The organism is Paenarthrobacter sp. 10L420, assembly GCF_056395385.1.
The window spans coordinates 453,931-509,907 of sequence record NZ_JBFTJK010000001.1 but is presented as its reverse complement, the minus strand read 5'-3'; the positions used below and the strand labels follow the sequence as shown (position 1 = coordinate 509,907).

At 62.0% G+C, this 55,977-nt stretch carries 53 protein-coding genes, 3 tRNA genes and 1 pseudogene (1 of these 57 only partly in view); 20 read left to right on the top strand and 37 right to left on the bottom strand.

The genetic code is table 11. The features are described from left to right. The 3 genes in view from AC1DD5_RS02470 to AC1DD5_RS02460 are tightly spaced (at most 24 nt apart) and all read right to left on the bottom strand, a layout consistent with a single transcriptional unit that may run on beyond the window. On the bottom strand, positions 1–218 hold the start of the coding sequence (locus AC1DD5_RS02470) for a carbohydrate ABC transporter permease (RefSeq protein WP_477520533.1). It extends 694 nt beyond the left edge of the window; 218 of the gene's 912 nt are visible here — the first part of the coding sequence; its start codon is at positions 216–218; its stop codon lies off the left edge, out of view. Then, on the bottom strand, positions 218–1,162 hold the full coding sequence (locus tag AC1DD5_RS02465; protein WP_477520532.1) for a carbohydrate ABC transporter permease: 945 nt from the start codon (positions 1,160–1,162) through the stop codon (positions 218–220). Before AC1DD5_RS02465 ends, AC1DD5_RS02470 begins: the two co-directional genes overlap by 1 nt. 24 nt (positions 1,163–1,186) lie before the next feature. Continuing rightward, positions 1,187–2,461: an ABC transporter substrate-binding protein gene (locus AC1DD5_RS02460; RefSeq protein ID WP_477520531.1), complete on the bottom strand. Its 1,275-nt coding sequence runs from the start codon at positions 2,459–2,461 to the stop codon at positions 1,187–1,189. Between the two features lie 229 nt (positions 2,462–2,690). Between AC1DD5_RS02460 and AC1DD5_RS02455 the strand changes: the two genes are divergently transcribed. Beyond that, positions 2,691–3,914, top strand: coding sequence for an ROK family protein (locus AC1DD5_RS02455; protein ID WP_477520530.1), 1,224 nt, complete (start codon positions 2,691–2,693; stop codon positions 3,912–3,914). A gap of 34 nt (positions 3,915–3,948) precedes the next feature. On the opposite strand, the gene AC1DD5_RS02450 is transcribed toward AC1DD5_RS02455, so the two are convergent. The 9 genes from AC1DD5_RS02450 to AC1DD5_RS02410 form a co-directional block, all read right to left on the bottom strand. Then, positions 3,949–5,520 (bottom strand): Na+/H+ antiporter, encoded by a 1,572-nt coding sequence (locus AC1DD5_RS02450; RefSeq protein WP_477520529.1) that lies wholly within the window; start codon positions 5,518–5,520, stop codon positions 3,949–3,951. Between the two features lie 96 nt (positions 5,521–5,616). After that, positions 5,617–6,273: an SDR family oxidoreductase gene (locus AC1DD5_RS02445; RefSeq protein WP_477520528.1), complete on the bottom strand. Its 657-nt coding sequence runs from the start codon at positions 6,271–6,273 to the stop codon at positions 5,617–5,619. 86 nt (positions 6,274–6,359) lie between these two features. Further along, a tRNA-Met gene (locus AC1DD5_RS02440) sits at positions 6,360–6,433 on the bottom strand. Between the two features lie 61 nt (positions 6,434–6,494). Further along, positions 6,495–6,566: transfer RNA gene (locus tag AC1DD5_RS02435), tRNA-Thr, on the bottom strand. 118 nt (positions 6,567–6,684) lie between these two features. After that, positions 6,685–7,176 carry a LysM peptidoglycan-binding domain-containing protein gene (locus AC1DD5_RS02430; RefSeq protein WP_477520527.1) on the bottom strand — a complete coding sequence of 164 codons (492 nt, stop codon included), beginning with the start codon at positions 7,174–7,176 and terminating at the stop codon, positions 6,685–6,687. 240 nt (positions 7,177–7,416) lie between these two features. Next, entirely contained in the window at positions 7,417–9,588 is a 2,172-nt protein-coding gene (locus tag AC1DD5_RS02425; protein WP_442004011.1) for a DEAD/DEAH box helicase, read from the bottom strand. 429 nt (positions 9,589–10,017) lie between these two features. Then, positions 10,018–10,674 carry an MOSC domain-containing protein gene (locus AC1DD5_RS02420; protein ID WP_477520526.1) on the bottom strand — a complete coding sequence of 219 codons (657 nt, stop codon included), beginning with the start codon at positions 10,672–10,674 and terminating at the stop codon, positions 10,018–10,020. A 30-nt stretch (positions 10,675–10,704) separates the two neighbouring features. Next, the gene (locus tag AC1DD5_RS02415; RefSeq protein WP_442004009.1) at positions 10,705–11,379 is read right to left on the bottom strand and encodes a response regulator; all 675 of its coding nucleotides are present in this window, start codon (positions 11,377–11,379) and stop codon (positions 10,705–10,707) included. Next, positions 11,376–12,899, bottom strand: a complete 1,524-nt coding sequence (locus AC1DD5_RS02410) for a sensor histidine kinase (protein ID WP_477520525.1) — start codon at positions 12,897–12,899, stop codon at positions 11,376–11,378. The genes AC1DD5_RS02415 and AC1DD5_RS02410 overlap by 4 nt, the downstream gene beginning before the upstream one ends. Before the next feature lie 151 nt (positions 12,900–13,050). Between AC1DD5_RS02410 and AC1DD5_RS02405 the strand changes: the two genes are divergently transcribed. From AC1DD5_RS02405 to AC1DD5_RS02395, 3 genes are read left to right on the top strand one after another with little or no spacing between them, the layout of a single operon-like run. Next, positions 13,051–13,830: a Tat pathway signal protein gene (locus tag AC1DD5_RS02405; protein WP_477520524.1), complete on the top strand. Its 780-nt coding sequence runs from the start codon at positions 13,051–13,053 to the stop codon at positions 13,828–13,830. 2 nt (positions 13,831–13,832) lie between these two features. Then, positions 13,833–15,038, top strand: coding sequence for a glutathionylspermidine synthase family protein (locus AC1DD5_RS02400; RefSeq protein ID WP_442004006.1), 1,206 nt, complete (start codon positions 13,833–13,835; stop codon positions 15,036–15,038). 12 nt (positions 15,039–15,050) lie between these two features. Then, positions 15,051–16,589, top strand: a complete 1,539-nt coding sequence (locus AC1DD5_RS02395; RefSeq protein WP_477520523.1) for an APC family permease — start codon at positions 15,051–15,053, stop codon at positions 16,587–16,589. A 35-nt stretch (positions 16,590–16,624) separates the two neighbouring features. Here AC1DD5_RS02395 and AC1DD5_RS02390 read toward each other — a convergent pair whose 3' ends face one another. Beyond that, positions 16,625–17,965: a glycosyltransferase 87 family protein gene (locus AC1DD5_RS02390; RefSeq protein ID WP_442004004.1), complete on the bottom strand. Its 1,341-nt coding sequence runs from the start codon at positions 17,963–17,965 to the stop codon at positions 16,625–16,627. Between the two features lie 188 nt (positions 17,966–18,153). Here AC1DD5_RS02390 and AC1DD5_RS02385 point away from each other — a divergent pair, with 188 nt between their 5' ends. Then, complete coding sequence (locus AC1DD5_RS02385; RefSeq protein ID WP_442004003.1) at positions 18,154–19,338, top strand: acyl-CoA dehydrogenase family protein; 1,185 nt, start codon at positions 18,154–18,156, stop codon at positions 19,336–19,338. 86 nt (positions 19,339–19,424) lie between these two features. Here AC1DD5_RS02385 and AC1DD5_RS02380 read toward each other — a convergent pair whose 3' ends face one another. From AC1DD5_RS02380 to AC1DD5_RS02355, 6 genes are all read right to left on the bottom strand, one after another. After that, complete coding sequence (locus AC1DD5_RS02380; protein WP_442004002.1) at positions 19,425–20,843, bottom strand: MFS transporter; 1,419 nt, start codon at positions 20,841–20,843, stop codon at positions 19,425–19,427. After that, a complete protein-coding gene (locus AC1DD5_RS02375; RefSeq protein ID WP_442004001.1) occupies positions 20,840–21,364 on the bottom strand; it encodes a winged helix-turn-helix transcriptional regulator in 525 nt (174 codons plus the stop codon). The genes AC1DD5_RS02380 and AC1DD5_RS02375 overlap by 4 nt, the downstream gene beginning before the upstream one ends. Before the next feature lie 150 nt (positions 21,365–21,514). After that, on the bottom strand, positions 21,515–22,804 hold the full coding sequence (locus AC1DD5_RS02370) for a glycosyltransferase 87 family protein (RefSeq protein WP_477519629.1): 1,290 nt from the start codon (positions 22,802–22,804) through the stop codon (positions 21,515–21,517). Positions 22,805–22,808: 4 nt separating this feature from the next. Further along, on the bottom strand, positions 22,809–23,978 hold the full coding sequence (locus tag AC1DD5_RS02365) for a cystathionine gamma-synthase (RefSeq protein WP_477519628.1): 1,170 nt from the start codon (positions 23,976–23,978) through the stop codon (positions 22,809–22,811). A 48-nt stretch (positions 23,979–24,026) separates the two neighbouring features. After that, entirely contained in the window at positions 24,027–25,412 is a 1,386-nt protein-coding gene (locus AC1DD5_RS02360; RefSeq protein ID WP_477520522.1) for a cystathionine beta-synthase, read from the bottom strand. A 57-nt stretch (positions 25,413–25,469) separates the two neighbouring features. Beyond that, on the bottom strand, positions 25,470–25,862 hold the full coding sequence (locus tag AC1DD5_RS02355; protein ID WP_477519626.1) for a VOC family protein: 393 nt from the start codon (positions 25,860–25,862) through the stop codon (positions 25,470–25,472). Between the two features lie 132 nt (positions 25,863–25,994). Between AC1DD5_RS02355 and AC1DD5_RS02350 the strand changes: the two genes are divergently transcribed. After that, positions 25,995–26,966, top strand: a complete 972-nt coding sequence (locus AC1DD5_RS02350; protein WP_477519625.1) for a DNA-3-methyladenine glycosylase family protein — start codon at positions 25,995–25,997, stop codon at positions 26,964–26,966. Between the two features lie 67 nt (positions 26,967–27,033). On the opposite strand, the gene AC1DD5_RS02345 is transcribed toward AC1DD5_RS02350, so the two are convergent. The 3 genes from AC1DD5_RS02345 to AC1DD5_RS02335 all read right to left on the bottom strand — a co-directional run bounded on the left by AC1DD5_RS02345 (position 27,034) and on the right by AC1DD5_RS02335 (position 29,736). Beyond that, complete coding sequence (locus tag AC1DD5_RS02345) at positions 27,034–27,594, bottom strand: hypothetical protein (protein ID WP_477519624.1); 561 nt, start codon at positions 27,592–27,594, stop codon at positions 27,034–27,036. 211 nt (positions 27,595–27,805) lie between these two features. After that, a complete protein-coding gene (locus AC1DD5_RS02340) occupies positions 27,806–27,928 on the bottom strand; it encodes a hypothetical protein (RefSeq protein ID WP_477519623.1) in 123 nt (40 codons plus the stop codon). A 131-nt stretch (positions 27,929–28,059) separates the two neighbouring features. After that, positions 28,060–29,736 carry an AMP-binding protein gene (locus tag AC1DD5_RS02335; protein WP_477520521.1) on the bottom strand — a complete coding sequence of 559 codons (1,677 nt, stop codon included), beginning with the start codon at positions 29,734–29,736 and terminating at the stop codon, positions 28,060–28,062. Between the two features lie 83 nt (positions 29,737–29,819). Here AC1DD5_RS02335 and AC1DD5_RS02330 point away from each other — a divergent pair, with 83 nt between their 5' ends. Continuing rightward, positions 29,820–30,098 carry a putative quinol monooxygenase gene (locus AC1DD5_RS02330; protein ID WP_216925016.1) on the top strand — a complete coding sequence of 93 codons (279 nt, stop codon included), beginning with the start codon at positions 29,820–29,822 and terminating at the stop codon, positions 30,096–30,098. Positions 30,099–30,235: 137 nt separating this feature from the next. On the opposite strand, the gene AC1DD5_RS02325 is transcribed toward AC1DD5_RS02330, so the two are convergent. Then, positions 30,236–30,613, bottom strand: coding sequence for a thioredoxin family protein (locus AC1DD5_RS02325; protein ID WP_223946614.1), 378 nt, complete (start codon positions 30,611–30,613; stop codon positions 30,236–30,238). Positions 30,614–30,694: 81 nt separating this feature from the next. Further along, positions 30,695–32,536, bottom strand: coding sequence for an SGNH/GDSL hydrolase family protein (locus AC1DD5_RS02320; protein ID WP_477520520.1), 1,842 nt, complete (start codon positions 32,534–32,536; stop codon positions 30,695–30,697). Positions 32,537–32,841: 305 nt separating this feature from the next. On the opposite strand from AC1DD5_RS02320, the gene AC1DD5_RS02315 reads away from it, so the two are divergent. The 4 genes from AC1DD5_RS02315 (at position 32,842) to AC1DD5_RS02300 (ending at position 35,854) form a co-directional block, all read left to right on the top strand. After that, the gene (locus tag AC1DD5_RS02315; RefSeq protein ID WP_477520519.1) at positions 32,842–33,267 is read left to right on the top strand and encodes an ester cyclase; all 426 of its coding nucleotides are present in this window, start codon (positions 32,842–32,844) and stop codon (positions 33,265–33,267) included. Positions 33,268–33,370: 103 nt separating this feature from the next. Beyond that, positions 33,371–34,048, top strand: a complete 678-nt coding sequence (locus AC1DD5_RS02310; protein ID WP_477520518.1) for a TetR/AcrR family transcriptional regulator — start codon at positions 33,371–33,373, stop codon at positions 34,046–34,048. After that, entirely contained in the window at positions 34,045–35,061 is a 1,017-nt protein-coding gene (locus AC1DD5_RS02305; protein ID WP_477520517.1) for an ABC transporter ATP-binding protein, read from the top strand. Before AC1DD5_RS02310 ends, AC1DD5_RS02305 begins: the two co-directional genes overlap by 4 nt. Then, positions 35,054–35,854, top strand: a complete 801-nt coding sequence (locus tag AC1DD5_RS02300; protein WP_477520516.1) for an ABC transporter permease subunit — start codon at positions 35,054–35,056, stop codon at positions 35,852–35,854. Before AC1DD5_RS02305 ends, AC1DD5_RS02300 begins: the two co-directional genes overlap by 8 nt. 6 nt (positions 35,855–35,860) lie before the next feature. Here the strand turns inward: AC1DD5_RS02300 and AC1DD5_RS02295 are convergent, their stop codons facing one another. Beyond that, positions 35,861–36,406, bottom strand: coding sequence for an acyl-CoA thioesterase (locus AC1DD5_RS02295; RefSeq protein WP_477519616.1), 546 nt, complete (start codon positions 36,404–36,406; stop codon positions 35,861–35,863). Between the two features lie 179 nt (positions 36,407–36,585). On the opposite strand from AC1DD5_RS02295, the gene AC1DD5_RS02290 reads away from it, so the two are divergent. After that, complete coding sequence (locus tag AC1DD5_RS02290; RefSeq protein ID WP_477519615.1) at positions 36,586–36,807, top strand: hypothetical protein; 222 nt, start codon at positions 36,586–36,588, stop codon at positions 36,805–36,807. 219 nt (positions 36,808–37,026) lie between these two features. Here the strand turns inward: AC1DD5_RS02290 and AC1DD5_RS02285 are convergent. After that, positions 37,027–37,108: transfer RNA gene (locus AC1DD5_RS02285), tRNA-Tyr, on the bottom strand. A gap of 127 nt (positions 37,109–37,235) precedes the next feature. Then, positions 37,236–37,502, bottom strand: a complete 267-nt coding sequence (locus AC1DD5_RS02280; protein WP_216925007.1) for a hypothetical protein — start codon at positions 37,500–37,502, stop codon at positions 37,236–37,238. A gap of 179 nt (positions 37,503–37,681) precedes the next feature. Between AC1DD5_RS02280 and AC1DD5_RS02275 the strand changes: the two genes are divergently transcribed. From AC1DD5_RS02275 to efeB, 4 genes are all read left to right on the top strand, one after another. Continuing rightward, the gene (locus AC1DD5_RS02275) at positions 37,682–38,173 is read left to right on the top strand and encodes a YajQ family cyclic di-GMP-binding protein (protein ID WP_018776783.1); all 492 of its coding nucleotides are present in this window, start codon (positions 37,682–37,684) and stop codon (positions 38,171–38,173) included. 208 nt (positions 38,174–38,381) lie between these two features. Beyond that, positions 38,382–39,242 (top strand): iron uptake transporter permease EfeU, encoded by an 861-nt coding sequence (gene efeU, locus AC1DD5_RS02270; RefSeq protein ID WP_477519614.1) that lies wholly within the window; start codon positions 38,382–38,384, stop codon positions 39,240–39,242. 71 nt (positions 39,243–39,313) lie between these two features. After that, on the top strand, positions 39,314–40,507 hold the full coding sequence (gene efeO, locus AC1DD5_RS02265) for an iron uptake system protein EfeO (RefSeq protein ID WP_477520515.1): 1,194 nt from the start codon (positions 39,314–39,316) through the stop codon (positions 40,505–40,507). Positions 40,508–40,572: 65 nt separating this feature from the next. Continuing rightward, positions 40,573–41,943, top strand: a complete 1,371-nt coding sequence (efeB, locus tag AC1DD5_RS02260) for an iron uptake transporter deferrochelatase/peroxidase subunit (RefSeq protein ID WP_477520514.1) — start codon at positions 40,573–40,575, stop codon at positions 41,941–41,943. A gap of 127 nt (positions 41,944–42,070) precedes the next feature. On the opposite strand, the gene htpX is transcribed toward efeB, so the two are convergent. Together htpX and AC1DD5_RS02250 are read right to left on the bottom strand one after the other, a co-directional pair. After that, a complete protein-coding gene (htpX, locus tag AC1DD5_RS02255) occupies positions 42,071–42,940 on the bottom strand; it encodes a zinc metalloprotease HtpX (protein ID WP_477520513.1) in 870 nt (289 codons plus the stop codon). Between the two features lie 225 nt (positions 42,941–43,165). Further along, the gene (locus tag AC1DD5_RS02250) at positions 43,166–44,437 is read right to left on the bottom strand and encodes an MFS transporter (RefSeq protein ID WP_477520512.1); all 1,272 of its coding nucleotides are present in this window, start codon (positions 44,435–44,437) and stop codon (positions 43,166–43,168) included. 116 nt (positions 44,438–44,553) lie between these two features. On the opposite strand from AC1DD5_RS02250, the gene AC1DD5_RS02245 reads away from it, so the two are divergent. From AC1DD5_RS02245 to AC1DD5_RS02230, 4 genes are all read left to right on the top strand, one after another. Further along, entirely contained in the window at positions 44,554–45,354 is an 801-nt protein-coding gene (locus AC1DD5_RS02245; RefSeq protein ID WP_477520511.1) for a hypothetical protein, read from the top strand. A gap of 30 nt (positions 45,355–45,384) precedes the next feature. After that, entirely contained in the window at positions 45,385–45,864 is a 480-nt protein-coding gene (locus AC1DD5_RS02240; protein ID WP_224088431.1) for a Fur family transcriptional regulator, read from the top strand. 14 nt (positions 45,865–45,878) lie between these two features. Beyond that, on the top strand, positions 45,879–47,360 hold the full coding sequence (locus tag AC1DD5_RS02235; protein ID WP_477519608.1) for a catalase: 1,482 nt from the start codon (positions 45,879–45,881) through the stop codon (positions 47,358–47,360). 132 nt (positions 47,361–47,492) lie between these two features. Then, entirely contained in the window at positions 47,493–48,128 is a 636-nt protein-coding gene (locus AC1DD5_RS02230) for a DUF2461 domain-containing protein (RefSeq protein WP_477520510.1), read from the top strand. Between the two features lie 159 nt (positions 48,129–48,287). Here AC1DD5_RS02230 and AC1DD5_RS02225 read toward each other — a convergent pair whose 3' ends face one another. The 8 genes and pseudogenes from AC1DD5_RS02225 to AC1DD5_RS02190 form a co-directional block, all read right to left on the bottom strand. Beyond that, positions 48,288–49,844 (bottom strand): amino acid permease, encoded by a 1,557-nt coding sequence (locus AC1DD5_RS02225; protein ID WP_477520509.1) that lies wholly within the window; start codon positions 49,842–49,844, stop codon positions 48,288–48,290. Positions 49,845–50,000: 156 nt separating this feature from the next. Beyond that, a complete protein-coding gene (locus AC1DD5_RS02220) occupies positions 50,001–50,435 on the bottom strand; it encodes a DUF779 domain-containing protein (RefSeq protein WP_477519605.1) in 435 nt (144 codons plus the stop codon). Next, positions 50,435–51,457: an alcohol dehydrogenase AdhP gene (gene adhP / locus AC1DD5_RS02215; protein ID WP_477519604.1), complete on the bottom strand. Its 1,023-nt coding sequence runs from the start codon at positions 51,455–51,457 to the stop codon at positions 50,435–50,437. Before adhP ends, AC1DD5_RS02220 begins: the two co-directional genes overlap by 1 nt. A 33-nt stretch (positions 51,458–51,490) precedes the next feature. Beyond that, positions 51,491–52,969 (bottom strand): annotated as a pseudogene (gene exaC / locus AC1DD5_RS02210) (acetaldehyde dehydrogenase ExaC); the annotation flags it as partial. A gap of 201 nt (positions 52,970–53,170) precedes the next feature. Continuing rightward, positions 53,171–54,463 carry a tyrosine-type recombinase/integrase gene (locus AC1DD5_RS02205; protein ID WP_477520508.1) on the bottom strand — a complete coding sequence of 431 codons (1,293 nt, stop codon included), beginning with the start codon at positions 54,461–54,463 and terminating at the stop codon, positions 53,171–53,173. Then, positions 54,460–54,795, bottom strand: coding sequence for a DUF6221 family protein (locus AC1DD5_RS02200; RefSeq protein WP_477520507.1), 336 nt, complete (start codon positions 54,793–54,795; stop codon positions 54,460–54,462). The genes AC1DD5_RS02205 and AC1DD5_RS02200 overlap by 4 nt, the downstream gene beginning before the upstream one ends. 53 nt (positions 54,796–54,848) lie before the next feature. Next, positions 54,849–55,253: an ImmA/IrrE family metallo-endopeptidase gene (locus AC1DD5_RS02195; protein WP_477520506.1), complete on the bottom strand. Its 405-nt coding sequence runs from the start codon at positions 55,251–55,253 to the stop codon at positions 54,849–54,851. A gap of 165 nt (positions 55,254–55,418) precedes the next feature. Continuing rightward, the gene (locus tag AC1DD5_RS02190; protein ID WP_477520505.1) at positions 55,419–55,916 is read right to left on the bottom strand and encodes a hypothetical protein; all 498 of its coding nucleotides are present in this window, start codon (positions 55,914–55,916) and stop codon (positions 55,419–55,421) included. Positions 55,917–55,977 lie beyond the last annotated feature (61 nt).

The following is a 55,977-nucleotide window of genomic DNA, read 5'->3' as shown; positions in this document are numbered from 1 at the left end:
AAGGCATTGCCGTCCACCGCCTGCCCCTGGGTCTTGAAGGCCATGGACACCGTGACGTAGAGGGGAAGCAGCACGGTTACCGCGCACAGGACGAGGACCGTGGTTGCCGGCCAATTGACCCGCTCGAGGGCCGGAGCCGACCGCCGTCGGCTGCTTGGAGCGGTGCCGGGTTCAACGTGGGAGGAGTCCCCGATTGCGAGGGTGGTTTCTGGGGTCATCAGAGTGCATTCCGTCCGCGAGTCAGCGAGAGCTGCAGGAGTGAGATAAGGATGGCGACCACGAAGAAGATGGTTGCATTGGCCATCTGGTAGGCGTAGTCGCCGCCATTGAAACCGGCGATGACAGTCATCGCGATGCTTCGGGTGGAGGTCCCCGGGCCGCCGTTCGTCAGCCCGACGATGATGTCGTAGGCATTAAGGAAGCCCTTGAACCCAAGAATGATGTTGATGACCACGTAACCGGCCACCAACGGAAGGGTGATCTTCAGCAGCTGTTGGAATTTGCTCGCGCCGTCGATTTCCGCGGCCTCATAGACGTCCCCGGGCACAGCAACAAGGCCCGCAATGTAGATGAGCAGGGCCCCCGGTACGGCCTGCCAGGCTGTGACAAGGACAATCGCAATCCACGCGAGGTCGGGGTTGGCCAGCAGGCTGCTCTCCAGCCACGGGATCCCTGCCGCAACACCCGCCGCAGGCAGGGAGTTCGAAAACAGGAAGTTGAACACGTAGGCGATGATGATGCCGGAAACCACCATCGGGATAACGAAGATGGTCCGCAAAGCGGACTTCATCCGGATGCGCGACGTGAGCCCGACTGCCAGGAGAAAGGCGATCACGTTGACCGCGATCACCGTGACGATGGAGAAACCGAAAGTGAACAGATAGCTCTGCAGGATGGCGGGATCACTGAAGATCGCGATGTAGTTGGTCAGGCCGATGAACTCCCAATCACCGATTCCGATGGAGTCCGTGAAGCTGAAGAAGATACCGATGATGCCCGGAATCGTGATGGCGAGCGTGAACAGGATGAGGCTGGGCACGAGGAAAAAGTAGAAGATCGGTTCCACACGCCGCCTGCTGCGCTGCGGTGGGGTGCTCTGCGGTTGGCTGCTCTGGCTTTTGCGACTCTGGCCGGACGTGGTTGAGGTGCTGATGCTGGACATATTTCTGACTTCCTATGTTCTGCACTACTGGCGGAACGCCAGGCGCGCCCAATCTGCGTCGAGCGTGCTGAGGGTGGATGCAGGGGACGCGCCAAACACGATTGCCTGCGTGTAGTTCATGATCGGGATGGTCCGCGGAACGAGCACCGAGGGACCCTGGTAAACCTGCGATTTCTCGTAGTACTCCACCATTCCCTCAATCCGGGGGTCCGGGACGTTGGCAGAATCCTTGGTAGGCGTGAAGCCCAACTGTGATTTGTTGTAGGCATCGATCACCTCTGGCCTGTACAGGTACTCGAGGAAGTTACGTGCAGCATCCTTGTGCTTGGACGCCTCGGGAATCCAGGCCGCGAGGTCCACATTGACGCGAACGCGCAGATCCTTGGGATCTTCGGTCATCGGGAGGGGAAAGGTTCCGAGCTTGAGGTCCGGGGCGGTCTTGGCGATCTCGCTGAATGCCCACGGGCCCTGCAGATACATGGCCGCTTTGCCCTGCGAGAAAGCAAGATTACCGTCGCCATAGGCCCGGCTTGCAGCATCCTTGTTGACGTAGCTCTTTGCGAGTGTCAGCATCTTCTCGACTGGCTGGTTGAAGTCTTTCTGGAATGACACGGAGGATTCCGGCCCAACCTCCGTGCCTTCGGCAGCAAGCTTCTTGAAGAAGTCAATCGTGTCCACCTGCCCACCTACCGAGTAGTCAAACCACCCTTGAGCGATCGTCCAGTCGTCCTTCCACGTGGCATAGAACGGCGTTACCCCAGCGGCTTTCAGCGCTTCACACGCCGCGACCATCTCGCTCCACGTCTTCGGCACGGCGATGTTGTGCGCAGCGAAGATCTCCTTGTTGTAGATCACCGAGGACGCCATGACCGAGTACGGCAGGGCACTGGTCCGGCCAGGATAGGAACCGTACTGGTCCATGAGCGGCTGGAGGTCTTCGCGGACGCGGGAGGCGGCTTCCGTGCCGGACAAGTCGCTCAACGCTCCGCGCTGGACAAAGCGGGACGTCTCCATGTTGTAGTTTGCAAGCGCGATGTCCGGTGGATTGCCACGGACGAAGCTGGCGGACACGACGTCGACACCCGAGGTGTCCAGTACTACCTCGGTTTTGTTCTGGGAAGCGTTGTAGTCGGCAACCAGCTTGGTCATGAAGCCGATGGCCTCCCGCTTGCTGAAGGTGAAGCGGATAGTCTCTTTGCCCGGTTCCCCGGTGCAGCCCGAGAGAAGGCCGGCGAGCAGAGCCAGACCCAGGCCCATCGCTGCCATGCGTTTCTTGCGCGAAGCTTTCACAGACTCCATAGTCCTTTCGTCTTGCGGACCCCCAGTGGCGGCTATGCCTTGGGGGAGGTGGTCGCGTTCAACCTCCGACTTTAGATAGGAGGTAAATTTATGACCTATCGCTAGTATTTAGTGAGGAGCGCCACATGGTCAAGCTTTTGAGGAAATGCGTCGCCATCTAAATTTATGTACTAAATTTAGAGAGACCGCTCTATCACTCTGGTAGGCGGCTGGAAACTGGGAGCATCGCATGCTGATCGGGACTGCGCCGTCAACACAGCTGGTTCGAAGGGTCAATGCCGGCGCGATGCTCAAGGCCATGCGGGGTGCCGGCGTCGTAACAGGCACGGAACTCATGGCGTCCACCGGGCTTTCCCGCGCCACCGTCATTTCCATCTGCGACGAACTCGTCCGGCTCGGCTGGCTCCAGGAGCTGGAAAACCAGCGAGGGGCCGGAGACTACATTAAGGGCAGGCCGGCGCGCCGCTTTATCTTCGACGACAGCGCGGCCAGCGTGCTTGGGATCGACATCGGCGCCAACAAGATCACGGCCATAGTGGCTGACATGGCGGGAACACCTCTATCGCAAGTCACGATGCCCTTCCGTACATACATTGTGCCTGCCAATGAGCGCGCGGATGTGCTGGACCGGATCGCCGCCGATGTCCTGAAAAAGGCCGGCGTATCTGCAGACTCGGTTCTTGCTGTGTCTGTGGGAGTGGCTGCGCCGGTAAGCCGCGACGGCGAGGTTCTCACCGTCCAGGAATTCTGGAAATCCTTCGATGTCCGCCAGATTGTTTCAGAGCGGCATGGCTGGCAGGTACTCCTGGAAAATGACGCCAACCTCGCAGCCCTCGCGGAACGGTGGCAGGGCACCGCACAGGGAGTCGACAACCTCGTTGTCATGCTCGCCGGCGACCGCCTGGGTTCCGGAATCCTCGAATCCGGCCGTTTGCTCCACGGGCAGCTTGGTGGCTTTGGGGAACTCGGATATCTGGATACGGTGGACGGCGTGGGCGACACCTACGGCATCGCCCACTACGCTGTGTTGTGGGGGCGGGAAGCCCTTTCGGGCAGCGAGACCACCAAGCTGCGGGAACTTTGCGAGGATGATCCTGCAGCACTCACAGCAGAGATGGTTTTCAAGGCAGCTGCGGAAGGCGACCACGCCGCCCGTCACGCCCTGGACCGCGTGGCGCACCGCATGGCCCGCGTGATCGGGTCAATCAGTACTTTGGTCAACCCAGAGCTGGTAGTTATTGCCGGAGCCGTGGCAGCCTCTGCCCACGCCCTGATCCCAGCCATTGAGAAGCAGTTGCCGGACTTCACGTTCACTCCCCCGCGCCTGGCAACCTCCACTCTGGGCGACGGCATTGTGTCCCTCGGCGCGATCCGCCACGCCCTGGACTACGTCGAGGAACACGCGCTGGACCTCTCCCCCTCGTCATTGCCGAAGCGCGCGGACGCTTCCTGATCCGCGCCTGGTGCTGGGCTGCATCCGGAAGCCGCTATTCCGGCATGGACATGGTGCGCAGGTCCAGCTGCCTCAGAACACGATCTGCCACTTCCGGATCAGTCCCAGGCTCATTGCGCGCCTCCACCACTTCCTGGCGGGCGGCATCCAGCGCAATCGTCTGCACGGCAATGGCAAGCTCACGCCCTCGCTTGCGTTTCTCCGCCGCTGACTCGTTGCGCAACGTCCCATCCAGCAGTTCTGCATGGAGCCGGCGCATCTTTTCCTTGACCAACGCCACTTTGTCCGCGGGAAGTTCCTTCATGAGCTCGTGGTCCTTCAGCGCCGACACCGCCGCCGACTGCGCACGCTTGGCAAGAACCCGCGCAGCATCCTTTTCGTGGGAACCGTCCTCCGTGGCTTTGAGGACCCGCATCAGCCACGGAAGTGTCAGGCCCGGCAGGACCAAGGTGGCCAGGAGCACCGCGCAGGCGATGACCAGGATTTCGTGTCGTGCGGGAAAGTCGCTGCCGTCAGGCAAGGTCACCGGGAGCGCCAAAGCGAGAGCCAGTGTCGCCAGCCCACGCATTCCACACCATGTCAGGATGAGTACTTCCTTGGGCGAGGTTGGCTGCAGGAGATTCCGCCGCTGGTGGGCGGTCAGCGCAAGCAGCCCGAGCCACAGGTAGCGAACGGCGAACACCAGGATGCAGATCACCACAGCAACGCCAATCATCCCGAAGATCGCCGTCCCCTCGTCACGGACGACGTGACGGATCTCCAAGCCCACCAGGCCGAAGGCCAGTCCGGTTGCCAGCAGCTCCACCACGTCCCAGAAGGCTGTCCGCGTAATGCGTTCTGCAGCATCCTGCGGCCTTGCGTGGCGTTGCAGTTCCAGGGCAGTCACGACGACGGCCACCACACCTGAGGCGTGCAGCTCTTCCGCCAGGATGTAGGCAGCGAACGGAACCACAAGCGTGACCGCACTGCGTGCCACCATGGACGTCACAAGCTTGGTGATGAACTTTGTCAGCCAGCCCATGGCGATGCCGATGACCACTGCCAACGCCGCACCCACCACGAACTGCCATATGAGGTTAGGCCCCACCTCGCTACCGGAGACCGTGGCGGCAACCGCTGCCTGGAAGATCACAATGGCGGCGGCGTCATTGAAAAGGCCCTCGCTCTGCAGAACGGTAATGAGCCGCCTCGGCATGTGAACGCGGCCAGCCACGGACTCGACTGCGACGGGATCCGGCGGCGCAACCATGGCTCCCAAGGCAATAGCTGCCGGAATCCCGATGCCAGGAATCATGAGCCACGCAGCACCAGCCACCACTGCTGTGGAGACCACCACCAAGGCGACAGCCATGAGGAGCAGCGTCCGCCACCGGACGCGGAAAACGGCCCACGAACTCTTCTGCGCCGTGGCAAAGAGCAACGGCGGGAGGAAGATCGGCAGGATCAACTCAGGCGAGATCTCAAACTCCGGAAAGCCCGGAATGAAGGTCAACGCAACAGCCAGGAGCAGCATCAGGACCGGGTATGGAAGCCGAAGCCTGTCCCCCAAGCCGACGGCCAGCACCGTGGCAAGCAGCAATCCGATAATAAGTGCCAGCTGATCCATGTTCCCGCTTCCCCAGAAGTTGTACGTCGCGTCTGCGTACAATGCCGCGGAAGCTACTTACAAACCTATCCCGGGGTCCACGGATCCCTTGCCACCTCAATCGGCGGTCAGGGCATCCACTACGTCAACTGTTCCATCCTTGAAAGTGATGGTCCGGTGGATAGTGCCGGGAAGTTCCAGGACGGCGGCCGCCACCAGGGCAACGTTCGCGCGGGAAGTCCTGGTGCCGTTGCCAGGATTGGCCGGGTTGACTTCGATCAGTCCTGATGCCGGCTCCTCCGTCAAAGTTCCGGGTGCCAGCACCGTCCAGTCCAGGCCGGTACTGCGCAGGTAGTCATCAGCGGCGGCCTTGGACTCGGCGTAGGGGAAGAAGGGGTGGTCCTCGGGGATGCCGTGATCCTTTGCGCTGCCTATGTAGGAAACCATCACGTAACGCTTGATGCCGGCTTCCTTGGCCGCGTCCATGGATCGGATGGCGGCGTCCCGGTCCACTGCATAGGTCCTGGCCGGATTACCCCCACCGGCCCCGGCCGACCAGACCGCGGCGTCGTGGCCCTTCAGCGCCTGGGCGAGTTCCGTCGTCGTCGAGTTTTCCACGTCCAGCACCTGCGCGGTGGCGCCGGTCTCCGTGACTTCTGCCACATGATCGGGATTTCGAATGAACGACGTGACATCGTGACCTTCGCCACTAAGAATCCGGGATAAATGAAGGGCCACTTTGCCGTGGCCGCCAATGATTGCGATTCGGCTCATGCACCCATTCTGTCCCACATGGGAGGGTGGCGCGGCCGGGGATATGAAAAGACCCCGCAGACGTAAATCTGCGGGGTCTTGCTGTGTAGCGGTGGGGAGGCTCGATCTCCCGACCTCACGATTATGAGTCGTGCGCTCTAACCAACTGAGCTACACCGCCACGAATGAGAAAAACCTGTGTCAAGCCGGTCAAAACCGCCTTGACACAGGCCCTCATTCAGAGCCCCCCACCGGAATCGATCCGGTGACCTCGTTCTTACCAAGAACGCGCTCTACCACTGAGCTAGGGGGGCAACGAGTAAATACTCTACCGGACGTTTTCAGAAGCTACAAATCGGCGAAAATCCGGGGAAAAACGGCGTCGACACAATTTGCGCAGACGCCACTTTCCTGATCCAAATACCGCCCAAATCAGGGCAGACGGAGGACCTGTCCGGGGTAGATGAGATCCGGGTTGGGCACCGTGTCAGCATTGGTTGCGATCAGGGCTCCGAGGTCCACCCCGAACTGCGCAGCGATGCCGCTCATCGTGTCCCCGGGCTCCACCACAACCTCCGTGACGCGTGGGGCGACTGGACCCTGCTGCCCTGCCTCGGAAGCGGCCTCAGAGGCTGCCTGTTGGGCCAGTGGCTGGACCTCTGGCGCTCCGGGCTCCAAGCCCGCCTGCTCGGCGATCTGAGCGCCTGCAGCGTTGGCTGCCTCCTGCTGCTCAGCCGCTTGGGCTGCAGCAGCTTCTGCGGCGGCCTTGCTCGACGCAGAAGCATCGACGGCGGCAGTATCCTCTGCGGCCTGGTCCACAGCGGAGCGGTCGGCAGCGGACTTGTCCGCAGGATCAACGGGGGCGCTTCGGTGATCCTTCTCACCAAGGCCCAGGTTCTTCTTCAAATTGTCGAGCAATCCCATGGGGAACCCTCCTGCATTCAGCGTGCGACCATCAGGCTCTTCGCGGCTACGCGGCTCGTAGCACTTTGATCGTACGGCGGCTCCCCCTGGCATGGAACCCGCCCTTGTTCGTCCCACCCGCCCTTGAACGGAGGGAATGACGAACAAGAGCGGGAATTGTGGGATTAAACGCCACAAGGGGCCGGCCCGAAAGCCGACCCCCTGACGGGAACTAGTTAGTGATGATCACCAAGAAAGTGTTTACCACTTGCCCTTGCGGTTGAAGTCGCGGTGTCCGCCTTCGCCACCGCTGCGGGGCTTGCGGGCGCCGTCGCCGTGTCCACCGAAGCGGGAGCCGCTGGACTGGCCACGGTCACGATCGCCGAAGCTGCCTGCAGTGCGCTCGGAGCGGTCGCTGTACGTGCGGCCGCCACGGTCAGCAGAGGAACGCTCGCCACCTTCGGACTTGCGGAAGTCCTTCTTGAACCCACCGCTGCCCTTGAAGTTGCCGCCACCACGGTTTTCGCGGTCGCCATAGCCACCACGGCCACCGGCGCCACCACCGGAGTAGCTGCCACGGTCGCCGCTGGGCTTGCGTCCGTTGTCCAGCTCGAGGTTGATCAGTTCGCCACCAATGCGGGTGCGGGACAGTGCGCGCAGCTGCTCGGGGCTCAGGTCGGCCGGAAGCTCCACCAGGGAGTGGTCCGAGCGGATGTCGATGCCACCGATTTGTGCGGAAGAGATGCCACCTTCGTTGGCAATGGCGCCCACGATGGAGCCCGGCATGACGCGCTGACGGCGTCCGACGGCGATCCGGTAGGTGGCGTTGCCCTCGGTGAGTGCACGGGTCGGGCCACGGGAGCCGAAGCCGTCCTTGGAGCGTTCGCGCTTCTGGTACTCAGGAGCTGCAGGCAGTTCCTTGACCAGCAGCGGCTGTCCGCCCTGTGCCATGACGGCAAGTGCAGCAGCGATCTCCGAGGCCGGTACGTTGTGCTCTTCCTCGTAGGAGGAGATGAGGTCGCGGAATGCTGCAACATCCTCGGACTCAAGCGTCTCGGTGATGCGCTCGGCGAACTTGCCCAGGCGCAGCGTGTTCACGGTCTCGGCTGTGGGCAGGTGCATCTGCTCCACCGGCTGGCGCGTGGCCTTCTCGATGGAACGCAGCAGGTACTTCTCCCGCGGTGTCATGAACAGGATCGCGTCACCGGAACGGCCTGCACGGCCGGTGCGGCCGATGCGGTGGACGTAGGACTCGGTGTCGTGTGGGATGTCGTAGTTGATGACGTGGCTGATGCGCTCAACGTCAAGACCGCGGGCTGCGACGTCGGTAGCAACCAGGATGTCGATGCGGCCTTCCTTCAGCGCGTCAACAGTGCGTTCACGCTGCTGCTGCGGGATGTCGCCATTGATGGCGGCAGCCTGGAAACCGCGGGCCTTCAGCTTGTCAGCCAGGTCCTCGGTTGCCATCTTGGTGCGCACGAAGGCGATAACGCCGTCGAACTCTTCAACTTCCAGGATGCGGGTCAGGGCGTCCAGCTTGTGCGGGCCCATGACCTGAAGGTAACGCTGCTTGGTGTTGGCACCGGTGGTGGTCTTGGACTTCACCGAGATTTCAGCAGGGTTGTTCAAGTACTGCTTGGACATGCGGCGGATCTGGCCCGGCATGGTGGCAGAGAACAGCGCAACCTGGCGGGTTTCCGGAGTCTGCTGGAAGATCTGCTCTACGTCATCGGCGAAGCCCATGCGCAGCATTTCGTCAGCTTCATCCAGCACCAAGTACTGGAGTTCGGAGAGGTCCAGGGAGCCCTTGGCAATGTGGTCGATCACACGGCCGGGGGTACCGACAACAACCTGTGCACCGCGGCGCAGGCCGGCCAGCTGGGGACCATAAGCGGAGCCACCGTAAACCGGGAGAACAGTGAAGTCATCAATGTGCTTGGCGTAGGAAGTGAACGCTTCAGCAACCTGGAGGGCGAGTTCACGCGTCGGCGCCAGGACCAGTGCCTGGGTCTTGCGGGACGGGCCGTTGAGGTCGTGCAGCTCAGCCAGGCGGGACAGGGCAGGAACAGCGAAGGCTGCAGTCTTGCCGGTACCGGTCTGGGCCAGGCCGACGACGTCGCGGCCTTCGAGGAGCAGCGGAATGGTAGCTGCCTGGATGGGGGACGGCTTTTCGTACCCGACATCCTGCAGTGCGGCCAGAACGCGGCCATCGATGCCAAGATCGACGAAGCGGACGCCTTCTTCTTCCTCGTCTTCTGCCTTGGGGGCAGGAGCTTCGGTGAAGGCGGGGGCTGCAGACTCGGGTGCAGCGTTCTCGACGGGGGCAGCGGCGGTAGCCGGTGCTTCTACTACGGTGCCTTCAGCGGCGGTCTCTGCTACGTCAGCAGACTCAGCGTTCTGGGCGTCGAAGTTTTCGTTGAGATTTTCGGTCATAGGGGGAAATTCCTCATCCATAGGGCAGTCGGCGCGGCCCGGTTGGGCTTGGCCGCATTACTCGTCGCGAAGAGCCAGGCAAAGGTGCCCTGCTTTCGCAAGAAGTCCGGCGCTATCGCAATCCCATGGCAGGACTTCCCGCTGCATCTCTTGGCTGCTATCCCAGCAGTCTGTACAGCGTTTTCTTTAGCCGGCTCTCCCTATGAAAATGCCCGCACACATTTGCGGGCCCCAACACTTACCAGTCCTGCCTCAAGAATTGGGCAGGATAAAGGGATTTCCGGAGTGGGGGATATTTCAAGTGTAGGGCACAGGGTGCCCTCACCGCGAGTTGAGTCCTGATGAAGACGGGTGAGCTTGAGCACACCCGACACTTCGGGCCCTCCACGGCAGCCTTTCAAGGAAGCCCTACAGCCCTTTTAAGTAGGCTTACAACCCGTTCCGCCGCAGGACTTTCTCGAATTTCTCATGATATTCGTCCTGGAGCCGGACCTCCCCGTCGGCCTCGGCATCGAGCAAGGTTTGCACCATCTCCGGCGTGGGTTCGCTAAACCATTGGCCAACAGTAATGCCGTGCTTCGGGACGAACAGCCGGTGAATATGATCGCCCGCGGACACCGTCCCCGTCTTGATCACACGAAGGTAGGTTCCCACTCGCCCAACCTGGGTGAATCGCTTCACCCATTGCGGCTCGTCCAGCAAGCGCTGGAAGGTGGCGCACGGGACGCGCGGGGACGTTACTTCCACTTCCACATCCAGCCCGATCTTCCAGCGTTCACCGATCACGGCTCCCGTGGTCTCGATTCCGGACACCCGCAAGTTCTCCCCGAAGACGCCGGCTGGAAGTTCACGATCCAGTGCGGCTGACCAGTAATCGGCGTCTGCCTGGGAATAGGCGTACAGGGCCTGGTCTTCGCCACCGTGATCGAAGCGGTTGGCCTGGACGTCGCCGTGGACACCGAGCTTGTGGATCTTGACAGGGCCTTCCACAGGACGCTTATCGATCGCGGTGACGCCAACGCTTCCTTCCGGGTCAGGCAACAACTGGTGGACACGGCAGACAGCGAGAAGGGATGCGGTGTTCATGGACAACAGTTTACGGACGGGAAGCCGGATTTAAGGATCGAACCGGTAACCCATTCCCGCTTCAGTGTGCAGATGCCGCGGCGCGGCCGGGTCCCGCTCCAGCTTTCGCCGCAACTGGGCAATATAGACCCGCAGATATTGCGTCTCCTTCGCATAGGCCTGCCCCCAGACCTGGGTCAGGATCTGCTGCTGGCTCACCAACTTTCCCTTGTTCCGGACCAACAACTCCAGGATGTTCCACTCGGTGGGGGTCAGCCGCACCTCTGACCCGTCCTTCACGATCTTCTTGCCCGCCAGATCCACCATGAAGTCCGACGTCGCAAGGGTAGGTTCCTCGCGATCAGTGAGGACCCGTCGCGAGGCAACCCGAAGCCGCGCAAGCAGCTCATCCAGTCCGAAGGGCTTGGTCACGTAGTCGTCCGCACCGGCGTCGAGCGCTTCCACCTTGTCCTCCGAGGCATGCCGGGCAGACAACACGATGATGGGCATGCTGCTCCACCCACGGATGCGGCGGATGATCTCCACCCCGTCCATATCCGGCAATCCAAGGTCCAACACAACAATGTTGACGCTTTGTTGCGCCACGGCGTTCAAGGCATCGGCGCCGTTTCCAACGGTCATTGCCTGGTACCCATGGGCCTGCAAGGTGATCTGCATTGCCCGCGCAATCTGGACTTCGTCCTCAACTATCAGCACACGGGTCATGCCCTGCCTCCCCCATAACCGGTCCACAGCGGCAACGTAACCACCATGGTCAGGCCGCCACCTGGCGTCGGCTCCGCGACGAGCGTGCCGCCCATGGCTTCCGTGAAACCCTTGGCAACCGCCAGTCCCAACCCAATTCCGCCGCCGGCGCCGCTTGCCCGGGCGCGTGAATCGCCAAGCCGCTGGAAGGGTTGGAACATCTCAAGCACTTCGTTGTGTCCCACCCCGCTGCCGTGGTCCACAATCCTCAGTTCACTGGCAGGCTTGTCCCCCACTGTGATCCCGGCCCCGGCACGTGCAGTCAGGATGACGTCCGAACCAGGTGCGTACTTCACCGCGTTTTCAACGATGTTCGCCACCACGCTCTCCAACATGCCTGAGTCGGCTGTTACCGGCGGCAGGTTGGGTTGCAGCTCGCTGCGTATCCGACCTTTCGGGATCCCGCGAAGTGCTTCGGGCAATATTTCGGTCCAGGTGGTGCCCGCTAGCAACGGGTTCACGGCGTCGGCGGTAATCCGGGACATATCCAGCAGGTTGTCCACCAAATGGTCCAGGCGGTCAGCATAATTCTCGATCGTCTCCAACAACTCCTTCTCCACGTCCGGAGGGAACTGGACCTCTTCCTGCCGCAGGCTGCTCACAGCCAGTTTGATTCCAGCCAACGGCGTCCTCAAATCATGCGAAACAGCACGAAGGATGGACGTCCGCATCTTGTTTCCCTCGGCCAGGCGAAGGTTGTCACGCCGGCTCTTGACCAGTTGCTGCCGCTCACGCACAGCCACCACAAACGCTCCAAAGGCCGCAAGCAGCCGCTGATGTTGGGAGGACAGCGCACCACCGCGCAACAACAATGTGTAGTGGGGATCGACGACGGCGGCATGGTCTGCGGCGGCATGGGTCACGGGCGGATTGGGGCCGGCGCTCGCAAGGACCCGCCACTGCGGCGGCGCACCAGCCACGGTGACGCTGTCCGGGGCCGGGGAGCCCAAGAGTGTCACAGCCTCCATGCCGAGATTTCCGCGGACTTTCTCAAGGAAGGATTCAAGGCTGCCGTCCGAGCTGAGGATGCGCAGGGCCAACTCGCTCAGGGCCGTGGCCTCGGCCTCGGACCTCGCAGCTTCCTGGGCCCTGCGGCTCGCCAGTCCCACCGCGAGCGCCACGCCGCAAGCCACTGCCAGGAAAACCACCAGCGTGAACAGAGTGGTTGGATCAGCGATGGACAGGGAACCTACGGGTTCGGCTGAGAAGTAGTTCAACAGGAAACTGCCCAGCACCGCCGCTACCACGGCGGGCCACAGGCCTCCGATCGCGGCAACGGCCACGGCCGCTGCCAGCTGAAGGAGCATGATCATGGCGAAGTTGCGGAAGCCCAGCACAGTGACCAGGACTTCGACGCCGGGCGGCAACAGCAGGGCAAGGACAAGGCCAGTGATAACCCGTCCACGGCCGATGCCCCGAACCGCGGGAAGACGCAGCAGAACGTCGTTGGAGTCGCTGCTTTGTGCTTCAGGACCTGGCATGGCTACATCCTTCCACGGTTGGCAGGGTGGGCAGTTGTGCCCACCCTTCTGTGCCACCAGTGCCCGCGGTCCGCTCAAGGACTAGGCTTGCAGTCAGCATCTGGTCCGGCATGGCGCCGGACAATCCAACGGTCTATCCAGGGGGATATACATGGACCCGAACGAAGGCGCCGCTGGCAGCGGTGCTTCAGGAAATGACGCTTCTGGCAACGGCGCGTCAGGCAATGGCGCGTCCGGCGGCGGCGCTGCTGACGGGGGCGGCCAGGGCCCGGACGCGGGCAAGAATCCGCCCAAGCCACCACCGTGGCAGGTGCCCAAACCCGAGCTCCATCCTGAGCTGATCCCTCCAGCCAATGACAGGGACAATCCATCTGGCGGACAGAAGCCGACCGCTTCCAAGCCCAGCTCATCCAAGCCCGGCTCATCCCGGCCCGGCTCTTCCGAGCCCGGCGCATCCAAGCCCGAGCCCGGCAAGCCACTCCCCATCATTGACCCGTTCGCGAAGGAACGTGAACGCGAATCAGCCCAGGCAGAGGCCCGGAAGAAGCGCTCGCGGCGCCGCACCGTCGTCGTGGGTTTGGGTGTTACCGCTCTTCTGGCCGGAACCATCACCGCAGTAGTTGCCAGCAGCGAACAAGAGGCTGACTACGCGCAGGTCTGTTTCAACGATGAAACCGGCGAGCGCGTGGACGATACCCAGTGCAACAACAGCAGCTCGGATGGCCGCGGGTCGGCCATCTACGCCTGGTACTTCTACTCGCGGGGAGCCACCGTGCCTGCTGTGGGACAGAACCGCAGCTCCTACCCGAGCTATACGAAGACAGTTCCACAGGGCGCCAAGACTTCAACGGGTTACAGCACCAAGGGCGGCACAGTCAGCCGTGGCGGCTTTGGCAGCAGCTCCAAAAGCGGCGGAAGCTCGGGAGGCTAGGCGTGCAGCGTTTGCCCTCCGAGCCCAGGCCGGACTGGAAAAAGAAGATCGAAGAACAGGGCCTGGTCTTTTCCACCACCACCATGCCCGATGGCCGCAAAATCGAGTACTGGAACGAGTCGGCGTACTACGAATTCACCATGGACGAGGTGGAGACGCTCGAGAAGACTGCCGAGGACATGCACCTCATGTGTCTTGAGGCAGCAAAGTACCTCGCCACCGGGGCCATGGGCGATATTGGAATCGGGCAACAGGCGCTGGAGCTCGCCGGCGAATCGTTGCAGGCCGGGGATATGGATATCTACGGTCGCTTCGACTTCATCTATGACGGCAAGGGCGGGCCGGCGAAGATGCTGGAGTACAACGCCGATACGCCCACAGGACTCATTGAAGCTTCCGTCGCGCAGTGGTTCTGGTTGCAGGATGTGTTCCCGGAAAAGGACCAGTGGAACGGAATCCATGAGGCGCTGATCCGGCAATGGAAAAAGCTGCAGTTCCGCACCGGGATGAGCACACTGCATGTGGCTCATTCGGAGGCCGAAGAATCCGGTGAAGATTGGATGACTGCCGCCTACATGCGGGACGTGGCGAGCCAGGGCGGGTGGACGACTATCGGCATCAATATGTCGGATATCGGTTGGGACCCGAACCTGAACCGCTTTGTGGACCTGGACAATTTCATGATCAGCACCATGTTCAAGCTGTACCCGTGGGAACTGATGATGAAGGAACCTTTCGGGCATCGGCTGCTGACGCGGGCCCACAATCCTCGATGGGTGGAGCCCGCGTGGAAGATGCTGCTCTCCAACAAAGCCCTGCTTGCTGCGCTATGGCACCTGTACCCCGGCCACGAGAACCTCCTGCCGGCCTACCTTGGCGATCCTGGCCCGCTCAAAGAATGGGTGGCCAAGCCCCTTCATGGCCGTGAGGGCGACAACATCCGCATCCACGCCCCCGGCATCGAGCTGCAGCAGCCCGGCGGCTATGGCCGTGAAGGGTGGTGCTTCCAGCAGTACCACGCTCTCCCGGACTTCGATGGAAACCATCCGGTGCTTGGTCTCTGGGTGGTGGACGGCGAGTCCGTTGGCTGCGGTATCCGTGAATCGGATGGCCCCATCACGGACTATTTCTGCCGCTTCGTTCCCAACACCATCGACGCCCCGGCGCCTGCCGCGCCCACAACTACTTCCTACGGAGCTGCACTGTGAGCACTGAAAACCATGAGCACTGAAACCTCGACGCCGGACGGCGGTTCAGCGGGCGGCGACCGTACCGCCGTCGTACCTTCCAAAGGCCTCCATGCAGGGATCCTGGACCTTGGCGACTCCGTCATGCTAGGGCTGGCGTCCACCGCGCCTGTGTATTCGCTGGCCGCTACGCTGGGGCTCATTGTTGCCGTCAACGGCAACTACACTCCCCTGATCCTGGTTCTTGCCTTCGTTCCAGTGCTCTTCATCGCCTATGCATTCCGCGAGTTGAACAGTGCACTCCCTGACTGTGGCACCACGTTCTTCTGGGCACGAAAGGCCTTTGGTCCGTGGGCGGCCTGGCTTGGCGGCTGGGGCGTGGCATTGGCCGGCATCGTAGTCCTCGCCAACCTGGCCCAAATTGCCGGGAAGTATCTGTGGTTGCTGATCGGCGACGGTTCCCTAGCCGGCAATACGTGGCTGGTCACCGCCACCGGGGTGCTGTTCATCGCGTTCATGACCTACGTAAATCACCGCGGCATTCGGCTGGGCGAGCACGTCCAGCGGACCCTGACCTACATCCAGTACATTTCACTGGGCATCTTTGCGGTGGCCATTATTGTTGGGATCGCGTCTGCTACCCCCGGCGGCGACAGCTCCATCCAGGCTTTCGACCTTGAGTGGTTCAACCCCGCGGGTGCCTTCGCCGATCCCAGCGCAGTGGTTCACGGGGTCCTGCTGGCCCTGTTCATCTACTGGGGCTGGGACACCTGCCTGGCCCTGAACGAAGAGACCGAAAACCCTGCGAAGACTCCAGGCCGGGGTGCCGTCATCTCTGCATTCGTCCTGGTGGCAATCTACGTTTCCGTGGCCCTGCTGGTGATGATGTACGCGAGCGTCGGGACCGAAGGCATCGGCCTGGGCAATGAAGCAAACCAGGATGACGTCTTCCTGGCCATGAAGGATGTAGTGCTGGGCCCGTGGGGTTGGCTGATCGTGGTGGCCGTCCTGGCATCCGTGCTGTCCTCAACGCAGACCACCATCCTCCCTACAGCCCGCGGAACGCTGTCCATGGGCGTGCATGGTGCCCTGCCGGCGCGTTTTGGCAAGGTCCACGAACGGTTCCAGACGCCGGGTTTCTCAACCCAGGTCATGGGCGTGGCTGCCGTGGTGTACTACGTGGCCATGAGCTTCCTCAGCGAGGACCTTCTGGCGGACTCCATCAGTGCCATCAGCCTGTTCATCGCGTTCTACTACGCCCTGACCGGTTTCTCGTGCGTATGGTTCTTCCGCTCAACGCTTCGGGATTCTGCCCGCAACCTGTGGTTCCGCGGCATCCTGCCCTTCCTGGGGGCGGTGTCGCTGACGGTGGCGTTCTTCATTTCGGCGGTGCAAATGTGGGATCCGGAGTATGGAGACACCCAGATCTTTGGAATCGGCGGAGCCTTTGTCAGCGGGGTCCTGCTTCTGCTCCTGGGCGTGGTGCTGGCCATCGTCTGCCGTTTCGCACCTGCCACGCGTGGCTTCTTCACTGGGGAGCGCGCCGACGCCGGGCTGGTGCGCGGCGAGTAAACGGCGGGTGCGCGGCGCGTAAGCGGCGAGTGCGCCTAGCGTCGCGCTGCGGTCCACTGGCGCAGCCGGGTGGGAATGTCCGGGACCTCGATCTGGACAGCGTCACGCCGCAGCGCGATGAGCCAGCAGACCAGGATCGCCACGGCGCAGAACACCCCTGCACTGGATGCCATGATCCAGAGCCCTGGCGTCTGGACGTTCAGGTCTGCGGCACCCAGCGCCGTGCCGATGGTCTTTGGCGAATAGAAGAAGACCAGCGTGGAAAGTGCCAGCACAGCGGTCATCACAATTCTCTGCGCCCTGTACCGGCCAGGAGTTTCCTTGATGGTCCAGGCGAATGCCGGCAGGACCACAGCCATCCAGACCCAATGGTGGGACCACGAGACCGGGCTGATGAGCAACATGGTGAGTGCCGTCGTCGACATTGCAATGACGCGGGCTCCCTGCGAGCTTGCCGCGCGGATCAGGAAGGCCGCCAGCACAACTGTGGCGAGGCTGAGCGCGATCCAGGGAACGGTTACTGAATCCTGCGGCACACCAAAGTGCAGCAATGCGCCCTTGATCGAGAGGTTGTCCACGTAGCCGGCGCCGCCGATCCGGGACGTGTCAGGGAGTATTTCAAGCCAGAACTGCAGGGACTCGGCGGGCCGAACCACCCATGCCAGGAGGACGGTGCCGGCGAAACCAATGGACATGTTGGCCAGTCCACGCCAATCCTTGCGCATCAGGAAGTACAGGCCAAAGACAAGGGGTGTCAGCTTGATACCGGCCGCTATGCCCACCAGGAAGCCGCTGCCACGGACGCCCCGACGACCTGCGGGGCCAAGCAAGTCCACAGCCATCAAGCCCATGAGCAGGATGTTGATCTGGCCGAACGCCAACGTCTCACGCCATGGACCGAGGAACAGGACAGCCAGGACCAGGGCCCCGGCAATCCAGCGGCTGCGGCCGGATGACAACGCAGTGCGCCAGTCGTGCTTGGAGGCCCAGTACTTCACGATGGTGGCAGCAACCCAGGCGGCAATCGCTACTCCGGCCACGTTGAACAGCATGAGCGCGGCGGGTTGCGGCCAGAGTGCCAACAGCCCGAAGATGAGCGCTGCGAACGGCGGATAGGTAAAGGGAAGTTCCGGTCCCCCTGCTGCGGCAACGCTTGGGCCGTACAGGTCCGAGGGCGAGGCGCCGGCGTCGTTGAGGATGCTTCCGCCGAACCAGTACACACTGAAGTCCAGGCCCTGCTTACTCCACTCGGCAAGCATCAGCCACACGGGCCAAATCAAGAGCGCCCACGGGAGCCAATGCAATGCGCGTGAAGTGGTGGATGCAGACCTCCCGGCATCCGCCTTAGCCTGTAAATCGACGCCGGGCAGTGCCATGTCTTTATCCCCCAATATATTCTTTGTGCAGTGGGATCCCAGTGGTCCCCGAATACATACTACTTAACGCCCGGCGGCGCCGATCCGGCTGACGGTTGCGCCCGTCCCAGCTGCCGGTTGCGCCTGACGCGGCCGAGGGGCGCGGGGTGTCTGCCTCGTGCGGGCATCCAGCCGCTTAGGATGCTGGAATGAGCGATTCAACGACGAACACCTCGGATGTGCTGGCCCTCGATTCCCTCTTGACCAGCGAAGAACTGGCTCTGCGCGAGAAGGTTCGGGATTACACAGCCCAGCGGATCCGGCCGAACATCGCGCGCTGGTATGAGGACGCGGTTTTCCCGCAGGAGATCGCGCCCGAGTTGGGCGAGCTCGGCGTCCTGGGAATGCATCTGGAGGGCTACGGCTGCCCCGGCCGGACCGCCGTCGAATATGGCTTGGCAGCCATGGAGCTGGAGGCCGGCGATTCCGGCATCCGCACCTTTGTCTCGGTGCAGGGCTCGCTCGCCATGACGGCCATTCACAAGTGGGGCTCGGAGGAGCAGAAAGAACAGTGGCTGCCACGAATGGCCGCCGGCGAACTGATCGGCTGCTTTGCGTTGACGGAGCCGACGGCGGGTTCGGACCCGTCGTCGATGACCACTTTCGCTCGTGAGACGTCCGACGGCTGGGTCCTCAACGGCGCCAAACGCTGGATCGGACTCGCCTCAATTTCCGACGTCATGGTGGTGTGGGCCCAAACGGAGGATAACGCGGCGGGCATCCGCGGTTTCCTGGTACCGGCGGGCACGCCGGGTGTCACGGCCACGCCGATCGAGCCGAAGCTCTCCATGCGCGCATCAATCCAGTGCGACATAAAGTTCGACGACGTACGGCTGGGTCCGGAGGCGATCCTCCCGGGTGCCATCGGACTTCGTGGGCCGTTCTCCTGCCTGAACGAGGCCCGGTACGGCATCGCGTGGGGAGCCATGGGCGCAGCTCGCGACTCCTATGAGGCCGCGCTGGAATACGCCGGTAGCCGGCTCCAGTTCGGGCGACCACTCGCTGGATACCAACTGACCCAAGAGAAGCTGGTGAACATGCTCCTCGAGATCCAAAAGGGCACCATGCTCGCCCTGCACCTTGGCCGCCTGAAAGACACCGGGCATCTTCAGCCCCAGCAGATCTCCATGGGCAAGCTCAACAATGTCCGGGAGGCCATCAAAATCGCCCGGGAGGCCCGCACCATCCTGGGCGGCAACGGCGTCACCCTGGACTATTCGCCGCTGCGGCACGCCAACAACCTCGAATCAGTGCGCACGTACGAGGGCACCGACGAGGTTCACACCCTGATCCTCGGGCAGCACATCACGGGGATCGGCGCGTTCCGGGGCTGAGCACCAAGTAGGTCGCAGTTAAGCGCGTTCTGACGGCTCAAAACGCGCTCAACTGCTACGTAGTTGGGTGAGGGGGCAGGGCTGGGTCAGGCGGAAACTGTGGCGGGTTGCTTCTTCGCTGAATCCTTGCGGATGGTTGCACTGATCACTGCAGCTACCGTGCACATGGCTGCTGCGCCCATCCAGGCGTAGTTGTAGTGTCCGGTGGCATCGCGGATGAACCCGGCAGCCAGTGCGGCGGCCGCCGCTCCGAGCTGATGGGCCGCGAACACCCAGCCGAAAACCACTGAGCCATCGGCGCCGAATACCGAGCGGCAGATGGCTGCCGTCGGGGGCACCGTAGCTACCCAGTCCAGGCCGTAGACCACGACGAAGATGATCATGCTCGGTTCCACGGACGAGCCCAACAGCAGCGGCAGCACCAGAAGACCGATCCCCCGGAACTGGTAGTACACCGCCAACAGAACCTTGGGGTTGAAGCGGTCCGTCAGCCACCCGGAGGCGATAGTCCCCACGATGTCGAAGATCCCGACGACGGCCAGCAAGCCCGCCGCTGTGGTTTCCGGCATGCCGTGATCATGAGCTGAGGGAATGAAGTGGGTGCCGATGAGCCCATTGGTCGTGGCGCCGCAGATGGCGAAGCCCGCCGCCAACGCCCAAAACGTACGGACTTTGCTGGCACGTTTGAGGACCTGCAACGCCCGGACAGCCGCGTTCGCCGAATCCGGCTTGGCTGTTACGGAAGCCGTCGGGGGCGGCGGAACTGCAGCGCCCGGCGTCGTGGTCTTTGAACCGGCGGTACTGGCCGCGGGTGCTTCCGCGCCATAAGGCAACACCCCGACGTCGGCGGGTGAGTTCCGCAGCCACCGCAAGACCAGCGGTACCACCGCGAGCGCACCGGCGGCGATGAGCAGGGACGCGCCCCGCCAGCCCGGGTTCTGGGCAAGGGCGGCGATGAAGGGCAGGAAGACAAGTTGGCCGGCGGCGCTGCCGGCGGTCAGGATGCCGATCACCAGGCCACGGCTCTTGGCGAACCACGTGTTGGCGATGGTCGCTGCGAAGACGAGGGCCATGGATCCCGTTCCCAGGCCAATCAGCACGCCCCAGGTGAGCAGGATCTGCCAGGACTGGTTGACGAACACCGTTAGCGCTGAGCCCAGACCGATCAGGCAAAGCGCGAGCGAGGTGACTTTGCGTATGCCGAAGCGTTCCATTAAGGCGGCGGCGAAGGGTGCCGTCAGCCCGAACAAGACGAGGTTGATGCTCACCGCCAAGGACAAGACTGTGGTGGACCAGCCGAATTCCTGTTGTAGCGGAACCATCAGCACTCCAGGCGCGGCCCTGAAGCCGGCGGCCCCAACCAGGGCGAGGAAAGCTACGGCGGCCACAATCCAGGCCGGGTGCAGTCTGCGGCTGGGTCCCTTGCCGGGTTGCTTGCCGGATTGCTTGCCGGTTGGGACGGCTGCATTGCTTATCGGAGTTCCGGTGACATCGGGAGCGGTCATGCGGAGATCTCCGTTTCGGGGGAAGTTGTTGGTACGGGTGCTATGGCCAGGGGCAGCGGATGGTCACTGCGTGTGAAGCTGTGCCAGCTCGTGTTGGCAGCTGTCAGGTGGACGCCACAATGGGTGCACGTGTCTGCCGACGCCGTGATTTGTCCGCAGTCAGTGTGAACGACCTTCATATGAGAGACCTCGCTGGGGGCGTCCAAATGTTTCTCTGCCCAAATGATGATGGCGTTGAGGACCGGAAGAGCGTCCTCGCCCTTGGGGGTGAGCACGTATTCCTGGCGCGTCCGGGCACCATCCTGATAAGGGCGTTGCGTCAAGAGCCCGTCCTCGAGCAGCCATGCCAGACGTTTGCTGAGAACGTTGTCCGCGACTTCCAGTCGCTCCTTGATGGCTTCGAAACGGCCGTTTCCAAAGAAAATCTCGCGCAGGACCAAGCTTCCCCATGGATCGCCGAGGACGTCGAGGCCCCGCGCCAGGCTGCACGTGCGGGCGGACCAGTCAGATCGCAAAGGCATGTGGACAAAGTACCTGACTTTTCTAAAGAAAGCTAGATTATGTGTGGCGCCTTAGCGGACGCCTTTGCTTCCTGACCCTCTTTGGAGTTTGGACTGCCCGGAAGCACCCTATTTTGGTTGATTTCCCCCGGACCTCCGCGGCAAAGGAGGTCAGGAAGCCACCCGCCCGGCGCGCATCTCGGCAGCAACGAGGCCCGTGCGCGAAGGCCGGTAAGCCAGGGCCCAGTAGACCAGCAGGGCGATTCCGCACACCACACCCAGGCTTGACACCATCAGCTGCCATTGCGTCTGGGGATCCTTCCCCCACTCGGCGGCGCCTGCCCAGACGGCAAGGTTCTTTGGCGTCATGTAGAAGGCAACCGTGGAACAGGCCACGATGATCCATCCCGCCGTGCGCATCCGCCCGCTGCGGGACGGCACCCGATGCATCGCAAAAGCCATGCTGGGCAGGGCTACCGCCACCCAGACCCAGTGGTGGGACCAAGAAACGGGGCTGACCAGGAGCATCAGGATGGCTGTGGCCGAGACCGCGACGAAGTTTTCATCCACGTCCACGGCCCACTTAATGATTTTTGCTGCAAGCGCCGCGAGTGCCAGGGAAAGAACCAACCACACCACGCTGGTGAGGGAGGAATCCGGCATGCCGAAATGCAGGAGCAGCCCCTTGACGGACAAGTTGTCCACGTAGGCCGGGCCGCCGATGCGCCCGGTATCGGGGAGGATCTGGGTCCAGAATGCCAGGGATGCTTGCGGCAGGATGGCCCACGCGATCGCGATGGATCCGAAGAATCCAGCGGCCATCCATGCCAGCGCCTTGAAGTCGCGGCGGACCAGGAAATACAGGCCGAACGCCAGCGGCGTGAGCTTCACACCGGCAGCCAGGCCGATCAAGAGTCCTGCGGGCCACCGGATGAGGCCAGCCCGCGCCTTACCGAAGAGCGCGAAGTCCGCCAGGATCACGCCCATCAGGATGATGTTGATCTGGCCGAAAACGAACGTATCCCGCCATGGGCCCAGGAGCAGGATGGCTCCTGTTCCCACTAAAGCAGTGGTCCTGAAGCGATAGTCGGCGAATGCTGAACGCCATGTCTTCAGGCCGAAATAATGGCGTGCCAACCAGGCAGCCACCACTGCGGCACCTGCCAAGGCGGCGATGATGAAGACCATGCTGCTGGCAAAGAAACCCATTGCTGCCAGGCCGGCAAAGAGCAAGGCCGCGAAAGGCGGGTAAGTAAAAGGAAGGCCGTCGCGCACGGCATACAGGTCCCCGCCTTGGAGAACCTTGCCGCCGCCGTAGAAATAGACCTCGAAGTCGTTCAGGAACGGCTGGTAGTCCGTGTAGAGGAACCAAACGGCGACGGCGAGGGTCAACACGCCTGCGACGGTCAGGATCCAGCCGCGCTGGGCAGCCGAAACAAACGTGGGTGAAGAAGAAGCCACAGTGTCAGCCGTTGCTGATCTTGGCGAAGGCCTGTTCAAGGTCCGCGATCAGATCCTCGGATTCCTCGATGCCACAGGAGAGGCGCAAGAGGTTCACGGGAACGGCCAGTTCTGTCCCCTTGACGGAAGCGTGCGTCATCTCCGAGGGGTAGTTCATGAGGGACTCGATTCCGCCCAGTGATTCGGCCAAGGTGAAAATCGAAGTGGATTCGGCAACTGTACGCGCCGCGGCCTCACCGCCCTTGAACTGGACAGAGACCATGCCGCCGAACTTCTTCATCTGCTTCGCAGCGAGTTCGTGGCCGGGGTGGTCCGGGAGGCCCGGGTACAGCACGGCTTCCACTTCGGGGCGCTGCAGCAACCATTCGGCCACAGCTTGGCCGTTCTCGCTGTGCCGGTCCATGCGCACGCCCAGGGTCTTGAGGCCCCGCGTGGTGAGGAAGGCATCCATCGGTCCGGAAACAGCACCAACGGCGAACTGGATGAAACCGATCTTCTCGGCGAGCTCGGCGTCGTTGACCACGATTGCTCCGCCCACCACGTCCGAGTGGCCCCCAATGTACTTGGTAGTGGAATGGATCACGACGTCGGCACCCAGGTCCAGGGGGGTCTGCAAGTAGGGAGACGCGAAGGTGTTGTCCACGACCAGGAGGGCACCGGCGTCGTGCGCTACTTCGGCGAGCGCCGCAATGTCAGTGATCTTCATCATGGGGTTGGACGGGGTTTCCACCCACACCATGCGCGTCTTGTTCGCTCCAACGGCACGTGCCACAGCATCGAGATCGGACATGTCCACGGGGGTGTTGCCGATGCCCCAGTCGCCGAGCACGCGGTTGATGAGACGGTACGTGCCACCGTAGGCGTCGTTGCCCAGGACGATGTGGTCCCCAGGACGCGCCACAGCGCGGATCAGCGAGTCTTCGGCAGCAAGGCCAGAGCCGAACGAGAACGCGGCCGAACCACCCTCAAGGGCTGCCAGCTGTTCCTGCAGGGAGTCACGGGTGGGGTTGCCGCCGCGGCCATACTCGTAGCCTGAACGCAGGCCGCCAATTCCGTCCTGGGCGTAGGTTGAGCTGAAGTGCAGAGGCGGCACCACAGCGCCTGTCCGGGGTTCGAAGGCCTGGCCCGCGTGGACGGCCCTCGTGTTGAACCCGGCGTTGTTGTTGACGGACATGGAAGCTCCTCTTTCAGTGTTCAACGGTTGGAAGTGGGCGCGTGGCGCTCAGTTGCTCAGGTAGGCCAGGAGGTCGTGGCGCGTCAGGATGCCCACGGGCGCCCCAACGAACGTGACCATCACAGTATCGACGTCGGACAACAGCTCGCGCGCAGCCGAAATGGTCTCCAGCGATCCGATAACGGGCAGGCGCTCCCCCATGTGTTCGGCGATTTTGTCCGTGAGTTTGGCTTCGCCGCGGAACAGCTTGGTGGTGAGGCTGCGCTCATCGACTGCGCCCAGAACCTCGCCCATGACCACAGGCGGTTCCTGCGAGAGGACAGGGATGTGTGAGACGCCGAACTCGTTCATGATGTTGATGACGTCTCGAACGGTCTCGTTCGGGTGGATGTGGACCAGGTCCGGCATCTCGCCTGTCTTGGACTTCAGTACCTCGCCCACGGATGACTCTTCGCCGCCGGAAAGGAAGCCGTAGGAGCGCATCCATTGATCGTTGAAGATCTTGGCAAGATAGCCGCGGCCGGAATCGGGGAGGATCACCACAACGACCGCGGACTCGTCCAGGTCCTTGGCAGCCTCCAAGGCAGCGACCACGGCCATGCCGGAGGAGCCGCCCACCAGGAGGCCCTCTTGGCGTGCCAGGCGGCGGGTCATGGCGAACGAATCGGCATCAGAGACTGCGATGACCTGGTCCGGCACGGTTTTGTCGTAATTGGTGGGCCACATGTCCTCGCCAACGCCTTCAACGAAGTACGGGCGTCCGGTACCGCCCGAGTACACAGAACCTTCGGGGTCTGCGCCGATGATCTTGACCCGGCCGCCGTCGGACCCGGGCCTGTCGGCAGAGACTTCCTTAAGGAAGCGGCCCGTACCCGTGATGGTGCCGCCCGTTCCGGCGCCGATGACAACGTGCGTCACCCTGCCGTCAGTATCGCGCCAGATCTCCGGGCCTGTTGACTCGAAGTGGCTGCCCGGGGCTGCGGGGTTGGAGAACTGGTCCGGCTTGAAGGCCCCGGGAATCTCCTGGACCAAGCGATCTGAGACGCTGTAGTAGCTTTGCGGGCTGTCGGGCGCAACTGCGGTGGGTGTCACCACAACTTCGGCGCCATAAGCTGCCAAGACCGCACGTTTGTCCTCGCCGACTTTGTCCTGCACCACGAAAATGCACTTGTAGCCCTTTTGCTGCGCAACGAGCGCCAAGCCGACGCCGGTGTTCCCCGACGTCGGTTCAACGATGGTTCCGCCCGGCTGCAGCCGCCCGTCCTTTTCCGCCTCTTCGATCATCTTCACGGCGATGCGATCCTTGATGGACCCGCCGGGGTTGACGTACTCGAGCTTGACCAGGACGGTGGCTTTGATCCCGTCCGTTACGTGGTTGAGCTTGATGAGCGGCGTATTGCCGATGAGGTCCAACACGGACTGGGCGTACTTCATAGGTACAAAGTTACCGCCTGCCCGTAGTCCGCCCTGCCGTGCCTCACCTGCCGTGCATCACTTCCCGGCAGAGGAGTCGGTTTGCCAGAGGCCCAGGATGTTGCCTTCGGTGTCCTTGAAGTAGGCATACCAGCCCATTCCGGGGACGGCGTCCTTACCTTGAACGATGGAGCCACCAGCGGATTCCACCTGGCCGAGCGCGGCGTCTACATCGTCGACGTCTATGGTGAGGACGGGATTTTTCAGATTTTCAGTTCGGGGGAACAGTGCACCATTGATGGCTCCGGGTTCGCTGGGCCTGCCAGTCTGTTCATCGGACGGAGTCGTGATCGCGATCGTGTAATCCATCTCCTGCATAGGGCTGAGATTCCAGCCGAAAGCACTTTGGTAAAAAGTGTTGGCCCTCTCGTTGTCATCCGTGGGAATCTCGAAATGCACTATTCCGGCCATGGTTTGCGCTCCTGGATTTTGGGGTTCGGACGCGGGCCACCCGCGCCACATCAGGGAGTCTAGACCCGTGAGGCAGCCGCCGTAAGAGGCTTACAGGAGTGAATTGTCAGCCAGCCGTGGGACCATGAAAACATGACCATCGCAGACGCCCCGCCCCTTGTTGCGGCCGCGGCAGACGCTTCCATACGATGGCACCCCGGCGCCTCCTACAGGCTCGACCAAACCATGTTTCCCCTGATGCGGGGCAATGCCGACCCCTCTTTCGCGGCCCATCCCAACGGTTTCTGGATGGCCTTCACCACTCCTTCGGGGTCTGTGACCCTGCGGCTCTCGGCGGCTGGAGTGGGCGAGGATACGTTCGTTGACGCCCAGGCCTGGGGGCCCGGGGCGGAGGACGCCATCGTCGGTGTTCCCCGCCTCCTCGGCGCGGACGACGACTGGTCCGCGTTTGACGAACCCGGCTTCCATGCAACGCTCCCCCGCCTGGTCACTGAAGCACGACGCCGGAACCTGGCACTGCGGCTACCCTCCACTGGGCGGCTGGTTGACTCGCTGGTGCCCACCATTCTGGAGCAAAAGGTCACCACCTTGGAGGCAAGGCGAGGCTACCGGTACTTGATGTACCGGTTCGGAACACGCGCGCCGGGCAAGGCCCCCGATGGGCTCCTCGTGCCTCCCACCGCGCGGCAATGGTTGGCCGTTCCATCCTGGGAGTGGCATAAGGCGGGAGTCGGGCCACAACGCTCGGCGACAGTGATGCGGGCGCTGCAATCCGCCGTCGCGCTTGAACGTCTCGCTGGCCTTGACCCAGCGCGTGCCGGAGCCAAACTGCAGACCATTCCCGGAATCGGCGTTTGGACTGCCGCGGAGGTAGTCCAACGGACCCACGGCTGCCCGGACTCGATTTCCGTGGGCGACTACCACCTGGCCTCTTATGTGGGCTATGCGTTGCTGGGACGGAAGATCGACGACGCCGGCATGCTGGAGTTGCTGGAACCTTGGCGGGGACAAAGACAGCGCCTGGTCCGCATGCTTTACCTCAGCGGCTTCCGGAAGCCGACCTTCGGCCCACGGATGACCGTCCAGGATCACCGCGCCCACTAAAGCAACGCGGGGTCACTTGTGGCCCATGTTTGCTCCGCCAAAGGGCCATAAGTGACTCCGGGTTGCCCTACATTGCGCGGAGCTTCGCCTTCTTGATCCTGGAGATCACGCCGGCGAAGCCTTCGGCGAGGTCGTCTGCATTGACTTTGAAGTAGGACCAGCCAGCACTGAGAAATGCCTCGTCGCGGCGGTTATCCCTGGACTGCTGTTCACGCGTCATGTGATGGGCGCCGTCGTACTGTACTGCGATGCGAAACCGCCGGTACCCGAGGTCGGCCCTGGGTGATAGCGGATCCAGAAGGTCCAACTGCAGCTGTAGTTCCGGCTCCGGAAGGCCGGAATCCCGCATGGCCAAACGCAGGAATGTTTCTGGATACGAATCTGCGCCCACCCTCATTTCGTCCAGTGCCAGGCGGGCCTTTTCCACCCCTTGGAGGTTGGGGTGTTGTCGAATCAACAGCCGAAGCCCCGAGGGGTAAGCATAGGGTTCGGACCGTGATTCGAAGGCTGGTCGAGGGCGGCGGATCAGCTGATCGCCCATCGCAATGACATAGGGAAGAGGCAATTCCGTGGCCAGGTCCAACCAGGTCCGGGGCCGCACCGAGATCGGGACTCCCTGATAATTCACAACCTCGCCAGGGAAAACCCGAACTCTGTGACCTCTCACTCCGGTCCTGCGAACGCGCGGCAGTTGATGTGGCTTGCTGAGGTGGATTGTCTCCTCGTTGCCCATCCAGGGCGGAAGCCCCAGCCCAGTCAAAAGCGCAGCGGTCTCGTGCGAAACCCAGGCGCCCGGTGTTGCGGCGGCCAGAACCCTCGCCCGTTCCAGCAATTCAATCTCACGTCCCGTTGGCCAGGTCCTTGGCCCTCAGGCGTTTGGTCGCGACGCCCAGGGTACGGGACTCATAGACGGTGAACGGCCGGGCGCCGAGCCCGTCCGGCAAAGGATTGATGCGAACCATGCAGTCCAGTCTGTCGGCTGGAGGCCTAGGAAATTGAGTTATCCACAGGTCCACCTACTGACAAGGCAACGCGGGGTCACTTATGGCCCTTTAGAGGCGTCAACATGGGCCATAAGTGACCCCGCGTTGCTTTAGAGGTGGAGGCGGGAGACCGCTTCCTGGCGCATGTCCACCTTCCGGACCTTGCCCGAGACGGTCATCGGGAAGCTCTCGCGGACATCCACGTATTTGGGAATCTTGTAGTGCGCCAGCTTGCCACTGCAGTACTCGGCGATGTCCTCCGCGGTCAGGGTTTCCGCTCCCGGTTTGAGGATGATGCAGGCCATAAGCTCTTCCCCATATTTGGCGTCCGGAACCCCAATCACCTGCACGTCCTGGATGGACGGATGCAGGTACAGGAACTCCTCAATCTCGCGGGGATAAATGTTCTCGCCACCGCGGATCACCATGTCCTTGATCCGGCCTTCGATCACCAGATACCCGTCCTCGTCCATTCGCGCGAGGTCGCCCGTATGCATCCAGCCCTCGGCGTCAATGGCCTCGGCCGTCTTGTCCGACTGGCCCCAATAGCCCTGCATCACCGCGTAGCCGCGCGTGCACAGCTCGCCAATGACGCCGCGCTCCACCACTTCACCCGTACCCGGGTCCACAATGCGGCTCTCAAGGTGCGGCATGGTCCTGCCCACTGTGCTGGTCCTGTGCTCCAGTGTGTCCCCCGCCCGGGTCATGGTGGACACCGGTGAAGTCTCCGTCATGCCATAGCAAATGGCCACATCCACCATGTGCATCTCATCGATGACCCGGCGCATCACCTCTATGGGGCACAACGACCCCGCCATGACACCCGTCCTGAGCGTGGAGAGATCGAACGTGGCGAAGTCGGGCAGCACGAGTTCGGCGATGAACATGGTGGGCACGCCATAAAGTGAAGTGCCGCCAAAGTCCTGCACAGCTTCCAACGCCGCGGAAGGGTTGAATCCTCTGCTTGGGATGATGGTTGCCGCCCCGAAACTCAGGGCATTCAGGTTCCCGATCACCATTCCGAAGCAGTGATAGAACGGCACCGGAATCACCACGCGGTCGTTTTCCGTATAGCCCAGGAGTCGGCCGATCGAGTGGCCGTTGTTGAGGATGTTGTGGTGGGTGAGGGTCGCACCCTTCGGGAATCCCGTGGTGCCCGATGTGTATTGAAGGTTGATGGCATCGTGCGGATCCAGTTCGGCCATACGGTCCCGTAGTGCAGAAGGCCCGACGCCGTCCGCCCGGGTCAGGAGCTCGGCGTACGTCAGTTCGTGGCCGGCCTCGGGGACACCCGCCGTGAGGCCCGCCACCGGGTTTCCGGGCAGGAAGACGATCTCCGTGAGTTCTGGGCAGGCATCCGCAGTCTCCCTGGCCATGCCCACGTAATCGCTGTTTTTGTCAGAGGGCGCAGCCACAAGCATCCGCATGCCGTTCTGCTTGACCACGAACTCCAGTTCGTGCCTGCGATAAGCCGGGTTGACGTTGACCAGCACGGCTCCGATCTTTGCCGTGGCGTACTGCAGGATGGTCCACTCCGCACAGTTCGGGCTCCAGATGCCGATGCGCTCGCCTTTCTCCACCCCCAGGGCGAGGAGCGCGCGGGCGAGGTGATCGACGTCGTCGTTAAGCTTTTCGTAGCTCCACCGACGGGCGTCTCCGCCAGGTGTGGCAGCGGCTTCTATCAGCGCGTCCCTGAGTGGAAACTGCGCTGCGATGCGTTCAAAATTGGCACCGATGGTCTCTTCGAGCAGCGGGACGTCAGTGTCTCCGGCGGTGTAGGACAGCATGACCGAACGCTACCAAGTCAGTGCGCGCAACAGAACCGTAAAGTGGACAATCGGCTCCGTGTCCTCCCGGTAGGGTTGAATCCATGAGTGCACCCATCGACCTGCAGGCCACGTTCATCCCCAACGACGGCGAATTCTTCCGCGTGAAGCTCGCCCTGGAAATCGCGATCGACGAGGTCGTCAACGAGCCCGGCTGCATCCGTTATGAACTGACCGAAGCCACTGAGGAGAAGCTGGTGCTCACAGAGCGCTGGGAATCGGAAGAGGCTCTGGAGAAGCACTCCAAGGGCATTGCAGTGCAGGACCTGAACGAGTCCCTCAGCGCCTTGCTGGCTGAGCCGGTCAAGCTCGAACGGCTCTAGCCTCTCCCAGCACTGGCTCAGCTCCCCACACCAGCTCAGCGAAATCGCCGCAAAACTGCGGGAACGCCTTAAAGCATCGAGGTCGCCGGAATTTTCCGGCGACCTCGATGCTGTTCCGGCGGTTTCGCCGGGGTGGTCTAGCTTTCCTGGGCCTCGGCACGCGCCTTGGCCACGTGGGCGTGGACTTCTTCCATGTCCAGGCCCTTCACGGCCTCGATGACCTGCTCCAGCTGCGGGCCGTTGAGGGCACCCGGCTGCGAGAAGACAAGCACTTTCTCGCGGAAGGCCATGAGCGTCGGGATGGACGTAATCCCGGCTTCGGCGGCGAGCTGCTGCTCAGCCTCGGTGTCTACCTTCGCGAAGACCACGTCCGGGTGCTTCTCCGAAGCTGCCCCATAGGTGGGCGCAAACTGCCGGCACGGGGCGCACCAGGCAGCCCAGAAATCCACCAGGACAATGTCATTGCCCTCGATGGTCGATGCGAACTGTTCTCCAGTGATGTCAACTGTAGCCATGATTCCACGGTACGCGACCCCGCTCGCTAAGTCCCGTGGAGAGGGGCGTTGTTCGCTTCCCGCGTCACCGGGAATAAACGGCTACTTGCCCAGTACGTACTTGAGCGCGGACGCGTTGAGCGGGGCCACCTTGTTGTGTCCGGTCTGGTTTAAATGGACGTCATCAAGATAATTCCAGGTAGCTCCGGCGATAGTCGCTGTCCCCGCCATCGAGATGCGTGGCCAGCCCCGGACAGCAGCTTCGCGGGTCAAGAGCCCGTCCACCCAGCGACGTTGGAAATGGCTGGCGTCATTGCGGGAAAGAACCCCCGTGATGAGGATCGTGCTGCGGGGATACTTGCGGCGCAGTTCATCCCACAGCCGGTTCGCCTGGGACAGGATCGCTGCATCGGTGGCAAAAATCCGCGCGTCGTTTCCACCAAGAGTCACCACCACCAGTCCGGGGTTCCCTTGGGGTAGGAGGATCCGGTCCAGGAGTACGGCATCCGTCGCTGAATTGCCACCCACCGCCGGGCTCCCCGAAACGTATCCGATGCCACCAATGCTTCGGACCACTTGTCGGGTATAGCCAGCGGCGCGGGCGCCCTGTTCACCCCATGAGTCAAGGTCCAGCTGCGAGTCGCCAAGGAAGACCACCGTGGAGGCGTCCACTGCTTCCGCTGAATACAGCTCCTGCGTGGATTCATTCCAGATGGTTTCCAACTTTTGGAAGGCGACGTGGGAGCCCCGGGCATCGGACCAGGTATCGCGAACCGGCCAGCCGAACTCGCCCGGATTGATGGACCACACTTTGTATGTGGGGTGTCCCACAATCCGCGCTCCCGTTGCAGGGCCCCAAACAATCCAGCCGTTGACGAACTGCTGCACCAGACCCCCGGCCCGCGGAAGCTTGTCCGTGAGGGGCAAGCCCAATTGGCCGGCAGCTCCACCCAGGGAGACGTAGCGGTTGTGGACGTCGCCGTGGGTGGTTGAATGCGCGCCAGTGGCCGCCGACCAGTAGACCGTGCCGCTCTGGAAGAGTTGGTAGACGAAGTTGTCCTGACGGTATTCCTCGCTGATCGGATATCCCAAGGCACCGTTCTGGCCTCCAGTCGCGGACCAGTAGCTCCGGATGGCTCCCGTCAGGGCCCGCGCGCCCGTGGCGGGCGACCAGATGATGGTTCCGTGCTGGTACTGCTGTGATGAGCCACCATTACGCAGTCCGGTCGCTTCATCTGTAGTGGGATAGCCAAACTCGCCGCTTTCCAGCCCGGATTGGCGCCAGCGCTCACGTATGGCGCCCATGGAAGGATGTGCCCCAGTCGTCGGGGACCACACAATAAAGCCGCGCTCGAAGACCTGGTAGACGCCGCCGTCGAGCAGCCCGGTGTGTTCACTGCCGGCCGGGTATCCGAGGAAACCGGCCTCAAAACCCGTCCTCCCCCACGCCAAATGGATGGATCCCGTGGTGCGTTGGGCACCAGTAGCTGGCGAGAAACTGATGGCTCCCCGTTCGAAGAGTTGCTTGGAACCACCATTGCGCAGGCCGCTTACAGTGTCTGTTGTGGGATAGCCGTGATAGCCCGCGGGGCCATCGGCTTCCCACCAAGCGTTGCGGACCGGTCCATTGACCACCACACGGGCTCCCGTGCGGGCCGACCAAGCGATATCGCCACCGACGAACCGTTGCACGCAACCGGTGCTGGAGCATTCCTCCGCTGCCGTGGGCCGGATCAGAACGCTTCGGGCCCAAGTGCTGGTGCTGTAAAGCTGCCCGATGGCGCCTGTGACGGGAGGGTTGGAAGTCTGAAACTTGATGCTCGCCGACGGGACCGCTTGCGCCGGTACCGCTGTTCCAAGTAGGCCAAGGACCAACAACAGCGCCGCCGCTGACCGGGCGATTTTGCTTTTCTTCGACCTCGAAGCCGACCCCGCACAACCCACTTATCTACCCCTGCATCTTCGGACCCAAAGGCCCCGTCACTGCTCCCCCACGAAGACAGTCAAGCCAGTATCTTCGACGGCGGCACTTCAGGCAGCGACGACGCAGCGTTTGGTGTCACATCGTTATGTTCCCCGGCCGGCGGGCATCGTTCCGCTGAGTCACGGGAACCCCTGTCATCGCCGGACCCTTCGTCCTAGACTGGCCTCCCATGGTGACTTGGGGACGGGTTGCGTTGCCTGCCCTGACCAGTTCTTGCCTGACCAGTTCTTGCCCGGCAGCCACGCATTCAATGAAGGGAATGAACGTGGAGCCTGAGGATAACAAAGCGCTGGTTAGGCGCTTCTACGAAGCGATCGATGCCGGCAACATCGAAGCGATGGACGATCTGGTTGCTGAAGACTACCTGGACCATCACCCTCCTTTCCCCGGGCTCTCGGCTGGCCGGGAGGGACTGAAGGAGGCCTTCCGCATTTTCCTCCAGGCAACGCCGGGCCATCATGTTATTGAGGATCAGATCTGCGAAGGCGACAAGGTAGTTACCAGGCTGACCGCCCATGGTCGACACGAAGGCGAGCTGCCCGGTCCGCTGCCTGCTACAGGCGCCCAACTGGACGAAACCGCCGTTGCCATCCACAGAATTCAGGACGGCAGGATCGTGGAGCATTGGTCCGATCGCGACGACCTCGCGCTGATGCAGCAGCTTGGGATTATTCAGATGCCAGGCGCGTGAATCGAGCCGCGAAGCTTCCGAAGTCCGCGCAAGTAACCTCGCATTAGTGGGGGTAAATCAGCGCCTCTTGCCAGCGATTGAACAAGTGTTTAGTGTATGAAACATGCGTTTAACCGCAGAGGATTTAACCACCCGTGCACGCATCCGTGATGCCGCCATTGGACTGTTCGGCCGCGATGGTTTCGGCCCTGCCACCGTCCGCGCCGTCGCCTCTGCCGCTGGGGTCAGCCCTGGGCTGGTGATCCACCATTTCGGCAGCAAGGCAGGTCTGCGCGAAGCATGCGACCAGCATGTCCTCGCGCAGACCGCCAGCCAGGGCAGGGAGAAAACAGACCCAGGCACCGCACGCCAATTGATCCAGAACTACCTCAACCACCCGGACCAGTACGCCAGCGAGATCGCCTACATTCGCCGCTCCCTGGGTGACGAATCCGAGGCCGGCGACGCATTCTTCGACGCCGTGGTGCGCCAGACGCAGGACATCATCGAGGCCGGAATCGCTGCCGGCACCATCCGCGACTTCGACGACGTCCGGTCCACCGCCGTCGTCGTCGCCTCAAACAGCCTCTCGATGCTCATGCTCGGCAGGCACCTCTCACGGGCGCTGGGAGCGGACGTGACAGAACCGCACGGCATAGGACCGGAACTGCTGCGGCAACTGACCATCCCCGCGCTGGACATCTACACCAACGGCTTCTACGCGGATTCGCGGTTCCTGGACTCGGCCCGCGACGCCCTGCAGCAAGACACCATCAACCAAGGAAGGGAGCATGCCCCGTGACCCAGGCAATCGTCGTCGAGGGGTTGCGCAAGAAGTTCGGCCAGCGCGAGGTCCTCCACGGACTCGATTTCGCCGTTGAACCGGGAACCGTCTTCGGCGTCATTGGACCGAACGGGGCGGGCAAAACCACCACCATGCGCTGCCTGCTGGATATCATCCGGCCAAGCGCGGGAACCATTTCAGTCTTGGGCCAGGATCCGCGCCACGCCGGAATCGGACTCCGCCGCAGGATCGGTTACCTCCCCGGCGAACTCCACTTGGAGAACCGAACCACGGGCCGGCGCATGCTTGAGCACTTCGAGGCCATCAGCGGGCCGGTACAGCCCAAATATGTCAACGAGTTGGCAGAACGGCTGGACCTGGATTTGGACCGGCAGACCCGCAAGCTCTCCAAAGGGAACAAGCAGAAGCTCGGCCTCCTGCAGGCGTTCATGCACCGCCCCGAGCTCCTGGTGCTCGATGAACCAACCAGCGGCCTGGATCCCCTGGTCCAACAGGAATTCCATTCACTGGTCCGCGAAGTGGTGGACGATGGCGCCACGGTCTTCCTCAGCTCACACGTGCTGAGCGAGGTCCAGCAGGCCGCCGACGCCGTAGCTATCCTCCGCGACGGCGGCATAGTGACGATCTCTACCGTTGAAGCCCTCAGGAACGCGGCCGTACGGCAGTTGCGGTTCAACGCGGCGGGCGCAGAAACGCACGACGTCGGGGCGCTGCTGGCGCGGGTGCCCGGCGTCGCCAACGTTGTGCTGCGGAAGCTTCCTGGTGACAGCGCAGCGGAAGCCGCCGTCGAAGCAACGGCGACGCTCTCGGGGCAGGTCCAGCCACTGGTGCAGGAGCTGGCTCGGCTGAACCTCACAGACCTCGTCCTGGAGGAACCGGATTTGGAGGAAGCTGTGCTGACTCTCTACACGGGGCACTATGCGGGCAACGGAAACGGGCACGGAGGAAACGGGCGAAATGGAACTGGACACAAATCCCTGAGCCACACGGAAGGAGCACACCATGTCTAAGTTCCTCCCCCTCTTCACGAAAGCCTTGACTGACTCGTGGCGGTCCACCCTCGCGTGGGCCTTGGGACTGACGGCCGCGATCATGCTGTACCTGCCGCTGTATCCGTCCATCGGTGGCAGCGCGCAAATGCAGCAAATGATCGACGCACTCCCCCAGGAGATGACCAAGGCCCTGAACTATGACCAGATCGCCACCGGACCTGGCTATACCCAGGCCACCCTTTTCGGGTTGATCGGTTTCCTGCTGATGTCCATGGCCTCCGTCGGTTGGGGCGCGGCGGCAGTCGGCGGGGACGAGGAGTCTGGGCTGTTGGAATTGACCTTGGCCCATAGCGTGACCCGAATCCAGGTGGTCCTTGAACGCGCCCTGGCACTCGTAGTGCGCGTCGTGATCCTTTCAGCCTTGGTCTTCCTGCTGGTGCTGGTGCTGAACGGGCCCTCGAAACTGGATATCGACGTCGGGCATCTCTTCGGTGCGGTAGTGCTGTTTGCCGCTTTGGCACTGCTGAGCGGAACAGCGGCGCTGTGCGTAGGTGCGCTGACGGGACGGAAGGTTTATGCGATTGCGGCGGGTGCCGCCGTGGCCGTCCTCGGCTATGTCTTCAACGCTGTTGGGAGGCAAAGCCCCGACGTCGACTGGCTGCTGAACCTTTCGCCGTACCACTGGGCGTACGGCAATTCACCCGTAACGAACGGTGCTGATTGGGGAGCCGCGGCAGGCTTGCTGGGTATTTCCGCGGCGCTTATCGCACTGGGCGCGGTTGCACTTCAGCGGCGGGACGTCGGCGTTTAGTTATCCTTAAGCCCACTCATGCGGAGCTGGCCGGCGCGCTCCTGGGAGTGCATTGTTTTCGCGCCACTCATGGATCCACTCCGGCAATTCCAGATCAGCCGGTGGCGCACCGAACTCAGCAATGATCTCCTCCTGCGTTACCGGCTTCCCCTTGTTGACCAAGCGGGTTGCGATGTGGGCGCGAGCGTAGATCTCACCGTCCACCACCATGCGCTGCTCAAAGTAGATGGCTTTGGTGTCCAGTCCGATGATGCGCGTTTCGATGGTGTAGCGCTGCCACAGTTGCAATGACTTGCGGAAAGCGATGGTCTCTCCGGCAGCCACGGGACTCCAGCCGCGTCGGCGCATCTTTTTCCAGATACCGCTGCGAACCATGAGGTCGAAACGGCCAAGGTCCATCAAGGAGAAATACATACCGTTGTTCACGTGCATCGCGATGTCGATGTCCGTCGGCAGAACGCGCAGGGGCAGCGAGGACGTTTCCCAAGCACCCAAAGGTGAACGCTTGGATGAGGTGAACAGCAGCATGAGGGTGCGGAGAAGCAAATGCATGCGAGCAATGTTACCCGCGAGTAACTTCACTGGGAATAGGCAGACCGCATAGTGGACGCAGTGTCTAGTACATCCATCGCTTTATGTCCAACGATTGCACAAACGTTTACCGCCAGTTCATCCATCCCGTGCACAATATCTGAAACCCGGAAACATCGACTCATCACCAGGGAGACCCCTTGAGCACTTTGCAAAGCACCAAGCCGCACGCAGACGTCTGGCCCGACCTCGCCCGCCATCAGGACGTCGTACTCCGGGACGCCCGGGGCAATCGCATCGAAGGAAGCATCGACGGCATGACCGATGACCGCAGCACACTCTGGGTGCAGCTCAAAGGCGGTCTGGGCCGGCAGCTGGTTCACCACATGGACGGATACTGGCTGGAGACTCCTGCGGCCTAACCCCTTTTTCGGCGGCTGGCCCCCACCGTCACCACCACCTTTGAACACTCCTATCGGACGACGCGCCGTTGTCTGCGGCGTGCCTCCCGGCTGGCTGAATCAAAGTGGGTGGTAGCCGCACAAGCTCGGCCCGACATCCACAGCCGTCGGCGGCAGCCCTATCCCCTGATCATACGAAAAATCCCCGGAACCTGTTGGTTCCGGGGATTTCCCTTTGGGTGGCAGATGAGGGATTCGAACCCCCGTAGGCGTTGCCAGCTGATTTACAGTCAGCCCCCTTTGGCCGCTCGGGTAATCTGCCGAACTTCAAAAGAAGATCACTTCCGGAGACCGGTTCTTTCGATCCGGTAACCGAAGGCAGAGATAACCTTACAGAACTTCCGGCCAAGAATCTAATCGAGGGCGGACACGCCGGAATGGCCGGTATTTCAGGCTTCTCCGAGGATCCGGCCAGCCAGTTTCGCTTCAAACTTTTCTGCTTGCTCGGCCGTGATTTGGTTGAGCTCCACCGCACGCTGCAGATCGGCGTGCACGCCGTCCATCCGCGAAGCCGCATCCGGCACCGGGCTCAGGACGATCGACGCCGCCACAGTCACCGCTGCTACCGCACTCGCCGCGGCTGCTGCTGCCGTACCGATCGAACCAGCTGCCGCGGATGCGGATTTCGTGACGTAGTGGACGGCCTTGTGGCTCATGCTTACCTCCGGGGTGGGCTCTTCCAACTGGTACAACTCTCAAACATCCACCTCGGTTCCAACCAAGCATGTGCTGTGAGCGAACTGTGAAAGTTATCCACGGCCCCATCCCCCGCCTTCCGTACTAGGCTGGATGGCAGACAAACCGCCCTTACGGGGCCCCCAACCTAAGGAGAGTCATGGCAGGCGAATCAACATTCGACGTCGTCAGCAAGGTAGACAAGCAAGAGGTCGCCAACGCGCTCAACCAGTCCCAGAAGGAAATCGCGCAGCGCTACGACTTCAAGGGAGTCGGCGCGGAGATTGACTTCAGTGGCGAAAAGATCCTCATGAAGGCCAACTCCGAGGATCGCGTCCTCGCCGTCCTGGACGTCTTCCAGTCCAAGCTCATCAAGCGTGGCATCTCCCTGAAGTCCCTGGACCAGGGCGAACCTTACCCCTCCGGCAAGGAATTCCGGCTTGAGTGCACCATCAAGGAGGGCATCGCGCAGGACATCGCGAAGAAGATCAACAAGATCATCCGCGACGAAGCCCCCAAGTCCGTCAAGTCCCAGATTCAGGGCGACGAGCTTCGCGTCACCTCCAAGTCCCGCGATGACCTGCAGGAAACCATGAACATCCTCAAGAAGTTCGAAGAGGCAGACCTCCAGTTCGTGAACTTCCGCAGCTAGGCTGCCGACGCTGCACAGCCAGCGTCATAAAAGCCGGGGTCCGGCGCCGCTCAGGGCGCTGGACTCCGGTTTTTTATTGCCCGGGTCCGTCTATTGTCGTAATGGCCGGAGACATTAGCGCACAAAATTTTTGCGTAATCACCGCAGGGCAGTATTCTTCTTCATTAGGCAAGCCTAAGTATGGCTACCCTGAGTGAAAGAAACGCACATGACCGCCAACTTCCTGATAGGCCTGCGTGAGGGCCTCGAGGCCTCGCTCATCGTGGTCCTCCTGATGGCCTACCTCATCAAGACCGGCCGGCAGTCCCTGCTCCCCCGGCTCTGGACCGGCGTCGGGCTGGCCATTGCCATCTCCCTCGCTTTCGGCGCCCTTCTTACTTTCGGCCCGCGGGGCCTCACCTTCGAGGCCCAGGAAGCGATCGGCGGAGGGCTGTCCATTGTTGCCGTAGGCCTCGTGACCTGGATGGTCTTCTGGATGGCGCGCACCGCCCGCAGCCTCGGAGGCGACCTCCGGTCCCACGTGGACAAAGCGGCCGACGGCGCCGCATGGGGCCTTGTGCTGGTTGCGGCACTTGCCGTCGGCCGCGAAGGACTCGAAACCGCACTCTTCATTTGGGCGGCAGCGCAAGCCACCGGCGAAACCACGTTCCCCCTCCTTGGCGCCCTGCTTGGCCTCCTGACGGCTGCCGGACTCGGATACTTGCTGCACCGCGGAGTCCTCAAGGTCAACCTAGGCCGCTTCTTCACCTGGACGGGAGTGGGACTCATCGTTATTGCCGGGGGCGTCCTTGCTTATGGCATCCACGATCTCCAGGAAGCCGGCATCCTTCCCGGCCTGCATAGCCTGGCCTTCGACCTCTCAGCCGCCGTTCCGCCGTCGTCCTGGTACGGGACTTTGCTGAAGGGCACACTGAACTTCTCCCCGGCCACCACCTGGCTGGAAGCGGCAGCCTGGCTGCTGTATGTCATCCCGGTCCTGTTCCTGTACATCCGGGCCAATCGCTCCCATCCTCCGGCGGCAGCAGCGAAGACGCCCGCCGCCAACCCGGCAGTCGCCCTGCAGCAGTAAGAACCCAGAGCCTCTCCAACTCGACGCGCAGCCCTCGCACCCCGCGCCTTCCCCCAACACAAAGGACCCCCATGCTTGGCACGTTCCTGTCCACGTCCACTTCCCCGAAGCTTCGCAGGACCCTCACCGTCATCGGCGCAGCCGCCGCCGTCCCCATGGTTCTGGTGGGCTGCACTGACAATGCGAAAACCACGGCGGCCACGGATGGGCCGATCCAGGTCAGCAGCACCGCTAATGAATGCAAGGTCTCCACAGGCACTGCACCCAGCGGCAACCTGACGTTTGCCGTGAAGAACGAAGGCACCGAGGTCACCGAGTTCTACCTGTTGGCCGAGGACGGTTTGCGGATCATCGGTGAAGTGGAGAACATCGGGCCTGGAATTACGCGGAACCTGGTGCTCACGGCTCCTGCAGGCAAATACAACACCGCCTGCAAGCCAGGTATGCAGGGCGACGGCATCCGGGCTTCGTTCGAGGTCACGGAATCCGGAAACAAGCCGAGCGCGGACGCCGATTTCCAAAAGCTTCTTGAGACGGGCTCCCAGCAGTACGCCGCATATGCGAAGGACCAAACGGAGCAACTCGTCACGGGCACCAAGGCCTTTGCAGACGCCTTCGCAGCTGGTGACGCCGCCAAGGCCCGTGAGCTCTATGCCGCGACCCGCATGCACTGGGAGCGGATCGAGCCCGTTGCCGAATCGTTTGGCGATCTCGATCCCAAGCTGGATGCACGCGAGGCCGATCTCGAGCCTGGCCAGGAGTGGACCGGCTGGCACCGCGCCGAGAAGGACTTGTTCCCGCCTGCGGACTACACCGCCATGACGCCGGCCGAACGAACCGCGATTTCCGCTCAACTGGTTGCAGATACTGCGGACCTCGCAACGCGTACCCGCACGGTGGAGTTGACGGCAGACAAGCTGGGCAACGGCGCCAAGGAACTCCTCGATGAGGTTGCTACCGGTAAGGTGACGGGCGAGGAAGAGATCTGGTCCCACACCGACCTCTGGGATTTCCAGGCCAACGTGGACGGCGCCCGCATCGCCTTCGAGAGCCTGAAGCCGGCCTTGGAGCAAAAAGACGCCGAGCTTGCCAAGTCCTTGGACGAGAAGTTCACAGCCCTCCAAGCCGAGCTGAAGAAGCACGCCAAGGGCGATGGCTTCTCCTACTACAACGAGCTGAGCCAGGATCAGATCCAGCAGCTCGCCGCGCTGGTCGATTCCTTGGGCGAACCGCTGTCCAAGCTCACCTCGGCCGTCGTGCTGTGAGCGGCTGCCCCTACGGGCACACCGGCGAAGCCCCCGAAACTCCAGGTGCCGGACAGCCACTGGATGTGAACGATTCCGCCCGCCCAGGCGAGGCCACCGGCGTCGTACGTTCCACGGCGACGTCCGACGGCGGTGCGTCGGCTACCGCTGGCACCTCCCGCCTGTCCCGCCGGGGCCTTCTTTCCCTGGCCGGAGTGGGCGGCGCTGGCGCAGTGGCTGGCATCGCCGCAGGTTTCCTGGGCCATGACCTGGTCACGGCTGGTGCTGCATCGGCTGCCGAATCCGACGCGGGGGATGCTGTTGTTCCCTTTTTCGGCGAGCACCAGGCTGGCATCACCACCCCCGCCCAGGACCGTCTGCACATGGCTGCCTTTGACGTCACCACGGAGGACCGGAAAGAGCTGATCAAGCTCCTGAAGGACTGGACTGCTGCGGCTGAGGCCATGACAGCGGGCCGCACCACGGGTGCGACTGGCGCCGTCGACGGCCCTTACGAAGCCCCGCCGGAAGACACTGGTGAGGCGCTGGACCTGGCCGCCGCGCAATTGACGTTGACGTTCGGTTTCGGCGCAGGGCTGTTTGAGAAGAACGGCAAGGTGCGCTTTGGTTTGGAGGGACGCAGGCCCGAAGCCTTGATCGACCTCCCGCATTTCCCGGGCGACGACCTTCAAGCTGGTCGTACCGGTGGCGACATCGTGGTGCAGGCATGCGCCGACGACCCCCAAGTGGCCGTCCACGCCATCCGTAACCTTGCGCGCATCGGCTTCGGAAAGGTGCGGGTCCGCTGGTCGCAATTGGGCTTTGGCCGCACGTCATCCACGTCCCGGGCGCAGGTGACGCCCCGCAACCTCTTTGGCTTCAAGGACGGCACCAACAACCTCAAGGTTGAAGACAACGCCCTCCTCGACGAGCACGTCTGGGTAGGTTCTCCAGCTTCGTCAAAGGAAGAGTGGATGAGGGGCGGCAGCTACCTAGTGGCGCGCAGGATCCAGATGCACATCGAGATTTGGGACAGGACGTCCCTGCGCGAGCAGGAAGGCCTGATCGGGCGGACGAAGGGCGTGGGAGCGCCGCTGTCCGGTGGCGAAGAGTTCACGGCGCCCGATTTCAAGCTCGCTGGCCGGAACGGTGATCCACTCATCCCCTTGGACTCGCACGTCCGTCTGGCCCACCCGGACCAGAACGGGGGTGTGCGGATGCTTCGCCGCGGCTACAACTTCACCGACGGCTCAGACGGACTCGGGCATCTGGACGCAGGGCTGTTCTTCATCGCGTTCGTCAAGGATCCGCGGACCCACTACGTTCCCATGCAGATGGCTCTGGCCAAGGGCGATACCTTATCCGTGGAATACCTGAAACATACCGGCTCGGGCCTTTTCGCCGTGCCTCCTGGGATCCAGCAGGGCGGCTTCATCGGCGAAGGACTTTTCGGCTGATTCCTCTATGACGTGGTGAACCCGCTATTCCGTTGTTGGCCCCCCACGGAATAGCGGGTTCACGACGTTTTAGGCCTTGCGAAAGCCCCGTCCTTGCGAAAGCCCCGTCCTTAGGAAAGCCGCGTCCTTAGGAAAGCGGCCGGCCGGCCATCCGCTCAAGCCTGGTGATGCGCTCCTTCATCGGCGGATGTGTAGAGAAGAGGCGCCGCATGCCACCGCCGCGGAACGGGTTCGCGATCATGAGGTGTGAGGCGTTCACCAACCGTTGATCCTGTGGGAGCGGGAGCTGGGAAACCCCGGACTCGATCTTGCGCAGGGCTGAGGCGAGCGCCAGCGGATCGCCGGTCAGCTCCGCCCCGTCCTCATCGGCGTCGTACTCGCAGGTGCGGGAGATCGCCATTTGGATCAGGGAGGCCGCGAACGGGGCCAGCAGTGCCATGGCAATCATCGCGATCGGGTTGGCGTTGCGCCTGTCCCCTCCGCCGAAGAACAACAACATCTGCCCCACGGACGTGATCACGCCCGCGACGGCGGCAGCCACGGACGACGTCAGGATGTCACGGTTGTACACGTGCATGAGCTCATGGCCCAGGACACCCCGGAGCTCGCGGGCATCAAGGACATGCAGGATTCCCTCGGTGCAGCAGACAGCGGCGTTCTTGGGACTGCGTCCGGTAGCGAAGGCGTTGGGCGTCATGGTGGGCGAGAGGTAAATCCGCGGCATGGGCTTGTTTGCCCGCACCGAAAGCTCCCGGACAATCTGGTACAGCTGCGGGGCTTGGGCTTCGGTGACGGGATAGGCGGCCATGGAGCGGATGGCGATCTTGTCGCTGTTCCAGTAGCCGTAGGCGGTGGTGGCCACCCCGATCAGGGCAAAGATCCAGATGGGCGTGGTGCTGCGCGTGCCGGCCCCGATAATGGCGCCCAAACCCAACAGCACCGCCCACAGCACACCGAAAAGTGCTGCGGTCTTGAGTCCATTGTTGTGTTTGTGCACGGTTGTTCTTTCACTTTCGTTGGCTCGTGAATGGTTCTGTTTGGACGTTGGCTCGTGAATGGTTCTGTTTGGATTAACGCCGACGGCGGTCGCCGTGTTCCGTAACTGGGACACCTACCGGCCGCCACACCTTTGGGCTGGCACCGACTCTTGGCCCGGCGTCGACCTCTTAGCTGCCCGCTACTCTTGGGGTGGCACCGCCCCGTCTGAATCATGCCCCGCTGGCTACGGCACCGGATGCTTCGCATCGTACGCGACGAAGCCCGGCTGCAGGCGCGAAGCCAGCCAGGCCAAGACAATGCAGACGATGCCGCCCATCAGCAGCACTCCGCCTTCGCTGAGGAATTGTGTGACCCCGCCAGCCAGCATGTCTCCCACGCGGGGACCTCCGGCGACCACCACGATGAACACTCCCTGCAGCCGTCCGCGCAGGTGATCGGGCGTCGCGGACTGGAGGATGGTGGTCCGGAAGACCGCGCTGACAGAATCCGAAATCCCCGCCAGCGCACAACACAACGCCGCAGGAAGGAGCCAGGGCGTTACGCCCTCGCGGCCCGAATCTCCAGCCAGCAACACCACCACTCCAAAGGCTGCAATCGAGGCGCCCCATCCGACCACCGACCACACCACTGCGCTGCCTTGGCGCCTCACCCTGCCGAGGGGACCGGAAAACAGTCCGGCCAGGAAGGCGCCCACGGCGGTAGATGCCAGCAGCACGCCCACCGTTGTTTCACCGCCGCCAATCATGACTGCCCCAATTGCAGGCATCAGGGCACGGGGTTGGGCGCAGATCATGGCGATGAGGTCGATGATGAAGGTCATCCGGACATTGGGCCGCGTACCTAGGAACCGGAAGCCCTCCACTACGGAGCGAAGCCCGGGCCGGACGGCCTCCTTTGACGGTGGCAGCGGCGGGAGTTTGGCGAGGCCCCACAGGGCAAAGGTGAAACTGATGACATCGATCGTGTAAGTCCATCCGAAACCGATCGTGGCCACCAGCACGCCCGCCAGGAGCGGCCCGGCGGTCATGGACAGGCCGAACGTCAGCATGCTCAAGGCGTTCGCCGCCGGGAGCAGGTCCTTCCGGACAAGGAGCGGAATGATGGCGCTTCGGGCTGGACCGTTGATGCCTTGTGCACCACTTTGGATGGCAACCAATGCGTACAACAACGAGATGTTGCCGATCTCCAGCCACGCCTGCAGTGCCAAACCGGCGGTGCTGGCCCAAAGCACCAGTGATGCGATCAGCGCTACTTTGCGGCGATCGTAGGCATCGGAGATAGAGCCGCCGTATAGTCCGGTGATGACCAGCGGAACCAGCGCGAAGATACCCAGAAGGCCTACATAGAAGCTCTCCTGGGTCAGACGGTAAACCTCCAGGCTGACGGCCACCAACGTGAGCTGGGTACCGATGGCAGCCACCGAAGCCCCAAGCCAAAGCCGCCGGAAGGCCACGCTCTCCTTGATCGGGGTGATGTCTGCCAGTAGTTTCGCCACCTAGCCACCCTAGCGACCCAAGCGAACCCAGTGACGTCGTTGCCCGCTTCGCTTGAATAACGCGTCTCCCGCCGTAACGCACTGGTTGGTAGGCTCACCCGGGGGAAGGAGTCCACATGGTCTTGTCGCGACGATTGCTGTTCCGCTCGGGCATCTGGGAAATTGCCAGGCCGCGCCACCCTTTGACGGCCGGGCACGTACTGATACGGCTCGCGGACCCCTCCACGGAATTTACGGAATCCTCAGCGGCCGACTGGTTGTTCTGCCACAACCTCGCCCGGGCAGCATTGGACGACGTCCTTGATGCGAAGCGGTTCGCTGTGATGTTCGCCCATCGGTGGCACCCGTTGGGTTCGGCTGTCGGCGAGCCGGTGGCTGAGTCTTCCACACCCACGTTCCACCTGTTCGCTCGTTGGGAGGCGGAAAGCACGACGCCGGGACGCCAACTCGCGCTGCCGGCCCACCATCGCGTTCCCGAGCCTGAGGACAGCCTGGACATCGTGGATACGCGGATCCGGGATTCGCTGGGTCTTGGTGCCGCCACCATCGCAAAAGCACCCACCGGGCAGGTGGGGTCCGCGCCTGTGGCCATGTCCGGCGTCGTACCCGTTCAGGTGCCCATGCCGACTCCCTTGGTCGCGACGGTTGACGCAGACCGCCATCACAGCGTGATTGAGCCCGCCAGCGCGGCGGCTTCGATTTCCAATCTCGTTCCCGGGGAACTCGTTGCCATGGGGAGCGCCCTGGATGCGCTGCCGCTGACCAGTGGACTCACTGGCTTCAGCTGCGTGGCTGTCGAGGGCGGGAATCCGGGTTCAGCCCTCCGCATCCACGCGGTGGGTCGATCTGCCGCGGAACAGGACAATCCGATGGTGGATTTGTTTAATTTGCCGGAAGTTAGCCGTGCCTTATTGTGAACTGCTCAAAATAAGTGGTTCAATGAGTGCATGACCGATCACACAGCCGACCAGGAAGCATGGGCCAGTGCCCTGCATGCCCACGGCAGGCGTGTGACCAAACAGCGGCTGGCAGTGCTGGCCGCGGTCCAGCACCATCCGCACTCCCCGGCAGAAGGCATCCTTGCCGCCGCCCGCAAAGAGCTTCCTGAACTGACGGCGCAGTCCGTTTACGTGGTGCTCAGCGACCTCACGGATTTGCAGATGCTGCGCCGCTTTGAACCCCCGCACTCCCCGGCGCTCTACGAAACCCGGGTGGGCGACAACCACCACCACGCCGTCTGCATCAGTTGCGGTCGCGTGGAAGACGTGGACTGCGCCGTGGGACACGCACCGTGCCTCACCCCGCACTGGGATGAAAATTCCAAGCCAATGACCATCCAGATCGCAGACGTCCTCTATCAGGGCATCTGCCAGGATTGCCAGGCAAAACAACAGCTCCCCAAACAAACGTCCGTAACTCAAAAATAAGAACAAGGAGAACAATGACTGCTATTTCAACAACCCAGTCAGGTGCCCCCGTTACTTCCGACGCGCACTCCAAGTCCGTCGGCGCCGACGGTGCCATCATCCTGACCGACCACTACCTGGTGGAAAAGCTTGCGCAGTTCAACCGCGAGCGGGTCCCGGAGCGTGTAGTGCACGCCAAGGGTGGCGGCGCTTTCGGTACCTTCAAGACCACCTCGGACGTATCGGCCTACACCAAGGCCGCGTTCCTGCAGCCGGGCGTCGACACGGACATGCTGATCCGTTTCTCCTCCGTTGCCGGCGAGAATGGTTCTCCCGACACTTGGCGCGACCCGCGCGGTTTCGCCGTGAAGTTCTACACCTCCGAGGGCAACTACGACCTCGTGGGCAACAACACGCCGGTGTTCTTCATCCGCGACGGCATCAAGTTCCCAGACTTCATCCACTCCCAGAAGCGCCTCCCGGGTACCCACCTGCGTGACGCTGACATGCAGTGGGACTTCTGGACCCTCTCCCCCGAATCCGCACACCAGGTCACCTGGCTCATGGGCGACCGTGGCCTGCCGGCTTCCTGGCGTGAAATGCAGGGCTACGGCTCGCACACCTACCAGTGGATCAACGCCGCTGGTGAGCGCTTCTGGGTCAAGTACCACTTCAAGTCCAACCAGGGCGTCAAGACCATCACCGGCGACCAGGCTGAGCAGCTGGCAGGCTCGGATGCAGACTTCTACATCCGCGACCTCTCCGAGAACATCGAAGCCGGCAACTTCCCCTCCTGGGAACTGCACGTCCAGGTCATGCCCTACGAGGACGCCAAGACGTACCGCTTCAACCCGTTCGACCTCACCAAGGTCTGGCCTCACGCGGACTACCCGCTGATCCACGTGGGCACGATGGAGCTGAACAAGAACCCGGAGAACTACTTCGCGCAGATCGAGCAGGCCACCTTCGCGCCGTCGAACTTCGTTCCGGGCATCGCTGCCTCGCCGGACAAGATGCTGCAGGCCCGCATCTTCTCCTACGCCGATGCACACCGCTACCGCGTGGGTACCAACCACGCCCAGATCCCGGTGAACCAGCCCAAGAACCAGGTCAACAACTACAGCCAGGACGGCGCCGGACGTTATCTGTTCAACGCCCCCACCACCCCGGTCTACGCACCGAACTCCGTTGGTGGCCCGGCTGCTGTTGAGCCCACTTCACCGGCAGGTGGCTGGGAGAACGACGGCGAGCTCACGCTCTCCGCGCACACCCTGCACTCCGAGGACAGCGACTTCGGCCAGGCCGGTACCCTGTACCGCGAGGTCTACGACGACGCTGCCAAGGCCCGCCTTCTGGACACCATCACCGGTGCCGTGGGCGGCGTGAAGAGCGCCGACATCAAGGAACGCGCCATCCAGTACTGGACCAACGTTGACGCCGAACTCGGCGCCAAGCTGCGCGCCAACCTCGGTGCAGGCCAGGCCTCCTCTGACGCCGAAGCAGCCAACAAGCTCTAAGCGTCCGGATCGGTAAGAATTACCGTCGAACACCCCGTTGCGGATCTCCGCAGCGGGGTGTTCTCCTTTGTTTTTCCACATAGGCCGGCCGGGCTCTGGCTGCGCTGGTGCCATGGTCCATAGGATCCTTCCATGAGCACATTCGAGGGAATTCCATCCGCAGCCTTCCGCTTCTACGAAGAACTGGAAGAGAACAACAACCGCGAGTGGTGGTTGGAGCACAAAGACATTTACGACGCCGCCGTCAAGGAGCCGCTGGCGGCCCTCCTTTCAGAGCTGGAGCCTGAGTTCGGGCCAGCGAAGATCTTCCGGCCAAACAGGGACGTCAGGTTCTCCCAGGACAAGTCGCCCTACAAAACGGCCCAGGGCGCCTTCGCAGCGTCACAGGAAGGCCTGGGGTTCTACCTCCAGGTCAGCGCCGATGGTCTGTTGATCGGCGGCGGCTGCCATTCATATACTCCCGCGCAATTGGCACGCTTCCGCGCCGCTGTGGACGCTCCTGAAAGTGGAGGGGAATTGCAGCAGATTGTGGACTCAGTTGCCGCAGCGGGTTTCGCCATCCAAGGCGAGATGCTCAAGACCATTCCGCGGGGCTTCGATAAAGATCATCCACGCGCCGAGCTCCTGAAGCACAAGTCCTTGTCGGCCGGGGTTGAGGTTGGTGAACCGGAATGGCTCTCCACGCCGTCAGCCAAACAGGAGATCGCTGATCGCTGGGAAGTGCTGAGGCCGCTTGTGGACTGGGTGGGGAAACACGCTGCGCCGTAGTCCCTGCCCCTTTCACGGTGTCCGGTCCCCAGTGCCCTGGGTTGACGGCCCAGGAACGCCAAAAGCGACTGGGTACACCAAAAGCGCCCGGGAATTGATTCTCCCGAGCGCTTCCGATGATAATTCGAGCCAGCTGTCTGACAGGCAGCTGGGATTGGTTTAGACCTTGGTAAAGGAGTCTTCGTCCTCGTCGCCCGTGACCGCAGTAGTTGCAGAACCGCCATTGACGGCAGCCTTGGCTGCGGCGAACTTCTCGTTGAGCCGCGAGTGGCGTTGCCCGTAGGAGAAGTAGATGACCATGCCAATGACCAGCCAGATCGCGAAGAAGATCCAGGTTTCGACTGCCAGGTTGGTCATGAGGTAGACGCACAGGATCGCGGACACCCAGGGCAAGACCTTGCCGAACGGGACGCGGAACGCAGGCTTGAGGTCCGGACGCTTCTTGCGCAGCACCAGGATGCCCAGGCTGACCATCACAAAGGCTGACAGCGTTCCAATGTTGATCATTTCCTCGAGGAGATCCACATTGGTCAATCCGGCCACCAGGGCAACTGCTGCGCCACAGATGATCTGCAGGCGCGCAGGGGTGGAGCGCTTCTCGCTGGTCTTTGACAGCGACCGCGGCAGCAGTCCGTCGCGGCTCATGGCCAACACCACACGGGAAAGGCCCATGAGCAGCACCATGATCACCGTGGTCAGGCCCACAAGGGACCCAAAGGCAATGACCTTGGCGGCGTCGTTGTTGCCCACGGCCTCGAAAGCTGTAGTCAGCGTGGGGTTCTTTTCCTCAGCCAGCTGGGTGTAGGAGACCATGCCGGTCAACGCGAGGGAGACCAGGATGTAGAGCAACGTCACCACAGCCAGGCCGCCGAAGATACCGCGTGGCAGTGTCTTCTGCGGATTCTTGACCTCTTCCGCGGAGGTTGCAACAACGTCAAACCCAATGAAGGCGAAGAACACCAGGGCAGCACCAGCGAAAATGCCCAAGGTGCCGTACTGGGCAGGAGCAGCACCGGTCAGGAAGCCGAAGAAGGACTGCTTCATGACATCAGCGGCGCCTGTGCCCGTAGTCGGCTCCGAGGCGGGAATGAACGGTGTGTAGTTGGAGAATTTCACGTAGCTGAAGCCCACAACGATCACGAACAGCACTACTGCGATCTTGATCAAAGTGAAGATGTTGCCAACGCGGGCGGACAACTTCGTCCCCAGCACCAGCAGCACAGTGAAGATCGCGACAATGAGGAAGGCGCCCCAATAGAGGTCAACGCCGCCCAGGCTGAGCGACGGCGGAATGTCCAGGCCCATCAGGGCGAAGACTTTGCTGAGGTAGATGCCCCAGTACTTGGCGATCACCGCGGCAGCAGTAAAGAGTTCGAGGATGAGGTTCCATCCAATGATCCACGCGAGTACCTCGCCCATGGTGGCGTAAGTGAACACGTAGGCCGAACCTGCCACGGGGATGGCCGTGGCAAATTCGGCATAGCACATAATGGCCAAGGCGCACGTGACGGCTGCGATGGCAAAGGAGATGGTGACGGCCGGGCCGGCAAAGTTTGCAGCAGCCTTGGCGCCAACGGAGAAGATACCGGCACCGACAGCGACGGCGACACCCATAATCATCAGGTCCCAGGTACTGAGGCTTCGCTTCAGCTTGCGCCCGGGCTCGTCGGCGTCGGCGATCGACTGCTCGATCGACTTGGTCCTGAAAATGTTCATAAAAATGCCACATTCTGGATGGGGGTGGTATAGGACTCATCAAGAATAGTGTCCGGTGAGTGGACGGCCATATTTATCCCAGATAGTGAGACGGCCCCTGAGCCCGCGTTACTGATGTGACTGGTGTGACGGAAGCGAGTAGCCCCCGTCACACCACTAAACACCTGGGACATCCCAGTCCATGATCGTGGAGCGGATCAGGAACCGCTTCCCCTCCGGGGACTCGACAGAGAAGCCGCTTCCCCGGCCTGGGACCACGTCAACAGTGAGATGTGTATGGGACCAGTAGGCGAACTGTTCCCTGGACATCCAGAACTCGAGAGGCTTTGGCTCCTGGCCAGTTCCAGTTGCGAAGTCTGCATTGAGGTCGAACCGGCCCAGGAGGACATCCGAATCACCGGTGAGGAACTCCCCCGCCGGATAGCACATGGGAGCGGAACCGTCGCAGCACCCACCCGATTGGTGGAACATGAGCGGCCCATGCTGCTCCCAGAGCTTCCGCAATAGTTCGACGGAGGCCGCGGTGAGCGCCACCCGGGAAAAGTTCTCTCCGGAGAGTGTCACCGCGGCTTCCAACACGGGGTTGTCCATCAGAACTTCAGAACCACTCGGCCATCGATCTTGGCGTGCTTCATCTCGTCAAAGACCGCGTTGACCTCGGACAGCTCGCGGGTGGAGACCGTTGGCTTGATCTTGCCTTGTGCGTAGAACTCCAACGCTTCCTCAAGATCCTGGCGGGTGCCCACAATCGATCCCCGGACAGTGAGTCCCTTTAGGACGATCTCGAAAATCGGCGCCGGGAAGTCACCCGGAGGAAGCCCGTTGAAGACGATGGTTCCGCCACGGCGGGCCATTCCGATTGCTTGCCCGAAGGCAGAAGGGTGCACGGCCGTCACCAGGACACCGTGGCAGCCGCCAGTTTCGCGCTGGATGACCTCGGCTGGATCCTCATGCAGAGCATTGACCGTTAGTTCAGCGCCGTGTTCCCTGGCCAACGCCAGCTTGTCGTCGGCAATATCCACGGCGGCCACACGAAGTCCCATGGCTACCGCATACTGGACGGCAATGTGTCCCAATCCGCCGATTCCGGAGATCGTGACCCACTGGCCAGGCCTGGCTTCGGTCATCTTCAAGCCCTTGTAGACGGTGACTCCAGCACACAAAACCGGAGCAACCTCCACGGGATCCGAGCCCTCCGGGATGCGGGCTGCAAAACGCGTATCCACCAACATGTACTCGCCAAACGAGCCGTCCACACTGTAGCCACCGTTCTGTTGGGACTCGCACAGCGTTTCCCACCCAGTACGGCAGTACTGGCAATCTCCGCAGGCAGACCACAGCCAGGCGTTGCCAACAAGATCGCCCACGGCAACGTCCGTTACCCCTTCGCCCAGGGCCACCACTTCACCCACTCCCTCATGGCCGGGAATGAACGGAGGTGTTGGTTTGACCGGCCAGTCACCTTCGGCGGCGTGCAAGTCGGTATGACATACCCCCGACGTGATCAGGCGCACCAGCGCTTGGCCGGGACCCGGCGTCGGCCTTTCCACGTCCATGACCTTAAGGTCGGTTCCGAACTCAGTAACTACTGCTGCTTGCATGGTTGTCGACATTGACGATCTCCTTTGATCGATGAACATAAGGGTTTAGAAGAAGCCGAGTTTGTTCTCGTTGTAGCTGACCAACAGGTTCTTGGTCTGCTGGTAGTGGTCCAGCATCATGGCGTGGTTTTCACGGCCAATGCCTGAGGACTTGTAGCCACCGAAGGCCGCACCGGCCGGGTAGGCGTGGTAGTTATTGACCCACACGCGGCCGGCTTGGATTTCCCGGCCCGCGCGGTAGGCGACATTTCCGTTGCGCGACCAAACGCCGGCACCCAGGCCATACAGGGTGTCATTGGCGATGCCGATGGCGTCGTTGTAGTCGCTGAACCTGGTCACGGAGACCACAGGGCCGAAGATCTCCTCCTGGAAGATCCGCATCCGGTTGTGGCCTTCGAAAATCGTGGGCTGGACGTAGTAGCCGCCGGCAAAGGCTCCGGAAAGCTCTGCCCGTGCGCCGCCCGTGAGGACCTTGGCGCCCTCCTGCTTTCCAATGTCGATGTAGGAGAGGATCTTCTCCAGTTGGTCGTTGGAAGCCTGGGCACCGATCTGGGTTTCCGTGTCCAGAGGGTTGCCCTGGATGATCTTGTTGGTGCGGGCTACGACGTCAGCCATGAAGGAGTCGTAAATCCCCTCCTGGACCAAAGCACGTGACGGGCAGGTGCAGACCTCGCCCTGGTTGAAGGCGAAGAGCGTGAAGCCTTCCTGTGCTTTGTCGTAGAAAGCGTCGTTCTGGGCTGCGACGTCGTCGAAGAAAATGTTGGGGCTCTTGCCGCCAAGTTCCAGCGTGACCGGGATGAGGTTGTTGGACGCGTACTGGCTGATAAGCCGGCCCGTGGTGGTCTCGCCCGTGAAGGCGATCTTGCGGATACGGGGGCTGGAAGCCAGCGGCTTTCCGGCTTCCACGCCGAAACCATTGACCACGTTCACTACACCCGCGGGCAGCAGGTCGCCGATCAATTCCATCAGTACCAGGATCGATGTTGGCGTCTGCTCGGCTGGCTTAAGCACGACGGCGTTACCTGCGGCAAGCGCGGGGGCCAGCTTCCACACGGCCATGAGGATGGGGAAGTTCCAGGGGATGATCTGGCCCACCACGCCCAACGGTTCCTTGAAGTGGTAGGCGGTGGTGTCCTCATCGAGCTGCGAAAGGTGGCCCTCCTGGGCACGGACAGCGGAGGCGAAGTAGCGGAAGTGATCGGCTGCCAGGGGAATGTCCGCGTTGAGTGTCTCCCGGACGGGCTTGCCGTTGTCCCACGTCTCGGCAACCGCGAGCAGCTCTACGTTCTCGTCTATGCGGTCCGCGATCTTGTTCAGAATCGCGGCGCGTTCCGTGGCTGACGTTTTGCCCCATGAAGGCGCGACCTTGTGCGCGGCGTCGAGTGCCAGTTCGATGTCCTCGGACGTGCCACGGGCAACTTCGCAGAAAGCCTTGCCTGTGACGGGCGTGATGTTTTCGAAGTAGGCGCCCTTGACGGGAGCAACCCACTCCCCGCCAATCCAGTTCTCGTACCGGTGGGTGAACTTTAGTGAACCCTAGATCCCAATGATTGCACCGAAGTGCACGTAGACGCTTGCAACAGTGCAAGCCGGTGAATCCATCGTTTCTCCAGAGAACATATGCGTTCTGTCAAACCGTTGTGTTTCCGTTGACCAGCACCAAAACCAAAGGCCCCCACCGAATGGTGGGGGCCTTTTGCTGTATGCCGGATGGGGTGAACCTTTTCACGCCGCCTCTTCGCCGTCACCACCAAGAGCGTCAAGGATCTCCCTCTCATCCAACGGAAGCAGCGACGGGGCAATGTAATGCAGTTTCGTCATCCTGTCCGAAGTGTGCCCAAGCTGATCAGCAGCCCGCACGGAACCACCAGCCTCAGCGATCAACGTAGCCACAGTCTTACGCAAAGTCTTCTGCGTAACCCACGCCCACGGATACCTCTCAGCCAGAACCTCCGGGCTCACTTCCTTGCGCTCCTTAACTGACGGCCTAAACAAATCATTCCAAACCCCACGCATGGAATCCGGGCACATCAGCTTGTTCCTGGCATTCGCGAACACCACGCCCCACTCGTTCCCCGGCAGCTCCTGACGGCGCCGCAACATCTCCACAGCGAAAGCGGGCAGCGCAAGCCGGCGCTCATCCCGCTCCTTCGTCGGAGCGAAGACCAACCCCTTGCCCGTCTCCCGGATGATCTGCTGGTGAATGTGCACCCATGGGACTTCGGCGTCCAAATGCACATCATCCCAACGCAAACCCAAAACTTCAGCGGGCCTAACGCCCGTACCAATGAGGAAGTCGATTACATCAAGTGGCGTCTGAGAACGAGACACCCCACCCATGCGGTACTTGTCACCCCCAGCTTTCTCAAACCTCTCCTGCCACGTCAAGGGCCGCATCCGTTCTTGCGCGAACGCCCGCATCCCCAAGAACTCATCCAACGACAAAGCCCGGATGGCCTTACGCTCGATCTTCGGCACGCGAGTAGCCGCAACCGGGTTACCGTCAACCGCGTCATAGCGTTGCGCTTCGGTGAAAATCCCTGACAACACCGACCGCACCACCGCTGCCGCTGAGGGGCCAGACTTTACGCTGACATCCCTTATGAACAGATCCAGGCGTGAGGTGGTGGCCTCCCGCAACTTCAGCCCGCCAATCTTCGGGGTGATGTGATTGTCCAACGCGGCTCGGTTCCGCTTCAACGTGTTGTATTTGAGCCCTTCGGTTTGCTGCCCCGCGTACCACGTCTCAGCCAAGTCCTTGAGGCGGGTTTCGGAATTGATGCTGTCACTGCCGCGCTTCAACTCGTTGATCTTGGACTTCAGCGCCGCCAGTGCCGCGTTCTTGCCGGTGCTGGTTATGGCCTTAGCGTCCCGCCCGCGCCCAACCCCTAACGCTGATACCTGCCGCGTGACACCATCCATTCCGCGGAACCTGCACTTAGCAGTGACCTTGGGCAAGTCATATGCGTAACTGACAGCGCCGTAATCACCAATCGCCAGCTGAGGCCGCGGACTCATGACCAGTCCTTGTTGTACTCGGGATGATCGGCGTAGACGGCGGCGAGTGCGCGGAGAGTGTCGCAGTATCCGTGGTCTTCTACCAAGTCGCCATAGCTAAAGCATGTCTCGCACGCGAACCCCCACTTGACGCGCGTGCTCACCTCGACAACATTGTCAACGATCGGATGCGCTGCGATGATCGCGCGTTTCGCCGCGCACTCGGCAAGTTGACGCACCCATCTCCGGGAACTTCCGCCCTCGCCGCGCCGGTACTGGGCAAGGCACACCTCAGCCTCATACTCATCCTCTGTAATCCTGGCTTCAAGGAACTCGGTGATTGTTTGGCTCATACCATAACCTTATCTCGTTTTGCAATTAAGTGCACTCGGGGTTGCATTAGAGTTCACTGCGCTTTGGTGAGGGTTCGTTTGCGGGCGGCGATGGACGGGCATTTGAGGCAGCCCCAACACCCCGCCGTCTTGGCCTGCTTATCCGTCAACGTGGCGGCGCGGTCCATGAGAACCTGCTGCGTCACACCCAACTCACCCGCCAACACCTTCAACGACTTCTGCCCCTTACACACACCCACAATCCGATCCAACGGTAGAAGACGCCGCGCAACCTCATACCGGACCTGCATCTCAACCACCTCAACCTGATGGCCCGTGTGCCCCCACTCCACATGAATCAACTCATGCAGAAGAGTGCACAACTGCTGAGCCGCGTCCAGGCGATCATCCAACCAAATCGTTTCCCCGTCCGTGAGCCCAGCGTAACCATCCTCAAGACGCTCTCTAACAACCTTCACCACAGTGGAACCCCATAACTATCCATGTCGCTACCCCCAGATGAGAGCGAATGGGATTACCATAACCGGCGCCCACGACATTTAACAGACGTAATGGATTGGTTGAAGGTCACACCTCGATACCATTTCCAGACGATTTACATAACGGTGGCGTTACCTTAAGTCCTAACGCTCCAAATGCTCCTGCATCCGAGCCCCTGACGTGTCGTTAGCGGCAAGACCATACGCCGAACGACGCTCACTAGAATGCTCACTCTCAAGCTCAGCAATACGCCGAGCCAGATACTCGTTCTCCTTCTCAGCCGCACCCACACGCCGCGACAACTCCACCACCAATTCCTCAGTCGCGAAATCCGCCAGCCTCGGAGGCTCAGGCTCAATACCAAGCTTCTCCCAATCACGCAGCTCGGACAGCTCGAAACGAGTCCCAACCTTCGCGCCTAAAACCTCACGCACACTGCCGGCCTTCCAATCCAACGCGGCCTCCAAAGCAGCCCGCGTTGCAGCAGTCCCAGGCACCTTCGATCCGGACATCCAAAAGAAGACGGAACGGTCGCTTATATCTTCCGGGAACAACCTGAGAAACCCGGCAGTGCTCAACGTCCGGTCCTCCAAGTGTTCTTTTATGAGCCGTGAAAGTTCGGCTCGGTTATCTTCGCTCATTGCACAAATGTCCTTCGTCAGGCCCGCCCCTGCATAGAGGGGTGGCGTACTCGACTTTGCC

What these genes read in the sequence shown, in the direction of transcription:
- AC1DD5_RS02465 (WP_477520532.1), bottom strand. Translation starts at nt 1,162, where the DNA reads ATGTCCAGCATCAGCACCTCAACCACGTCCGGCCAGAGTCGCAAAAGC.
- AC1DD5_RS02460 (WP_477520531.1), bottom strand. Translation starts at nt 2,461, where the DNA reads ATGGAGTCTGTGAAAGCTTCGCGCAAGAAACGCATGGCAGCGATGGGC.
- AC1DD5_RS02455 (WP_477520530.1), top strand. Translation starts at nt 2,691, where the DNA reads ATGCTGATCGGGACTGCGCCGTCAACACAGCTGGTTCGAAGGGTCAAT.
- AC1DD5_RS02450 (WP_477520529.1), bottom strand. Translation starts at nt 5,520, where the DNA reads ATGGATCAGCTGGCACTTATTATCGGATTGCTGCTTGCCACGGTGCTG.
- AC1DD5_RS02445 (WP_477520528.1), bottom strand. Translation starts at nt 6,273, where the DNA reads ATGAGCCGAATCGCAATCATTGGCGGCCACGGCAAAGTGGCCCTTCAT.
- AC1DD5_RS02430 (WP_477520527.1), bottom strand. Translation starts at nt 7,176, where the DNA reads ATGGGATTGCTCGACAATTTGAAGAAGAACCTGGGCCTTGGTGAGAAG.
- AC1DD5_RS02425 (WP_442004011.1), bottom strand. Translation starts at nt 9,588, where the DNA reads ATGACCGAAAATCTCAACGAAAACTTCGACGCCCAGAACGCTGAGTCT.
- AC1DD5_RS02420 (WP_477520526.1), bottom strand. Translation starts at nt 10,674, where the DNA reads ATGAACACCGCATCCCTTCTCGCTGTCTGCCGTGTCCACCAGTTGTTG.
- AC1DD5_RS02415 (WP_442004009.1), bottom strand. Translation starts at nt 11,379, where the DNA reads ATGACCCGTGTGCTGATAGTTGAGGACGAAGTCCAGATTGCGCGGGCA.
- AC1DD5_RS02410 (WP_477520525.1), bottom strand. Translation starts at nt 12,899, where the DNA reads ATGCCAGGTCCTGAAGCACAAAGCAGCGACTCCAACGACGTTCTGCTG.
- AC1DD5_RS02405 (WP_477520524.1), top strand. Translation starts at nt 13,051, where the DNA reads ATGGACCCGAACGAAGGCGCCGCTGGCAGCGGTGCTTCAGGAAATGAC.
- AC1DD5_RS02395 (WP_477520523.1), top strand. Translation starts at nt 15,051, where the DNA reads ATGAGCACTGAAACCTCGACGCCGGACGGCGGTTCAGCGGGCGGCGAC.
- AC1DD5_RS02390 (WP_442004004.1), bottom strand. Translation starts at nt 17,965, where the DNA reads ATGGCACTGCCCGGCGTCGATTTACAGGCTAAGGCGGATGCCGGGAGG.
- AC1DD5_RS02385 (WP_442004003.1), top strand. Translation starts at nt 18,154, where the DNA reads ATGAGCGATTCAACGACGAACACCTCGGATGTGCTGGCCCTCGATTCC.
- AC1DD5_RS02380 (WP_442004002.1), bottom strand. Translation starts at nt 20,843, where the DNA reads ATGACCGCTCCCGATGTCACCGGAACTCCGATAAGCAATGCAGCCGTC.
- AC1DD5_RS02375 (WP_442004001.1), bottom strand. Translation starts at nt 21,364, where the DNA reads ATGCCTTTGCGATCTGACTGGTCCGCCCGCACGTGCAGCCTGGCGCGG.
- AC1DD5_RS02365 (WP_477519628.1), bottom strand. Translation starts at nt 23,978, where the DNA reads ATGTCCGTCAACAACAACGCCGGGTTCAACACGAGGGCCGTCCACGCG.
- AC1DD5_RS02360 (WP_477520522.1), bottom strand. Translation starts at nt 25,412, where the DNA reads ATGAAGTACGCCCAGTCCGTGTTGGACCTCATCGGCAATACGCCGCTC.
- AC1DD5_RS02355 (WP_477519626.1), bottom strand. Translation starts at nt 25,862, where the DNA reads ATGGCCGGAATAGTGCATTTCGAGATTCCCACGGATGACAACGAGAGG.
- AC1DD5_RS02350 (WP_477519625.1), top strand. Translation starts at nt 25,995, where the DNA reads ATGACCATCGCAGACGCCCCGCCCCTTGTTGCGGCCGCGGCAGACGCT.
- AC1DD5_RS02340 (WP_477519623.1), bottom strand. Translation starts at nt 27,928, where the DNA reads ATGGTTCGCATCAATCCTTTGCCGGACGGGCTCGGCGCCCGGCCGTTC.
- AC1DD5_RS02335 (WP_477520521.1), bottom strand. Translation starts at nt 29,736, where the DNA reads ATGCTGTCCTACACCGCCGGAGACACTGACGTCCCGCTGCTCGAAGAG.
- AC1DD5_RS02330 (WP_216925016.1), top strand. Translation starts at nt 29,820, where the DNA reads ATGAGTGCACCCATCGACCTGCAGGCCACGTTCATCCCCAACGACGGC.
- AC1DD5_RS02325 (WP_223946614.1), bottom strand. Translation starts at nt 30,613, where the DNA reads ATGGCTACAGTTGACATCACTGGAGAACAGTTCGCATCGACCATCGAG.
- AC1DD5_RS02310 (WP_477520518.1), top strand. Translation starts at nt 33,371, where the DNA reads ATGCGTTTAACCGCAGAGGATTTAACCACCCGTGCACGCATCCGTGAT.
- AC1DD5_RS02300 (WP_477520516.1), top strand. Translation starts at nt 35,054, where the DNA reads ATGTCTAAGTTCCTCCCCCTCTTCACGAAAGCCTTGACTGACTCGTGG.
- AC1DD5_RS02295 (WP_477519616.1), bottom strand. Translation starts at nt 36,406, where the DNA reads ATGCATTTGCTTCTCCGCACCCTCATGCTGCTGTTCACCTCATCCAAG.
- AC1DD5_RS02280 (WP_216925007.1), bottom strand. Translation starts at nt 37,502, where the DNA reads ATGAGCCACAAGGCCGTCCACTACGTCACGAAATCCGCATCCGCGGCA.
- AC1DD5_RS02275 (WP_018776783.1), top strand. Translation starts at nt 37,682, where the DNA reads ATGGCAGGCGAATCAACATTCGACGTCGTCAGCAAGGTAGACAAGCAA.
- efeU (WP_477519614.1), top strand. Translation starts at nt 38,382, where the DNA reads ATGACCGCCAACTTCCTGATAGGCCTGCGTGAGGGCCTCGAGGCCTCG.
- efeO (WP_477520515.1), top strand. Translation starts at nt 39,314, where the DNA reads ATGCTTGGCACGTTCCTGTCCACGTCCACTTCCCCGAAGCTTCGCAGG.
- AC1DD5_RS02245 (WP_477520511.1), top strand. Translation starts at nt 44,554, where the DNA reads ATGGTCTTGTCGCGACGATTGCTGTTCCGCTCGGGCATCTGGGAAATT.
- AC1DD5_RS02240 (WP_224088431.1), top strand. Translation starts at nt 45,385, where the DNA reads ATGACCGATCACACAGCCGACCAGGAAGCATGGGCCAGTGCCCTGCAT.
- AC1DD5_RS02235 (WP_477519608.1), top strand. Translation starts at nt 45,879, where the DNA reads ATGACTGCTATTTCAACAACCCAGTCAGGTGCCCCCGTTACTTCCGAC.
- AC1DD5_RS02230 (WP_477520510.1), top strand. Translation starts at nt 47,493, where the DNA reads ATGAGCACATTCGAGGGAATTCCATCCGCAGCCTTCCGCTTCTACGAA.
- AC1DD5_RS02225 (WP_477520509.1), bottom strand. Translation starts at nt 49,844, where the DNA reads ATGAACATTTTCAGGACCAAGTCGATCGAGCAGTCGATCGCCGACGCC.
- AC1DD5_RS02220 (WP_477519605.1), bottom strand. Translation starts at nt 50,435, where the DNA reads ATGGACAACCCCGTGTTGGAAGCCGCGGTGACACTCTCCGGAGAGAAC.
- adhP (WP_477519604.1), bottom strand. Translation starts at nt 51,457, where the DNA reads ATGTCGACAACCATGCAAGCAGCAGTAGTTACTGAGTTCGGAACCGAC.
- AC1DD5_RS02205 (WP_477520508.1), bottom strand. Translation starts at nt 54,463, where the DNA reads ATGAGTCCGCGGCCTCAGCTGGCGATTGGTGATTACGGCGCTGTCAGT.
- AC1DD5_RS02200 (WP_477520507.1), bottom strand. Translation starts at nt 54,795, where the DNA reads ATGAGCCAAACAATCACCGAGTTCCTTGAAGCCAGGATTACAGAGGAT.
- AC1DD5_RS02190 (WP_477520505.1), bottom strand. Translation starts at nt 55,916, where the DNA reads ATGAGCGAAGATAACCGAGCCGAACTTTCACGGCTCATAAAAGAACAC.